The following is a 57,671-nucleotide window of genomic DNA, read 5'->3' on the forward strand; positions in this document are numbered from 1 at the left end:
CGGTCTGAAAATCACCCGTCACGCCCCTCTCCGCACCCACCCCCTCCACCGCCCCCTCCCGCAGCGCGTCCCTCTCGCCTTGGGCGGGTGAGGGGGTGGGGGGTGGTGGGGGTGGGTGGGTGGGTGCGGGTTGGGGGGTTTCTTGGGGTGGGGGGTCAGGTGTGGTTGGCGGAGCGGCGGGTGAGGAGGAAGCCGCCGATCAGGGCGATGGTGTAGAAGGCCAGGTCGAGGGGGCGGAGGTCGGTGCGCCAGGTGGTGAGGGTTTGGGGGAGGAGGGGGTGGGGGGTGGGGGTGGTGGCGTGGAGCAGGCGGAGGTGTTGGGTGAGTTGGCCGAGGAGGAGGGCGGTGGTGGCGAGGAGGGCGCCCAGGGGTGGGAGTAGCGGGTTCCGGCCGCCCAGGCGGCCGAGGGGGAGGGCGATCAGGCCGGCTTGGGCGATGGTGAGCCAGCCGAGGCTGTCGGCGGCGCGGAGGGGGGCGCAGCCGTAGGCGAGGCCGCTGAGGAGGGTGGCGAGCAGGGCGAGGGTGAGGGCCAGGGCGGTGCGGCGGCGGGGGGCCCGGTGGTGGGGGGTGGGGGTGTCGGTGTAGCCGGTGACCGGGACGCCGGGCATGCCGGGGGCGACGTAGCCCTCGGGGGTGTCCAGCACCGGGGCGACCGAGAAGTGCTGGGCGGTGCGCGGGCGTGGCGACGGGCCGTCAGCGCCCGGTGCGGGTGCGGTCATGGGCATCGAATCCCCCCGGAAGAACGATGAGCTGCCGTACCGTAGCAGCGGTTCGGGCAGATCTTGGCGAGTTTTCGATCACAGATCGGGCACAGAGCGTCGCACCCGTTCCGGTTCGTCCTGGCTCGGGACGGGGGGCGGGTGGTCGCCGCCCCTCCGGACAGGGGATGATGGAGGCTTGGGCGTTCGGGCCCGGGCCGGGCCGACGCGCCGTCACCACGACCGCCAGCAGCACATGGGGGAACGTTCCGAATGACCCAGGCGCAGGGTTCCACCGGCCGCCTCCTGGCCGGCCGCTACCGGCTGAACGGCGTGCTCGGACGCGGCGGCATGGGCACCGTCTGGCGCGCCGAGGACGAGATGCTGGGCCGGACCGTCGCGGTCAAGGAACTGCGGATGAACGCCAGCGTCGACGAGGAGGAGAAGCACCGGCTGATCGTCCGGACGCTGCGCGAGGCGAAGGCCACCGCGCGGATCCGGCACAACTCGGCGGTGACCGTCTTCGACGTGGTCGACGAGGACGACCGGCCGTGGATCGTGATGGAGCTGGTCGAGTCCCGCTCGCTGGCCGACGTGGTGCGGGAGGACGGGCCGCTGGCGCCCGCCCGGGCGGCGGAGATCGCGCTGGACGTGCTGGGCGTGCTGAGCGCGGCGCACGCGCTCGGGATCCTGCACCGGGACGTCAAGCCGTCCAACGTGCTGATCGGCGAGGACGGCCGGGTCGTGCTCACCGACTTCGGGATCGCCAGTGTCGAGGGCGACGCCTCGGTCACCTCCACCGGGATGCTGGTCGGCGCGCCCTCGTACATATCCCCGGAGCGGGCGCGCGGGCAGAAGCCCGGGCCGCCGGCCGACCTGTGGTCGCTGGGCGGCACGCTGTACGCGATGGTCGAGGGGCGGCCGCCGTACGACCGGGGTTCGGCGCTGGCCACCCTGACCGCGGTGATGACCGAGGAGCTGACCACGCCGGCGAACGCCGGGCCGCTGTTGCCGGTGATCGAGGGGCTGCTGGAGAAGGATCCGGCGAAGCGGCTGGACGCGGCGCAGACCCGCTCCATGCTCAAGCGCGTGGTGGCGGAGGCGACCGCGCGGGCGGAGTCGACCACCGAGCATGCGGTGCCGGTCGCGGGCGGGGAGAAGGCGAAGGCGGAGGAGACGGCGGTCGCGGCGGAGGAGGCTCCGGAGGAGACGCCGAAGCGGACTGTGGGCGGGTTGTTGGGGACGGTTCGGGTGGGGAGCCGGGCCAAGGCCGAGGAGCCTGTGGCGGAGCCGGCCGAGCCGGTGCCGGCGGCCGAGCCGATCCGGCCGGTGACCAGTGAGTGGACGATGGGGGCGACCCAGGCGGCCGGGGCCGATCCGCGCAAGGGGCGGCGGCGGTTGGCCATCGCGACCGTGGTGGTGGTGCTGCTGCTGATCGCCGGGATCGTCGCGGTGGTCCAGGCGGTCGGTGGCGGGGACACCGGGGCGAAGGGGGCGGGTACGACGCACAGTGCGGGCGCCACCTCGCCGGTCGCCACGACCGGGGAGGCCACGCCGAGCGCGGGGGCGACGGTGACGGCCAGTGAGCCGGCTCCGGGCGCCTCGACCGGCGAGGCGCCGTCCTCGGCGGCTGCGGTGCAGCCGTCGGCGTCGTCGGCGTCGTCCGCGCCGAGTGAGCCGGCGCCGACGCCGTCCGGTGGGGCGGTGCCGGCCGGGTTCCACGCGTACCAGGACCCGAGTGGCTTCTCGGTCGTGCTGCCGGACTGGCTGCAGCCGGCCGGGTCGGAGTCCAACCGGCGGATCTTCAAGAACTCCGCCGACGGCAGCCAGCTGCGGATCGAGTGGACCACCTCGCCCGGCGAGAGCGCCCTGGCCGACTGGCAGGAGTCCGAGCCGAATGTGCGGGGCCAGGTGACCAACTACCAGCGGCTGAACCTGGCGGCGATCACCTACCGACAGTGGAGCAACGCGGCGGACTGGGAGTGGACCAACGGCACGCCCAAGAGCCACTCGCTCAACCGCGGCTTCGTGACGGGCAGTCCGGCCAAGTACGGCTACTCGATCTACTGGATCGTCCCGGACGCGCAGTGGGCCGCGCAGGCCCCGGCCCGGGACGTCGTCTTCAATACTTTCCAGCCGGCGCCATAGGGCCCGTCAACGCCGACCCGCGGGCAGGAGTTCGAAGACGGGCCGGCGGCCTGGGCTCAGCCGAGCAGGCGCTGTTTGGCGCGGGTGAACTCCTCGTCGGTGAGTGCGCCGGAGGTCCGGAGGGCGGCCAGGCGTTCCAGTTGGCCTATGAGCTGCTCGCCGGTCGGGAGTTCGGGGGCGGGTGCCGTAGGTTGCGGGGAGGTGCGGGCGAGGCGGGCGGCCTCGCGGACCTGCTCGGCGAAGACCTCGGCCTTGGCCACGTCCTCGAAGCGGTGGGAGCCGGTCAGGGCGATGATGGTGAGCACCTCGCCGTTGAGCTTGGTGCGGGCGACGGTGGCGTCGGTGACGGCGGCGAGCGGAACCGGTACCGGAGGTTTCCCGTCCTTCAGGAAGAGCAGCCGGTGGGTGGTGAGGACCAGCACCCCCTTGCGGAAGTGGTCGGGATGGCGCCCGGCCGTGGACGCGACGGGCTTCTCGCCTCCGATGACGGACGCCTCGACGGTGCGGACGGCCTCGGCCCGGTTGGCTTGGTTGCTGTTGCCCGCCATCTTGAAGGCGGTGTCGATCAGATCGGTCCAGTCCATGGGGCCGAGCGTAAAGGAGCCGATCAGTAGGCTGCTCGGTGAGCGAGAGGAACTGGCATGCGAGGCGGCCCGGGCCAGTTGTTGGCGGGGCGGTACCGGCTGACGGACCGTCCCGAACTGCTGCGTGCCTCGGCGGTGGACGAGCGGACCGGTGAATCGGTCCTGCTGCGCGCCGTGGAGCTGCCCGCGTTGCTGACGGCAGGTCAGGATCCGGACGAGCCGAACCCCGGGCACGGGGACCGCCTGGTGCGGCGGGTGGCGGCGGTCGGCGCGGCCGCTCCGTCGTGGCACCCGCGGCTGCTGCGCGGGGTCGGTGCCTTCGTCGAGGGCGAGCTGCTGTGGACGGTCGAGGAGCGCCCGGCCGGCCGGACGCTGGCCGAACTGCTCACCGCCGGGCCGCTCCCGCCGTACCGGGCGGCCGAGTTGGCCGCCGACCTGGCCGGCGCGCTGCGGGCGCTGCACGAGGCCGGGCTCGCCCACGGCAATGTGACCGCCGATGCGGTGCTGGTCTGTGAGGACGGCGCGGCGATGCTCGGCGGCCTGCTGGACGGGGTGGCGCAGGAGGCGCTGGCCGAGGACCTTGGCGGGCCCGGCGGGCGCCGCCGCTACGAGGTCCGGGCCACCCTGGTCGGTCCGGTGGCCGAGCGCTGGCCGCTGGACGGCGGCCCGGCCGGGGACTGCTGGGCGCTCGGGGTGCTGCTGCAGCGGATGGTCACCGGGCGCTCGCCGTTCCCGGAGTTCGGGGTGCCCGAGCTGGTGACGGCCGTGCGGGACGGGCGGCGCGAACCCTCCGTGGTCTGCGGGCCGGTGGCGCCGACGGTCGAGCGGCTGGTGCAGCCCGACCCCACGCTGCGACCCACCGCCGGGGAGCTGCGGGAGGAGCTGGCGGTGCTGCTGGCGGGCGCGCCGGAGCCGGTCGACGGGGAACGGGTGGCCCGGGAGGTCGAGCTCAAGCCGGACGCGCCGCTGGTGCCGCTGCGGCGGCGGCGCGCCCGGCCGGGGGCGGCGGTGCCGGAGACCGGGACGGGCGGTGCGGGGAGCCCCCGGATACCCCCGGCGCTGCTGGGGCCGCTGCTGGTCGGGGGCGTGTTCCTGCTGCTGGTGCTGGGCGTGGTCGCCGTGGTCCTGTTCGCAGGCTGACGGCCCCGGTTCGCGACGGCCCGTCGGTCCGGCGGGTGGGCGAGATTACCGGGCTTGGCAGGGTGCGCCTAATGTGTCCGTGGGATTTGTTCGAACAGCGGTCCGCGGTGGTCGTTCGGCCGTCGTGGCGCGGGTGGAAGCGGAGAGGGGGAGCGGTCGCCGATGGGCGTGCAGGACCGGCCGGAAGCGGCCGAGACGGAGCGGTTGCTGGCCGGGCGGTACGAGCTCGGTGAGCGGCTCGGCCGGGGCGGGATGGGGACGGTCTGGCGGGCCTGGGACCGGATGCTGGACCGCGAGGTCGCGGTCAAGGAGCTGACCGTCAACCACCTTCCGGAGGAGGACCTGCAGATCCTGCACACCCGGATGAAGCGGGAGGCCAGCGCCGCCGCCCGGATCAAGCACCCCGGTGTGATCACCGTGCACGACGTGCTGGAGCAGGACGGCCGGCCGTGGATCGTGATGGAGCTGGTCGACGGCCGCTCGCTGGCCGACGTGATCAGCCAGGACGGCACCCTGCCGCCGCGGGCCGCCGCCGAGGTCGGCAGCCAGGTGCTCGCCGCGCTGCACCGCGGCCACCAGCTGGGCGTGCTGCACCGGGACGTCAAGCCGGCCAACGTGCTGCTGGAGCGCGGCACCGGGCGGGTCGTGCTGCTGGACTTCGGCATCGCCAAGTACGAGGGCTCGACCGAGCTGACCCGGCCCGGTGACCTGGTCGGTTCGCCGGACTACCTGGCGCCGGAGCGCGCCCAGGGCGAGCGCCCGGGGCCGGCCTCCGACCTGTGGGGCCTCGGGGCGACGCTGTACGCGGCGGTCGAGGGCCAGTCGCCGTTCCGCCGGGACTCGCCGATCACCACGCTGGCCGCGGTGGTCGACGAGCCGCTGCCGGAGTCGCGCCGGGCCGGGCCGCTCGGGCCGGTGCTGGCCGCGCTGATGGCCAAGGACCCGGCCGACCGGCCGAGCGCGGACGAGGCGGCCCGGATGCTGGCCGAGGTCCAGGCCGGGCACACCATGGGGCTCAAGACGGTCGGGTCGACGGTCGGCCCGGTGCGGACGCCCACCCAGTCGGTACCGGTGGTGGACCGCCGGGAGGGGCCGGACGGCACGGTGGCCTCGGCGCCGGAGGGCTCGGACGCCCCGGCCGCCTCGGAGGCGCCGACGGACCCGCGTCCGGCCGGGACCGTGGTGGCGCCCGCCGCACCGCCGGTCGGGCCGGAGGTCCCCGGGGGAGCGCACACCGCCGCTGGCGCGCCGGTCGCGCACCCCACCGCGCCCGTGCGCGGTCCGGCCAAGCGCCGCAAGCGGATGAAGCTGGCCGCCGTCGCGGTGGCGGTCGGCCTGCTGGCGGCCGCGGCGACCTTCCTCGCCACCCGGCACGTGGTCGACTCCTCGACCACCGACACCTCGACCAACCAGCCCGACACCGCCGAGCCCACCGATCCGGAGCCGACCGGCACCCCCACCCCGGGGGCGCCCCCGCCGGCCGGCTACCGCTGGGTCGACGACCAGGCCGGCTTCCGCTTCCCGCTGCCGACCGGAGGTCCGGCCTGGCAGCGCAGCCTCGGCGTGCCCGACAGCAACCAGATCTTCTACAGCCCGGACAACCGGGTGCACTACCTGCAGTTCGCGGTCACCGTCGGCCAGTCCGTCAAGCCGCTGGACCACATGCGGCAGATGGAGGGCAACGTCTCCAAGTCGCTCAAGGACTACAAGCAGCACCGGATGGTCGGCGCCGTGGTGAACGGCCACGAGGCGGCCACCTGGGAGTTCAGCTACGCGGCCAAGGAGGGCGGGCGCCGGCGGGCGATCGAGACCGAGTTCCTCGACGAGGACGGCACCGCCTACGCGATCTACACGTCCAGTCCGGACAAGGACGGTGAGTGGCAGCAGGCCGAGCAGCGCTTCACCACGGTGCTCAACCACTTCACGCCGACCCGCTGAGCCCGGGCGCGGTGGCGGACCGTACGGGCGGAGCGCCCCGCTTTCGCCCGACTGCGGCAGATTCTTGTTACCGACGGGTACCGCGCCGGGGTCCGAAGGCCTAGGCTGCGCCGTATGTCGGACCTCACAGCAGATGCAGTGGCCACCGAACACCCCGGCGCCGCCCCGGCGGACGGCAACCCGGCCGCCCCCGGCGGGGGTCGGACCGTCGCGACGGCCGTACCCCGGTCCCTGGTCGAGCGGCTGGCCGGCGGGGTCACCGCGACCGGCGAGCCCAACCTGGTGGAGACCGTCGCCCCGCTGACCGGTGAGCGGCTGGCCGGTCTGCCGCAGTCCACCCCGGCCGACGTCGAGGTCGCCTTCCAGCTGGCCCGCCGCGCCCAGGCGGCCTGGGCCGCGCAGCCGGTGCGCCGCCGGGCCGCCGTCCTGCTGCGCTTCCACGACCTGCTGCTCAAGCGGCAGGACGAGGCGCTGGACCTGGTCCAGGCGGAGACCGGCAAGGCCCGGCTGCACGCCTTCGAGGAGGTGCTGGCCGTCGCGATGGCCGCCCGGCACTACGGGCGCGCCGCGCAGGGCTACCTCAGGGACCGGCGCCGCGGCGGTGCGCTGCCGGTGCTCACCCACACCGTGGAGGCCCGCCGCCCCAAGGGCGTGATCGGCCACATCTCGCCGTGGAACTACCCGCTGGAGCTGTGCATCGGCGACCTGCTGCCCGCCTTCGTGGCCGGCAACGCGGTGGTCAACAAGCCCGACACCCAGACCGCGCTGACCGGCCTGTGGGCCCGCGAGCTGCTGATCGAGGCCGGGCTGCCGGCCGACCTGTGGCAGGTGGTGATCGGCGACGGCCCGGTGATCGGCCCCGCCGTGGTGGAGCACGCCGACTACGTCTCCTTCACCGGCTCCACCCGCACCGGCCGCGAGGTCGCCCAGCGCGCCGCCGCCCGACTGGTCGGCGCCTCGCTCGAACTCGGCGGCAAGAACGCCATGCTGGTGCTCTCCGACGCCGACCTGGAAGCGGCCGCCGCGGGCGCCGTCCGGGCCTGCTTCTCCTCGGCCGGGCAGCTGTGCATCTCGATCGAGCGACTGCTGGTGCACCGCTCGGTGGCCGACCGCTTCCTGGAGCTGTTCGTCGCCCGCACCAGGGCGCTGCGGCTGGGCGGCGGCCTGGCGTACGGCGCCGACATGGGCTCGCTGGTCTCCTCCCGGCAGCTGGACACCACCAACCGGCACGTGGACGAGGCGGTCAAGGCCGGCGCCGTGGTGCTCACCGGCGGACGGGCCCGGCCCGACCTCGGCCCGTACTTCTACGAGCCCACCGTCCTGGACGGGGTGACCCCGGAGATGGCGGTGTGCGGCGAGGAGACCTTCGGCCCGGTCGTCTCGGTCTACCGCTTCGACACCGAGGAGGAGGCGGTGGCCGCCGCCAACTCCACGCCGTACGGCCTGAACTCCAGCGTCTGGACCAGGGACCTGCGGCGCGGCCGGGCGGTCGCGGCCCGGCTGCGCACCGGGACGGTCAACGTCAACGAGGCCTACGCGGCCGCGTACGGCTCGGTCGCCGCGCCGATGGGCGGCATGGGCGACTCGGGGCTGGGCCGGCGGCACGGCGCGGACGGCATCCTGCGGTTCACCGAGGCGCAGACCATCTCGACCCAGCGGGTGATGCCGATCGCGCCCTCGTTCGGCCTGGACGACAAGCAGTTCGCCGCCGTGATGACCGGCGGGCTGCGGGTGCTCAAGGCGCTGCGGTTCAAGTAGCGGACGGCGTGCGCCCCCGGCCGGTCCGGCCCCCCTTTTTTCGACCCTGATTTTCCGACCCCGAGGAGCAGAGGCAGATGGTGGAGTCCGGCGGTGCGGCGGAGTTCGACTACGACGTGGTCGTGGTCGGTTCCGGCTTCGGCGGTTCGGTCGCGGCGCTGCGGCTGACCGAGAAGGGCTACCGGGTCGCCGTCCTGGAGGCCGGGCGGCGCTTCGAGCGGGACGAACTGCCCCGCAACTCCTGGGACCTGCCGAACTACCTGTGGGCGCCGCAGCTCGGGCTGTACGGCATCCAGCGGATCCACCTGCTGGCCAACGTGCTGATCCTGGCCGGCGCCGGGGTCGGCGGCGGTTCGCTGAACTACGCCAACACCCTGTACGTGCCGCCGAAGGCCTTCTTCGAGGACCGCCAGTGGCGCCACATCACCGACTGGCAGCAGGAGTTGGCGCCGTTCTACGACCAGGCGCAGCGGATGCTCGGGGTCCGGCTGAACCCGACCGTCACGCCGTCCGACGTCCACCTCAAGGCGGCGGCCGAGCAGATGGGGGTCGGGGACACCTTCCACATGGCGCCGGTCGGGGTCTTCTTCGGGGACGGCGAGGACGCCGGGGGCACCGCCAAGGGCGCGCCCGGCGAGGAGGTCGCCGACCCGTACTTCGGCGGCGCCGGCCCGGCCCGCAAGGCCTGTGTGGAGTGCGGCGAGTGCATGACCGGCTGCCGGCACGGCGCCAAGAACATGCTCACCGAGAACTACCTGTACCTGGCCGAGAAGGGCGGCGCGGAGATCCACCCGCTCACCACCGTCGCCCGGATCCGGGAGTCCGGGGGCGGCTTCGCGGTGGACGTGCGGCGCACCGACTCCCGGTCGAGGACCGACCGGGTCAAGGCGGGTGCGCGGACCATCACCGCCGCCAGGGTGGTGGTCGCGGCCGGCACCTACGGCACCCAGTCGCTGCTGCACCGGATGCGCGACGGCGGTCACCTGCCCCGGATCTCCGCCCGGCTCGGCGAGCTGACCCGCACCAACTCCGAGGCGCTGGTGGGCGCGCAGACCACCGACCGGCGCTACGGCGCCAAGGCGGACTTCACCAAGGGGGTGGCGATCACCTCCTCGATCCACCCGGACGCCAACACCCACATCGAGCCGGTCCGCTACGGCAAGGGCTCCAACGCGATGGGCGCGCTGTCGATCGCGCAGGTCAAGGGCGGTGGGAAGACCCCGCGCTGGCTGCGCTACCTGGGCAACTCGGTGGTGCACCCGGTGACCTTCGCCCGCTCGATGAACCAGCGCGGCTGGTCCGAGAAGACGATCATCGGCCTGGTGATGCAGTCGCTCGACAACTCGATCACCGTCTCGCTCAGGAAGGGCCCGCTCGGCAAGCCCCGGCTCACCTCCAGCCAGGGCCACGGCACCCCCAACCCGACCTGGATCCCGGCCGCCGAGAAGGGCGCCCAGGCGCTGGCCGACGAGATCAACGGCTTCGCGGGCAGCACCGTCGGCGAGATCTTCGACATCCCGATGACCGCCCACTTCCTCGGCGGCTGCCCGATCGGCGACGCCCCCGAGACCGGCGTGGTCGACCCGTACCACCGGCTGTACGGGCACCCGGGGATCAGCGTGGTGGACGGTTCGGCGGTCTCCGCCAACCTCGGCGTCAACCCCTCGCTCACCATCACCGCGCAGGCCGAGCGCGCGATGTCGATGTGGCCCAACAAGGGCGAGGCCGACCGGCGCCCGGAGCAGGGCGGGTCCTACCGCCGGGTCGAGCCGGTCGCGCCGGTGCGGCCGGCCGTGCCGGAGGGCGCGTTCGGCGCGCTGCGACTGCCGCTGCTGCCCGTCCCGGAGGTCCCGAAGAAGCAGGGCTGAACCCGGCCCGGCGGGCCAACCGACCTGCGCCGCTTTCCGGTTGACAGTCGTTCGGGTCCGGTGGGATAAACGGGCTCCCTGGGGGGACCAGGAACTCGTCGAGCGGGGGGACTGCGGCCATGGCCAACTGCGCATCGTGCGGCGCGACTCGGGTGGTGGGGGCGCCCGCCTGCGGCTCCTGCGGCCGGCCGTGGGCGCCACCGCCGCCGACCGCGCCGCCGGTGCCGCCGACCGCGCCGCCGGTGCCCCCGGCCGCACCGGCCCCGCCGCTGACCGCACCGCCCCCGCCGGTCGGCGGCCCGCCCGCGCTGGGCAGTTGGGGCGCCGGCCGGCCGTACCAGCCGTCCTCGCCCGCCCGGCGGCTGCTGGCCGGCCCGGACTGGCGCCCCGCCCTGCGGGCCGCCGTCGCCCCGACCGCGGTACTGCTGCTGGCCGCGCTGGTCGCGGCGATCCCGAGCGGCTACACCTACGACCGGACCTTCCCGACGCCCGACTTCGGCGACCGCTTCCTCGCCACCCTGGGGATGGCGCTGAACGCGCTCGGGGCGCCGTTCCGGCTCGGCCTGCGGAGCCCCGTCGGCCGGGGCCGCTCGGAGGGCCTGGACGTCACCTTCTGGGTGGTGCCGATGACCGTCACCGTCCTGTGGGGCCTGGCCCTCTGGTTCGGCCTGCGGGCCGGGCGGCACCGGCGCAAGGCCGACGGCACCCAGCTGACCCGCGGCCAGGCCGGCGGCGAGGCGCTGCGCACGGCGGTGGTGCTCGGCCTGGTGACCGTGGTGCTCGGCCTGGTCGCCGGCACCAGCTGGCAGCCCGCGACCGACGAACGGGACCCGGACTACTACGGCACCGCGCTGAGCCTGGGGAAGCCGTCGTACAGCGTCGACTCCGGCTGGCTCTGGGCGGTCGGCTGGACCGTCCTGCTCGGCGGGCTGCTGGCCTTCGCCGTGTACGGCACCGACGCGCTGCGCTGGGCCGCCTGGCGAAACCGCTCGGTGCGCGGCTGGGCGGTGGCGGCGCTGACGGCCGGCCAGGCGCTGGCGCTGACCCTGGGCCTGGCCTCGGTGACGGCCTTCGTGCTGGTCGCGGCCAACAGTGACAAGGGCTGGCAGACGGCGGTCTCGCTGGCCTTCCTGCCCAACCTCGGCCTGGTGCTGCTCGGCCTGGGCTCGGGCGCGACCCTCCGGGCGGGCACCAGCCTGGGCGGGGACGCCCCGGGCTGGAGCGATCCCGGCGGCCGCCGGATGGAGTTCTCCTTCTTCGACCTGCACGACCAGAGCGCCGACTGGCGCTGGGCCGGCCTGCTGGCGCTCGCCGGGGCGGTCCTGCTCGGCTGGACGGCCCACCGGCGGCGGCTGGACGCGGCCGACCGGGTCCGGCTGGCGGTCGTGTACGCCGTGCTGCTGACCGGGCTGACGGCGGCGTCCGGCGGGCTGACCAGCACGGCGATGTCCTTCCTGGCGCCGGACTCCAGCGACTGGGGCGGCTCGAACCGCTCGGTCACCACCCAGGACACCTCGGTGGGCCTGGTGTTCCTCGGGGTGCTGGTGGCCAGTGCGGTCTGGGCGGCGGTCGGTGCGCTGCTGGTGCCCGCGCTGCTGAGGGCGCTCGGCGGGGGCGACTCGGCGCTGTACGGTTCGGCGCCGTACGGATCGGCGGCGTACGGGTCGGCGGCGTACGGGCCGTCCGGGGCGGTGCCGCCGGAGGTGCCGGACCCGGCGGGGCCGGGGTACGGGGTGCCGGGTGCGCCTGGCCAGGCTGGCCCGCCGTACCGAGCGGTGCCCGCCCAGGTGCCGCCGCCCGGGCCGGTGGCGGACGCGTCGGTGGCGGACGGGCCGGTGGTGGCCGGGGTGAGCGAGGTGATCGGCTCGCACGAGGTGTCGCCCGCCCCGGCCCCCGCCGACGCACGGCCGGGCGAGGAGCCGGTGGACCCGACGGTCTGGCGCGACCACCCGTAGGGCCGGCGCGCCGCGGAGAAGTGCGGCGGAGAACTGCGGCGGAGAAGTGCGCCCTGGAAAGGGCAAAGGGCCCCGCGGGGGAACGGGGCCCTTTGTCGCTCAGCACGCGGCGTCAGGGCTGCGCCGGTGCTGGGGGTGACGGCGCCGGGGGAGGAGCGCCGTCGGGTCGGTCGGCTCGTGGTGCGCCCGTGCGGCGGTGGTCGGCGGGCAGGTCTGCGCCGGGCCCTCGCTCACGGAGCGTGAGGTGACGACCGCTGTCGTCGTTCTGGACGGCGACTGCGGAGGCAATGGTCCGGGACTCCACGGGAGGCCTGCCGGCCGCCGGGAGAACCGTTCACACCGAGCATCGTGGTGGACGGAGGGGCCGTTCTGCAACCGATTCGGCACAGTTCGGCACAGTTCATTTACCGGCGACACCGGGTCGAATGATCACGGTGAGTAGTGGTCTGGCGGGTTGCGGCGCACGGGGACGCGCGTAGCAGCGCGGGACGGCGGGGGTGGTGCGCCCGGGGCGTGCCCCGGATCGAAGGGCGGTGCGACGGCCGGTCCCGGGCGTCCCCGGGGAGCCGGCCGTCCCACCTGTCGGCCCAGTCGCGGCCGGGGTCGCTGTCCCCTGCTGGCCGGCCGCGGCACCCGCGCACGGTCCCACGGAGCCGCGCTCCCCGGCTGGCCGGGGCGGCGGCGCCACATGCGCCGGTGGACTGGGGTGAAGCTCCACGCGTGGTCCTGCACCCGCACGGCGGTGCCCCGGTAGGGGCGGTGGCGGCGCGTCTGGCGGACGCGGCGCAGTCGTGCGGTCGTCAGAAGCAACGAACCGCGGCCCCGCCCGGTCACGGTCCTTTGGACGTGCAGACGAGTGAAACCGGACAGCCCGGTAGAATCGGTGTCCAGACACCCCACACCCGTCCGCCGCCGCTGCCCTCCGTCGGGGAGGCGGCTGCGCGCGACACCTCGATACCGCTGCCGGAAGGCCGTCTGTGTCCTCTGCAATTCCCGTCCAGTCCGTGCCGGACAACGACACCGTCCTGGTGGTCGACTTCGGTGCCCAGTACGCCCAGCTCATCGCCCGTCGGGTGCGTGAGGCGCGGGTCTACAGCGAGATCGTGCCGAGCAGCATGCCGGTCGCCGAGATGCTCGCCAAGAACCCCAAGGCGATCATCCTCTCCGGCGGTCCGTCGTCGGTCTACGAAGAGGGCGCGCCGCAGCTCGACCGCGCGATCTTCGAGGCCGGTGTCCCGGTCTTCGGCATGTGCTACGGCTTCCAGCTGATGGCGAAGGTCCTGGGCGGCACCGTCGACAACAGCGGCGCCCGCGAGTACGGCCGCACCCCGCTGAAGGTCTCCCGTACCGGTTCCACCCTGTTCGAGGGCGTCCCGGCGGAGCACTCGGTGTGGATGTCGCACGGCGACGCCTGCTCCGCCGCCCCCGAGGGCTTCACCGTCACCGCGTCCACCGAGGTGGTCCCGGTCGCGGCCTTCGAGAACGACGAGGCCCGGCTGTACGGCGTCCAGTACCACCCCGAGGTGCTGCACTCCGACCACGGCCAGCAGATCCTGGAGCACTTCCTCTACCGCGGCGCCGGCATCGCCCCGACCTGGACCACCGGCAGCGTGGTCGAGGAGCAGATCGCCCTGATCCGCGAGCAGGTCGGCAACAAGCGCGCGATCTGCGGCCTGTCCGGCGGCGTGGACTCCGCGGTCGCCGCGGCCCTGGTCAACAAGGCCATCGGCGACCGGCTGACCTGCGTGTACGTCGACCACGGCCTGATGCGCAAGGGCGAGACCGAGCAGGTCGAGAAGGACTTCGTGGCCGCCACCGGCGTCCAGCTCAAGGTCGTCGACGCCTCCGAGCGCTTCCTGAACGCGCTCAAGGGGGTCACCGACCCCGAGGAGAAGCGCAAGATCATCGGCCGCGAGTTCATCCGGGTCTTCGAGCAGGCCCAGGCCGAGATCGTCGCCGAGGCCGGCGCGCACGGCGAGTCGGTCGACTTCCTGGTCCAGGGCACCCTGTACCCGGACGTGGTGGAGTCCGGCGGCGGCACCGGCACCGCCAACATCAAGTCCCACCACAACGTCGGCGGCCTGCCCGAGGACCTCCAGTTCCAGCTGGTCGAGCCGCTGCGCAAGCTGTTCAAGGACGAGGTCCGGATGGTCGGCCAGGAGCTGGGCCTGCCCGAGGAGATCGTCCAGCGCCAGCCGTTCCCGGGCCCCGGCCTGGGCATCCGGATCGTCGGCGAGGTCACCAAGGAGCGTCTGGACCTGCTCCGCGACGCCGACGCGATCGCCCGCGAGGAGCTGACCGCGGCCGGCCTGGACCGCGAGATCTGGCAGTGCCCGGTCGTGCTGCTCGCCGACGTGCGCAGCGTGGGCGTGCAGGGCGACGGCCGCACCTACGGCCACCCGATCGTGCTGCGTCCGGTCTCCTCCGAGGACGCCATGACCGCCGACTGGTCGCGCCTGCCGTACGACGTGCTGGCGAAGATCTCCACCCGGATCACCAACGAGGTCCGCGACGTCAACCGCGTCGTCGTTGACGTCACCAGCAAGCCGCCGGGCACCATCGAGTGGGAGTGAGCACTCCCCGCGAAGCCTGAACAGCCGCGCCGTCGTTCCCGTAGTGAAGGGGACGGCGGCGCGGCCGTGCGCGGCCCCGGCTCCGGTACGTCCCACCGAAAACGTGCAGGAGCGGGCAGAATGCGGACCGGACCTGTCAGAGTGTGGCAGGCCGCGAGGGAAGGTGTACGGGATGTCGGAGGTCAGCAACTCCGAGGCGATCGACGGCGGGGCGGCGGCCGGCCGGGCCGACCGGGCGGCCCAGCGCCGGGCGTTCGCGTCCAGGTACGCGCTGCTGCCGCTGCGGTTGTTCCTCGGCGTCACCTTCGTCTACGCCGCCCTGGACAAGCTCTCCGACGCGCACTTCCTGGCCGGCGGCGGGGACCCGGCCTCCTTCGTCTCGCAGACCCAGGCCGCCAAGGCGGGCGGCAGCCCGATCGGCTTCCTGCTCGGCCCCGCGCTGGACTCGCCCACGCTGGCGGCGCTGGCCGTCGCCTTCGGCGAACTGGCGGTCGGCCTCGGCACCCTGCTCGGCCTCTGGGGCCGGGTCGCGGCGCTCGGCGGCGCGCTGATCAACCTCAGCCTGTGGCTGACCGTCAGCTGGAACGTCTCGCCGTACTACCTCGGCAACGACCTCGGCTACCTGATGGCCTGGACCCCGCTGCTGCTGGCCGGCACGCCGTACCTGTCGGTGGACGGCTACCTGGCCCGTCGGGCCGGCCGGGACCGCGAGCGGGGGCTGACCGAGGAGCACGTCAAGCGCCGGGCGCTGGTGGACGGCGGCATCGCGGCGGTCGCGATCGGCGGCGCCGGGCTGCTGACCGGCTCGCTCACCCGCACCTTCGGCCGCAGCGGCAAGGCCGCGCCCAAGCAGTCCGCGGCCCCGGCCCCCGGCGGCACCGCGACGGCGCCGGCCGCGCCCGCCCCGACCGTGGCCGCGGCGAGCGTGCCGGTCGGCGGCTCGGCCCAGGTCAAGGACCCGGCCACCGGGGACGGCGTCTACATCGTGCAGCCCAAGGCCGGCCAGTACTGCGCCTTCTCGGCCGTCTGCACCCACTCCGGCTGCGCGGTGGACGCCCCGAAGAACGGCCAGCTGTACTGCCCCTGCCACGGCTCCCGCTTCGACGCCGCGACCGGCGCGGTGGTCAACGGCCCGGCGGTCAAGCCGCTGCCCCGCTACGCCGTCAGCAAGAACGGCGACAAGCTGGTCCTGGGCCCGCAGCAGGGCTGACCGTACGGTCTCTCATTCGTCCCGGTCCGGCCGGCTCCGCCGGGCCACCGCGGCGACCGCGCCGGCCAGGCCGCCGACGCCGAGCACGATGAAGGTGACCGGGACGACGACGCGTCCGTTCACCGACCGGTCGTTGAGCGCCGCCACCAGGTAGAGCACGGCGATCACGGTGAACAGGGCGCCCGCGATCAACGAGAACAGGTCGAGCCGGTGCTTCCTCACTGCTGGACCACCTTGATGTCGCCGATGCCGATGCCGAGTTGGAGATCGATGCTGCCCTTGGACGGGCGACCGTCCACCGGGCCGAGCTGGTAGACGTGCCGTCCGGTGCCGTCGTTGCGGTCGCCGGGGACGGTCACGTTGCCCAGGCCGACCCGGGCCACCAGGTCCACCGTGACGTCCGCCGGCACGGTGACCACCAGTTCGCCGGCCCCGAGGTCGACCTTGGTGGCGACGGTGGCGCCGGCCGGGTCCAGCCGGGAGAGGTCCAGCCGGGAGAGGTCCAGCCGGATGTTGCCGGCGCCGAGGTTGTAGCGGTCCTTGAGGTCCGCGGCCCTGGCGACCGTCCAGGTGCGGTCGCCGACGGCGTCCTGCACGGTGTGCGGCGAGTGGCCGGCGAAGGCCAGCGCCAGGGTGGTCAGCAGCCCCAGCACCGCGAGCTTGCGGGCCTTGCCGAACTTCGCGGCCAGCAGCAGGGTCAGACCGATCACCAGCAGCCCGGTGGCCAGCACCACGGTGCTCAGCTTGGTGACGTCGGTGTGGCCGACCGAGGCGGACCAGACCGCGGTGGCGGCGCCGATCGCCAGCAGGAAGCCGAAGAAGCCGAGCGGCGAACGCTCCTTGGGGTGCCGGACGACGGCCGGTTCGCGCTGCTCCGGGCGCTCCTTGCGCAGCGGGTCGCCCTCCGGGAGGTCGGCCCGCTGCCACCAGGCCGGGGCCGGGACGCCCGGCGGCGGCACCTTCGGGCCCGCACCGGGCGGCGGGGTGCCGCCCTGGTCGGTGGCGCCGTACGGGTTGCGCTCGGGGTGGCGGGGGTCCCACAGGTAGCCGCTCGGGCCGGGGGTGGGGGAGTCGGCGGGGACGGTCCCGGCGGCCCGCGCGGCGGCGTGCCGGGCCCGGGCCTCGTCCGACGGCCAGCCGTAACCGCCGTCGTCGGGGAAGTGGCGGTCGTACGGGCCGCCGCGACGGCGGCCGCGGCGCCGGAAGCCGCCGCGGCGGCGCTCCGGGTCGTAGCGCACCGCCAGGAAGACCAGCCCGCCGAGCAGCAGCAGCGGGAACAGCTGGTCGCCGTCGCCCATCGAGGAGAAGAACACCCCGGTGCCGATCACGGTCAGCAGGACCGCGCCGATCGACTGGCCGTCGACCCGGCCGGTCAGCACCCGCTGGAGCTCGGTGCGCCCGCCGTGGCCCTTGCCCTCGCCGGCCTCGGTCGGGACGATCAGCCAGGCCAGGCCGTACAGGAAGAGTCCGAGGCCGCCGGAGAGGCAGAGCACCACGATGACCACCCGGAACACCACCGGGTCGATGTCCAGGTGCCGCCCGAGGCCGCCGCAGACGCCGGCCACCACGCGGTGGTGCTCGGTCCTGGTGAGCGGCGGGCGCTCCGGTTCCGGCGGGGCGGTGGGCCCGGCCTCCTGGATGTGGTCCTCGGTCATGGGCACCATCCTTCCGGCAGCGGGTGGGCGGACCCAACCGGGTACGGCCCTGCCCGTACCCTGACTTGTCCCTGATAAGGCTGGGGGACACACCCTGATGCGCCCGGAGGCGCCCGCGTGGAACCATCGGTGACGTGGCAGCACCCGGTACCGATCCCCGCCCCCTCGCCTCCGACGCCGCGGCGTCGGCCGGCGCCGACCCGAACGCGCCCGCTGGCGGTCGGCCGCCCTACCGCCGGCTGTACCGCAGCCCGCAGGGGCGGATGCTGGGCGGCGTCGCGCACGGCCTGGCGGTGCACCTCGGGCTGCCGGTCCGCTGGGTCCGGCTGGCCTTCGTGCTGCTGTTCTTCGCGCAGGGGATCGGCGCGCTGCTGTACGCGGCGTTCTGGTTCGTGGTGCCGATCGGCATCGGCGAGCCCTCGCAGCGCGGCGGCACCCACTGGGTGAACGTCAACGGCGTCTACGTCCCGACCTCGCCCTGGCTGCGGCCGGGCACCCCGCTGACCAAGTCGGGCGGCGGCGGTTGGGTCGGCCGGCTGCGCGAACTGCTCCAGCACGCGCTCCAGGGCGAGCCGGTGGCCGGCACCGCCGTGGAGGGCGAGGGCGAGGGCGGGGCCGGCGCCCGGCCCGGTGGCCGGACCGGGCAGGGCGGCATCGGCCAGCTCGCCGCCCTGGTCATGGTCGTGATCGGCCTGATCGCGCTGCTGAACGTGCTCGGCTGGCAGACCGCCAAGCCGTACACCTGGCCGCTGCTGGCGATCGGCGTCGGCGTGGCGCTGGTCTGGCGGCAGGCCGACGACTCGCGCTGGCAGCGCTGGTTCGGCATCGAGGAGGGCGAGAAGCGCCGAAGCGCCTACACCCGGGTCGGTGCGGGCGTGCTGCTCGCGGTGGTCGGCACCATCGCGCTGCTCGCCATGCAGGGCAGCGGCTCCACCCTCGGCTCGGTGATCGAGGCCTCGCTCGCGGTGCTGGCCGGCGTGCTGGTGCTGCTCGGCCCGTACGGCCTGCGGCTGTGGCAGGACCTCGGCGCCGAGCGCACCGCCCGCATCCGGGCCCAGGAGCGCGCCGAGATCGCCGCGCACATCCACGACTCGGTGCTGCACACCCTCACCCTGATCCAGCGCCGGGCCGAGGACCCCAAGGAGGTGCTCCGGCTGGCCCGCTCCCAGGAGCGCGAGCTGCGGCTGTGGCTGTACCGCCCGGAGGCCGCCGCCGAGGCCGCGCCGGACACCATGGCGGAGTCCCTGCGCGCCGCCGTCGCCGAGGTCGAGGACCGGCACGGCGTCCCGGTCGAGCTGGTCATCGTCGGCGACTGCCCGATGGACGAGCGGATCGCGGCACAGATGCAGGCCGCGAGGGAGGCGACCGTCAACGCGGCCAAGTACGGTGGCGGGGGACCGGTCCAGGTCTACGCCGAGGTGGAGGGGAGGACGGTGTCGGTGTTCGTTCGCGACCACGGCCCCGGCTTCGACCCCGACACGGTGCCCGAGGACCGGATGGGCGTACGGGAGTCGATCATCGGCCGGATGAAGCGCAACGGCGGCACCGCGCGGGTGCGGCCGGCGGCGGGCGGCGGCACCGAGGTCGAGCTGGAGATGGAGAGAACGAATGACTGAGGCAGAGCCGGGGCGCACGGCCAGGGTCGTACTGGTGGACGACCACCGGATGTTCCGGACGGGGGTCAGGGCCGAGATCGGCCGCACCGACGTGACCGGGATCGACGTGGTGGGCGAGGCCGACGACGTGGACTCGGCGGTCCGGGTGGTCGCCGAGACCAGGCCGGACGTCGTACTGCTCGACGTCCACCTGCCCGGCGGCGGCGGCGTCGAGGTGCTGCGCCGCTCGGCCGGCGTGATGGGCGAGCAGGGGGGAGTGAAGTTCCTGGCGCTCTCCGTCTCGGACGCCGCCGAGGACGTCATCGGCGTGATCCGCGGCGGTGCCCGCGGCTACGTCACCAAGACCATCACCGGCACCGACCTGGTCGACGCGATCTTCCGGATCGCCGACGGCGACGCGGTCTTCTCGCCCCGGCTGGCCGGCTTCGTCCTGGACGCCTTCGCCGCCACCGACACCCCGCCGGTGGACGAGGACCTGGACCGGCTCACCCAGCGTGAGCGCGAGGTGCTGCGGCTGATCGCCCGCGGCTACGCCTACAAGGAGATCGCCAAGCAGCTCTTCATCTCGGTGAAGACCGTCGAGAGCCACGTCTCCGCCGTGCTGCGCAAGCTCCAGCTCAGCAACCGCCACGAGCTGACCCGCTGGGCCACCGCCCGCCGCCTGGTCTGAGCCCCGCGTCGTCGAGCCCGTCCGGCCGGATTCCCTCGGCCGGGCGGGCTTGTCGGTGGGTGGCCATAGACTCGGAGTGCCATGAGTAGCCTCTTTGACGACCTCCCGCTCCCCGGTTTCGAGGCACCCGCCGCCGGGTCGAAGCAGCCCGCCGTGCCCGTCGCCGCCGACGAGGAGCCCCCGCCGTACGAGGACCAAGTCCCGTACGACGCGTACGAGGAGGCGATCCCGGACGGGCTCTTCCACACCGACCACGCCGCCGAGGCCGAGCGGGACGCCTGGTACCGCAACGGCGCCGCGCGGACGGTGGTCGACCCGGCGCAGCTGCTGGAGGGGATGAACGACCCCCAGCGCGAGGCCGTGCTGCACGCCGGCTCGCCGCTGCTGATCGTGGCCGGCGCCGGCTCCGGCAAGACCCGGGTGCTGACCCACCGGATCGCCCACCTGCTGGGCGCCCGCGGGGTGCAGCCGGGCGAGATCCTGGCGATCACCTTCACCAACAAGGCCGCGGGTGAGATGCGCGAGCGCGTCGAGGCGCTGGTCGGCCCGCGCGCCCGGGCGATGTGGGTGTCCACCTTCCACAGCGCCTGCGTGCGGATCCTGCGCCGCGAGTCCAAGGTGCTGGGCTTCACCTCCAGCTTCTCGATCTACGACTCGGCCGACTCCCAGCGGCTGATGTCGCTGGTCTGCCGCGACCTCGACCTGGACCCGAAGCAGTTCCCGCCGAAGTCCTTCACGGCGAAGGTCAGCAACCTCAAGAACGAGCTGATCGACGAGGAGACCTTCGCCGACCAGGCCGCCAACCCGATGGAGAAGAAGCTCGCCGAGGCGTACGCGCTCTACCAGCGGCGGCTGCGCGAGGCCAACGCGCTCGACTTCGACGACATCATCATGACGACGGTGAACCTGCTGCAGGCCTTCCCGGACGTCGCCGAGCACTACCGCCGCCGGTTCCGGCACATCCTGGTCGACGAGTACCAGGACACCAACCACGCCCAGTACATGCTGGTCCGCGAGCTGAGCGGGGGCTCCGTCGCGGCCGCGCCCAAGCGCACCGTGGACGGCGAGTTCGTGAACCCGGCCGCCGCGCACCTCGCCGAGGTGCCGCCCGCCGAGCTGTGCGTGGTCGGTGACGCGGACCAGTCGATCTACGCCTTCCGCGGCGCGACCATCCGCAACATCCTCCAGTTCGAGGAGGACTACCCGAACGCGACCACGATCCTGCTGGAGCAGAACTACCGCTCCACCCAGACCATCCTGAGCGCCGCCAACGCCGTCATCGAGCGCAACGCCAACCGGCGCGAGAAGAAGCTCTGGACGGCCGGGGACCACGGCGAGAAGGTGGTCGGCTACGTCGCGGACGACGAGCACGGCGAGGCCCAGTTCATCGCCGACGAGATCGACCGGCTCACCGACAAGGGCGAGGCCAAGCCCGGCGACGTCGCGATCTTCTACCGCACCAACGCCCAGTCCCGGGTGTTCGAGGAGGTGTTCATCCGGGTCGGCCTGCCGTACAAGGTGGTCGGCGGGGTGCGCTTCTACGAGCGCAAGGAGGTCCGGGACGTCCTGGCCTACCTGCGGGTGCTCTCCAACCCGGAGGACACCGTGCCGCTGCGCCGGATCCTCAACGTGCCCAAGCGCGGCATCGGCGAGCGGGCCGAGGCGATGATCGACGCGCTGGCCGCCCGGGAGCGGATCTCCTTCGCCCAGGCGCTGGTGCGGGTCGACGAGGCGTACGGGATGGCCGCGCGCTCGGCCAACGCCGTCAAGAAGTTCAACGTCCTGATGGCCGGGCTGCGCCAGGTCGTCGAGTCGGGCGCGGGCCCGGCGGCGGTGCTGGAGGCCGTCCTGGAGGAGACCGGCTACCTGGCCGAGCTCCAGGCCTCCACCGACCCGCAGGACGAGACCCGGGTCGAGAACCTCCAGGAACTCGCGTCGGTGGCGCTGGAGTACGAGCAGGACCCGGGCGAGCGGCCGGACGCCGGGGAGGACGGCGCGCCGCCGGTCGGCTCGCTGGCCGACTTCCTGGAGCGGGTCGCGCTGGTGGCCGACTCCGATCAGCTCCCGGATGCGAAGCAGTACGGGACAGAAGAAGGAAGTCCGGACGACGACGAGGAGGGGCAGGGCGTCATCACGATGATGACCCTGCACACCGCCAAGGGCCTGGAGTTCCCGGTCGTCTTCCTGACCGGCATGGAGGACGGGATCTTCCCGCACATGCGGGCGCTCAACCAGGTCAAGGAGCTGGAGGAGGAGCGCCGGCTCGCGTACGTCGGCCTCACCCGGGCCCGCGAGCGGCTCTACCTGACCCGCTCTGTGCTGCGCAGCGCCTGGGGTCAGCCGGCCTACAACCCGGCCTCGCGGTTCCTGGAGGAGATCCCGGAGGCGCTGGTCGAGTGGAAGCGGACGGGGGCGGCCCAGGCGCCGGTCCAGCGCGGCTTCTCCTCGGGCTCGTCCTGGGGCAAGTCCTCGTCCGGGGGCGGGAGTTCGCGGTCCTCGTCGTCCGGTTCGGCCGCGCCGAAGGCGGGTTGGGGGCAGTCGGTGCGGCGCGGCGGCAAGGTCGTGGAGCGCGAGGTCGCCCCGCTCGCCGTCGGCGACCGGGTCAGCCACGACACCTTCGGGCTGGGCACCGTGGTGGGCGTGACGGGCGCCGGCGACAACGCGCAGGCCGAGGTGGACTTCGGCTCGGGCGGCCGCAAGCGGCTGGTGCTGCGCTACGCGCCGGTCGAGAAGCTGTAGGGCGTCCTCGGCGCGCCCGGCGTCCCGGGTTCGGCGTCTTTGGGCGGCCTGGGTGCGGCCTGGGCGCTACCTCGGGTCCAGGCCGTTCGAGAGGAACCAGGGCAGCGGGTCGATCGGCCCGCTGTCCTTCGGCCTGATCTCGAAGTGCAGGTGCGGCCCGGTGCTGTTGCCGCTGCTGCCGACGAAGGCGATCACGTCGCCCTGCTTCACCGGCCCCTTGCGGACCTTGTAGCTGCGCAGGTGGCAGTACCAGGCCTCGGTGCCGTCCGGCATCTTCAACATCGACATGTAGCCGTAGAACGGGTTCCACTGGGTCCGGACCGTCCCGTCGGTGACGGCGTACACCTCGGAGCCGCCGTCCACCGGGAAGTCGATGCCGGTGTGCCGCCTGGCCCAGTGCTCGCCGGAGGCGCCGAACAGCTCGCCCAGGCCGTGCCGGGCGACCGGCATGACCACCTTGGGCTTGACCGGTTCGGGGGTCGGCTGGGCGGTCGGGGTGGCGGTGGGCGTGCCGTCGCCGGGCTGGGCGCCGGTCAGCGGCTGGCGGGCGTCGCCGCGCGAGGTCTGGGTCTGGTCGGTGTGGACGAGCGCCTGCGGTGCGGCCTGCGGTGTGGCCGGGCCGGTGGTGGCGTCGGCCGCCGAGGCCTGTGCCGGCACCCGGTCGGCCCGCTCCTGGACCACCGCCGCGCCCGCCGCCCCGGCGACCCCGAGCGCGGCCACCGAGGGCACCGCGACCCGGAACAGCGCGGCCCGGGTGGCCGCCCTGGCGGCGCCGCGGCGCTGTACGCGGGACTGCTGGCGGGCGGCGAGGCGCAGCTCCGCACGGGTGGGGCGGGCGGCTGCTTCGGGAGCCATCGGGGGCTGCCTCCTCGGTGGGCCTCGGTCACGTCGTCGGGCGAGGTAAACAGGCGTGACTGTAGTCCCACGTCGACACCCCGGAAAAACCGCCGGTTGTCAAGGGGGCGCACGGGGGTCCGCGCGGTGTCCGGGGGGACCGCCGACGGGCGTACCCGCTGGTAGCAAGGCCCGGCGCTGTGACTTTGCCCTCCTCTTGGGAGGTGGCTCGGCCAAGCGGGGCGGGTGGCGCTAATCTCCCCTCAGGTTGGTTGGTTATCGAGCGTTAACCGCGTCAACCGCACCGAGGGCCCACGAAGCCCGGTCGGATGATGGACGACGAGGTCCAGGAGGCAGTGATGAGTGTGTCGGGGCCGATCCGTGTGGTGGTCGCCAAGCCGGGGCTCGACGGTCACGACCGTGGCGCCAAGGTCATCGCGCGCGCCCTGCGCGACGCCGGTATGGAGGTCATCTACACCGGGCTGCACCAGACCCCCGAGCAGGTGGTCGACACCGCGATCCAGGAGGACGCGGACGGCATCGGGCTGTCGATCCTCTCCGGCGCCCACATGACCCTGTGCGCCAAGGTGCTGCAGCTGTTGAAGGAGCGCGACGCCGAGGACATCAAGGTCTTCTGCGGCGGGATCATCCCGGACGAGGACATCGCCGAGCTCAAGGCGATGGGCGTCGCCGACATCTTCACCCCGGGTACGCCCACCCGGGACGTGGTCGCCTGGGTCGAGGCCAACCTGCGGACCGCCGGCTGAGCTTCGCCGGTTGGGCCTTGTTGGCTGGGCTCCGGTGTGCGCCGAGCGGGCCGGTCCGTCCTGGACCGGCCCGCTCGGGCGTTCCCGGGGCGTGCTCCGGTACGGCCGCGCTGCCCGCCCGGCCGTACCCGCCCACCCGCCGTACCGGCCGCCCGGCCCGACGGTGCGTCAACCGGCGTGGACCGTCAGCTCGTCGAGCATCGCCGCCCGGAAGCGCAGGGTCCCGGCCAGCCGGGCGAAGGTCTCCGACCAGGCGGAGTCGGGCGAGGCTCCGGCGGCCAGCTCCTCCACCGCGGCGGCCGTCCCGGGGGCGAGCGCGCGCTCCGTCATCCCGAGCACCCCGCTGTGGCTCCACGGGTACGCGCCGGAGGCGGCGGCCCGGGCCAGCGCCGTCACCACGGCGGTGGACAGCGGCGGCGTCCACGGGGTGGCGCAGGCCCCGAGCAGCTGGAAGGCCTCGGCAAGGCCGTGCACCTCGATGAAGGCGGCCGTCCAGGCGGCCCGTTCCTCGGGCGGGAGCACGGCCAGCAGCTTCGCCGGGGCGCCGGTGACCCGCGCGCCCCGGGCCCGCCCGGCGCCCCGGGTCGGCGGGGCGGGGGCCGGGCCGAGCAGGGCCCGGGCCCAGTCGGCGTCGTGCTGGCGCACGGCGGCGCGCGCCCAGGCCTCCCGCAGGTCGTCGGCCCAGCTGCTGCTGGTCTCGTCCACGCTGTCGCCGACCCGCAGTGCGAGCAGCTGCTCGGGCGTCAGACCGGTGTCGGCCGACCAGACCGACAGCGGCGCGGCGGCCACCACCTCGCCGAACCACCAGGCCCGTTCGCCGCGCCCGGTGGGCGACTTGGGGGCGATGCCGTCGCGCTGCATCCGCTCGTCGCACTCGGCGGGCGGGGTGACCAGCAGGTGGGTGCCGCTGTCGGCGAGCCGGACGGCGGCCCGGGCCCGCTCGGCCATCCGCCGGGCGAGCGCCGAGTCGGGCAGGGTGGAGAGCAGTTCGGCGGCGGTGGCGCGGACGTTCTTGCTGCGGTCGCCCAGGGCGGCCTCCAGGAAGGGCTCGTCGGCGGGGGAGAGGCCGTCCTGGAGGGCGTCCAGGAAGAGCAGCCGGTCCTCGGCGCGCTCGGTGGGCCAGGTGCTGCGCAGCAGCTCCAGTCCGGCGGCCGGGTCGCGGCGGCGCAGCATGGTCAGATGGGTGACCCGCTCGGCGAACAGGCCCTCGTGCCACAGCCGGTGGTCGTCCGGGCCGGCCGGGTTGTCCGGCTCGGCCGGGTCGTTCGGCCCCCGGGTCGGGCCGGCGGTGGTGCGCAGCACGAACCGCCAGTCCGGGTTCTGCGCGGCGAGCCAGCGGCCCAGCGGGCCGGCCAGCGCCACGGCGTCGGAGCGCAGTTCGCTGCGCGCCCGGGCGGCGTCGAGCAGCCCGGGTATCAGCGCGGCGGGCGGCCGCAGGCCCTCGGCCCGGGCGGTGGCGAGCCACTGCGGCAGCAGCTCGGCGAGGTTGGCCAGGGTGCCGCCGCCGGTGCCGCCGCCAGTGCCGCCGGTGCGCCCGCCGAGCAGGACGGCCAGCCGGCGGGCGGCGGCCTCGGGCAGTTCGGGTCGGGGGTCCTCGGGGGCGGGCGGCCCGGGCGGCTCGGTGGCCGGTACCGGCAGGGCGCCGGCCCGGCGGCGGACGGTGGCCAGCGCGGCCAGCTCCAGCAGGGCGGTCGCCGGGTCGGACGGGTCCACGGCGTCGGCGAGCGGCAGGGCGGTGGGCGGGAGCGGGCGCCGGTCGGTGCCGAGCAGGGCGCTGGTCCGCAGCGGCTCCCACGGGTCCTGGTTGAGGGTCATCGTCGGTTCTCCTGAGACGTCGGGTTCTCCTAAGCGGAGGTGAGGCCGACCGGGCGGTGCTCGGCGCTCCAGGCGGTGACCGGCGCGAAACCCTGGTGGCCGTACTCGCCGAACACCGTCAGCGGGCGGCCGGTGGAGACCGCGGCCAGCCGCCACAGCGCGGCCTCGGGGACGGCCGAGGGGCGGACCGGGACGGTGTGGTGGCCGTCCGTCAGGTGCCAGCCGTCCGGGGCGCGGACCGGGACGACCCCGGCGAGCACGGTCGGCCAGCTGTCCAGCCACGGGTCGTCGGCCACCGCCGTGCCGTACCCGGCGACCGCCTCGGCGACGGTGAGCCCGGCGGGCGCCTCGGCCGGGCCGGGCCCGGGGGCGCCGTAGCGGGTGCCGAGCACGGCGCGCAGCGGGCGGGCGCCGGGGTGGTAGGCGAGTTCGGCCTCCAGCAGGTGGCCGGTGGGCAGGGCGAGGTCGGGGGCCTGGCCGGGGCGGCCGAAGGCGAGCAGCAGGGCGGGGCGGCCGGTCTTGGCGCCGCGCAGCCAGACCCGGCGGGTGGTGAGCCGCTCGTCGGTCCCCCCTTCCATCGGCGCGGTGCGGCTGCCGAGCACCAGCCAGCGGTCCCGTACGGTCGGGCCGGCCAGCACCTCGGCGGCGTCCAGGGTGTAGCCGACCCGGGCGCGGACGGTGGCGGCCAGGTCGGCCGGCAGTTCGTCGAGCCGGGTGGCGGCGGTGGCCAGCAGGTGCAGCATCGCGTACTCCTCCAGTAGCCGGTCCTCCGGCAGGGTGTCCAACTCCCGTACCCGGGTGGCGAGTCCGGAGGCCTGGGCATCGACCATCCGGGCCGCGACCTCCTCCCAGGGGCCGGCCGTGGAGTGGTCGGCCAGGCCGTGCCGGATTCGGTCGGCCAGCCGCAGCCGCAGTTCGGCCGCGCCGGCCGCGACCCGGGCTCCGCGCCGCTCGGCCCGGCGGCGGGCGGCCTCCTGGTCGGCCGGGGCGCTCGCGCGCTTCTCGGCCCGTGCCTGCCGCGCCCCGAGCCATTCGGCGGCCCAGTCGGCGGCCTCGCCGACCGGGACGGCCTCGGGGGTGCCGCTCCACAACAGGAGGAGTCCGAGCGCGTGCTTGCACGGGAACTTCCGGCTGGGGCAGCTGCACCGGTAGGCGGGCGCGGCGAGTTCGATCACGGTGCGGTACGGCGTACGGCCGCTGCCCCGGCACTCGCCCCAGAGGACGGCGCCGTCGGTGCCCGTGCCGGACCAGGGCGTGGGCGCGGACAGCCGGCCCGCCGCCTTCCGCGACGCGGCGTCAGGGGCCAGCGACAGGACGTGTTCGGTGCTCCAGCGTTCCTCCATGCGACCGACGGTAGGCGGGGGCACTGACAGCGGCTGACTGTCCGTCCGGTCCCCGTCCGGCGGTTGTCCGGCGCCCGTCCGGCGGTTGTCAGTGCCGCGTTGCAAGGTGGTTCCCACAGGCCGGGACGCCGACCTGGCTCCCCCCGTTCACCCCACCACCGGGGCACCCGCGTACCCGGCGGCCGACCTCAAGGAGCCCCCATGACCGACGTTCTGCGGCAGCACGCCGAGGACGCGTTCGCCGGTGAACTGGCCGCGCTGGCCGCGCAGGACGACCGTCCGCGCCCCGAGCGCTGGAAGCTCTCGCCGTGGGCCGTGGCGACGTACCTGCTCGGCGGCGAGCTGCCGGACGGCACCCGGATCACCCCCAAGTACATCGGCCCGCGCCGGATCGTCGAGGTCGCCGTCACCACCCTGGCGACGGACCGCGCGCTGCTGCTGCTCGGCGTGCCCGGCACCGCGAAGACCTGGGTGTCCGAGCACCTGGCCGCCGCGATCAGCGGCGACTCCACGCTGCTGGTGCAGGGCACCGCGGGCACCCCCGAGGAGGCCGTCCGGTACGGCTGGAACTACGCCCGGCTGCTCGCCCACGGCCCCAGCCGGGACGCCCTGGTGCCCTCGCCGCTGATGCGGGCGATGGCGGACGGCAAGCTCGCCCGGATCGAGGAGCTCACCCGCATCCCGGCCGACGTGCAGGACAGCCTGATCACCGTCCTGTCCGAGAAGACCCTGCCGGTACCGGAGTTGGGCGGCGAGACGCAGGCCGTGCGCGGCTTCAACGTGATCGCCACCGCCAACGACCGGGACCGCGGCGTCAACGAGCTGTCCAGCGCGCTGCGCCGCCGCTTCAACACCGTGGTGCTGCCCCTGCCCGGCTCGCTGGACGAGGAGGTCGACATCGTCACCCGCCGGGTCAACCAGCTCGGCCGCTCCCTCGACCTGCCCGAACTGCCCGGCGGCGCCGAGGAGATCAGGCGCGTGGTGACGGTCTTCCGGGAGCTGCGGGCCGGGCTCACCGTGGACGGCCGGACGAAGGTCAAGAGCCCGAGCGGCACCCTCTCCACCGCCGAGGCGATCTCGGTGCTGACCAACGGCCTCGCTCTGGCCACCCACTTCGGCGACGGCGTGCTGCGTGCCGGGGACGTGACGGCCGGCATCCTCGGCGCGGTCGTCCGCGACCCGGTGGCGGACCGGGCGGTGTGGCGCGAGTACGTCGAAGGGGTGGTGCGCGAGCGCGACGGCTGGAAGGACTTCTACCGTGCGGCCCGCGAGGTGACGGCGTGACGCCGGAGGTCGCCCTGCTGGGCGTCCGGCACCACGGCCCCGGCTCGGCCCGGGCGGTGGCGGCCGCGCTGGCGCAGTGGCGGCCGGACGCGGTGCTGGTCGAGGGCCCGGCGGAGGCCGACGCCGTCGTCCACCTGGCGGCCGGGAAGGACCTGGTGCCGCCGGTGGCCCTGCTCGCCCACGCGGTGGACGACCCGTCCCGGGCCGCGTTCTGGCCGTACGCCGAGTTCTCCCCGGAGTGGGTGGCGGTCCGGCACGCGGTGGACCACGACCTGCCGGTCCACTTCATCGACCTGCCCGCCGGGTACGCCTTCGCGCCGGCCGCGGGGGAGCGGGCCTGGGACCGGGCCGACGACCAAGCCGGGGAGGCCGGCGAGGAGCGGCCCGCGGACCCGCTGGCGCTGCTCGCCGAGGCCGCCGGCCACGACGACCCGGAGCGCTGGTGGGAGGACGTGGTCGAGCACCGCGCCCCCGGCACGGACGCGCTGGCACCGTTCGCCGCCGTCGCCGAGGCGATGGCCGCGCTGCGCGCCGAGGGGCTCGGCGAGTCCCGCCGGGACGAGCTGCGCGAGGCCCACATGCGCCAGCGGATCCGGGCCGCCCGGCGGGCCGGGCACCGCCGGATCGCCGTGGTCTGCGGCGCCTTCCACGTGCCCGCGCTGGCGGCCATGCCCACCGTGGCGCACGACCGGGCGCTGCTCGCCGGGCTGCCGAAGAAGGTGCGGGCCGACATCACCTGGATCCCGTGGACGCACCGCAGGCTCTCCCAGGCCGCCGGGTACGGCGCGGGCGTCCAGTCGCCCGGCTGGTACCACCACCTGTTCAGCACCGCGGGGGACCCGGTGCCGCGCTGGCTCACCCGGGCCGCCGAGCTGCTGCGCGCCGAGGACCACCCGGTCTCCTCCGCCCACGTGATCGAGGCGGTCCGGCTCGCCGAGACCCTCGCGGTGCTGCGCGGCCGCCCGCTCGCCGGGCTGACCGAGACCCTGGACGCCGTCCGCGCGGTGCTCTGCGAGGGTTCGGACGTCGCCCTGGAACTCGTCCGGGACCGCCTGGTGGTCGGTGACGCGCTCGGCGAGGTGCCGGACGGCGCGCCGGCGGTGCCGCTGCAGCGCGACCTGGCCCGGCTGCAGCGCTCGCTGCGGCTCAAGCCGGAGGCCGCGCCCCGGGACCTCGACCTGGACCTGCGCAAGGACACCGACGCGGCCCGCTCCCGGCTGCTGCACCGGCTGCGGCTGCTGGGCGTCGAGTGGGGCGTGCCGGCCCGGTCCTCGGTCAACTCCACCGGCACCTTCCGGGAGAGCTGGCGGCTGTGCTGGCAGCCGGAGTTCGCGGTCCGGATCGCCGAGGCCGCCCAGTGGGGCACCACGGTGGAGGAGGCCGCCGTCGGCAAGGCGGTCGGCACCGCCCGGGCCGCCGTCGAACTCGCCGAGCTGACCGGCCTGGTGGAGACCTGCCTGCTGGCCGGGCTGTCCGGTGCGCTGCCCGCGGTGATGCGGGAGCTGGCGGACTGCGCGGCCCTGGACACCGACGTCGCGCACCTGGCGGGCGCGCTGCCCGCGCTGGTCCGGGCACTGCGCTACGGCGACGTGCGCGGCACCGACCACGGTGCGCTGGCCGGGGCCGCGGCCGGGCTGGCCGAGCGGGTCTGCGTCGGGCTGCCACCCGCCTGTGTCGGTCTGGACGCGGACGGCGCGGCGGCGATGCGGGCCCGGATCGACGAGGTGCACGGCGCAATCACCCTGCTCGGCCCGGACGCGGCCGCGCAGCAGGCCGGTGACGCCGATGACGCCCGTGAAGCCGGGGGCACCGAGGGCCTGCCCGACCGCTGGGCCGCCGCCCTGCGCTCGCTGGCCCGCCGCGAGCCCGCCGGCTCCCCGGCCACCGGCGTCCCCGGCCTGCTGCGCGGCCGCGCCGTCCGGCTGCTGCTGGACGACGGCCGGCTGGACTCCGAGGAGGCCGGCCGACGGCTCCGGCTGGTGCTGTCGACGGCCAACGCCCCGGCCGACGCGGCCGGTTGGGTCGAGGGCTTCCTCACCGGCGGCGGCGCCCTGCTGCTGCACGACCCCCGGCTGCTCGCCCTGCTGGACGAGTGGCTCGGCGGGGTCGGCGCCGAGGTGTTCACCGATGTCCTGCCACTGCTGCGGCGCACCTTCGCCGGGCTGGAGGCGGGCGTGCGCACCACCATCGGCGGCCGGGTCGCGGCCGGTCCGCTGGACGCCGCCCCGGCGGCGCCCGAGTCGGCCCGGGCGCTCGACCCGGACCGCGCCGATGCGGCCCTCCCGGTGCTGGCCGTACTGCTCGGCGTCCACCCGCGGATCCCCCGCCAGCCCACCGGCCGCAACACCTGACCGCGGCCGCCACCCCCGACCCGCCCGCCGTACCGAGGAGGACCCGATGGCAGCGACCCCGACCGACGAACGGCTGCGCCGCTGGCGCCTGGTGCTCGGCGGCGAGGCCGACGGCACCGGCTGCACCCTGCGCGGCCGGGACGCCGCGATGGACGGCGCCCTCGCCGCGCTCTACCGGGGCGCGCCGCAGGAGGGCGGCAGGGCGCCCCGGGGCGGCCGCCGCAGCGCCGGGCTGGGCGGTTCGGCCCCGCAGGTGGCCCGCTGGCTGGGCGACATCCGGGAGTACTTCCCGTCCACCGTCGTCCAGCTGATGCAGCAGGACGCGATCACCCGGCTCGGCCTGGACCGGCTGCTGCTGGAGCCGGAGATGCTGGCGGCCGTCGAGCCGGACGTGCACCTGGTCGGCACCCTGCTGTCGCTCAAGCACGCGCTGCCCGAGACCACCCGGGAGTCGGCCCGGGCCGTGGTCGGCAAGGTGGTCGCCGAGCTGGAGCGCCGACTGGCCGACCGGACCAGGGCCACCGTGGGCGGCGCCCTGGACCGCAGCGCCCGGGTGAACCGGCCGCGCCACCGGGACATCGACTGGGACCGGACGATCCGGGCCAACCTCGGGAACTACCTGCCCGAGTACGGCACCGTGGTGCCCGAGCGGCTGGTCGGGTACGCCCGTGCCCGGCGGGCGGTGCGGAAGGACGTCATCCTCTGCGTCGACCAGTCCGGCTCGATGGCGTCGTCCGTCGTCCACGCCGCGGTCTTCGGCGCGGTGCTCGCCTCGATGCGCAGCCTGGAGACCCGGCTGGTCGTCTTCGACACCTCGGTGGTCGACCTCACCGAGCAGCTGACCGACCCGGTGGACGTCCTGTTCGCCACCCGGCTCGGCGGCGGCACCGACATCAACCGGGCGCTCGCCTACTGCCAGTCGAGGATCACCCGGCCGTCGGAGACCGTCGTGGTGCTGGTCAGCGACCTGTACGAGGGCGGCATCCGGGACGGCATGCTGCGGCGGGTCGCCGCGATGAAGGCGGCGGGCGTCCAGTTCGTCGCGCTGCTCGCGCTCTCCGACGAGGGCGCCCCCGCGTACGACCACGCCCACGCCGCCGCCCTGGCCGCGCTCGGCGCCCCGGCCTTCGCCTGCACCCCGGACGCCTTCCCCGAGATCATGGCGGCGGCGATCGAGAAGCGTCCGATCGTGAGCCCCGGCCGGGAGCCCTGACCGGGAGCCGACACCGGGAGCCTGGACCGGGAGCCAGGACCGGGGCCGCGACGACTTCACTCGAACGTGTGAATCGCTCGATCGGCGGACCGCAGGTGCCGCCGACGGCCGTGGGCCGATCTGTGACGGTTCTCACCCATGACGGACAGGCCCCGGGCGGAACAGTCCCGTCCCACGGGGATAACCTGCCAGACGGACGTGACGCGCGTGTTGATTGACGTGTGCGCCCGTGGCTGTGTGGGCCGCAAGGCCGTACCTCTGCGTACCCGCACCGCTTCGACGACCCGCAGCGAAGATCCTGCCGTGGCACGCTCGTAGAGACACAATCCGCGACCACGAACAAGGACAAACACGTGGACCTGTTCGAGTACCAGGCGAGGGACCTCTTCGCCAAGCACGGTGTGCCCGTGCTTGACGGCGATGTCATCGAGACCGCCGCAGACGCTGCCGCCATCGCGGAGCGCTTCGGCGGCCGCGCCGTCGTCAAGGCTCAGGTGAAGGTGGGTGGCCGAGGCAAGGCCGGTGGCGTGAAGCTCGCCGCCGACCCGGCGGACGCCGTCGCCAAGGCCGAGCAGATCCTCGGCATGGACATCAAGGGCCACACCGTTCACAAGGTGATGCTGGCCCAGACCGCGGACATCAAGGACGAGTACTACGTCTCGTTCCTGCTGGACCGCACCAACCGCACCTTCCTGGCCATGGCCAGCGTCGAGGGCGGCGTGGAGATCGAGGTCGTCGCCGAGCAGAACCCCGACGCGCTCGCCAAGATCCCGGTCGACGCCAACGAGGGCTGCACCCCGGAGAAGGCCGCCGAGATCGTCGCCGCGGCGAAGTTCCCGGCCGAGGTCGCCGACCAGGTCGCCGAGGTCCTGCAGAAGCTGTGGACCGTCTTCATCAAGGAGGACGCCCTCCTCGTCGAGGTCAACCCGCTGATCAAGTCCGGTGAGGGCAAGATCATCGCGCTCGACGGCAAGGTCTCCCTGGACGAGAACGCCGAGTTCCGCCAGCCCGAGCACGAGGCGCTCGAGGACAAGGCCGCGGCCAACCCGCTCGAGGCGGCCGCCAAGGCCAAGGGCCTGAACTACGTCAAGCTCGACGGCCAGGTCGGCATCATCGGCAACGGCGCGGGCCTCGTCATGAGCACCCTCGACGTGGTCGCCTACGCCGGTGAGAAGCACGGCGGCGTCAAGCCCGCCAACTTCCTGGACATCGGTGGCGGCGCCTCCGCCGAGGTCATGGCGAACGGCCTGGAGATCATCCTGGGCGACCCCGACGTCAAGTCGGTCTTCGTCAACGTCTTCGGCGGCATCACCGCCTGTGACGCGGTCGCCAACGGCATCGTGCAGGCCCTCGCGCTCCTGGAGAGCAAGGGCGAGAACGTCACCAAGCCGCTGGTCGTCCGCCTGGACGGCAACAACGCGGAGCTGGGTCGCAAGATCCTCGACGACGCCAACCACCCGCTGGTCCAGCGCGTGGACACCATGGACGGCGCCGCTGACCGCGCCGCCGAGCTGGCCAACAAGTAAGGAAGGGACTCAACACCATGGCTATCTTCCTTACCAAGGACAGCAAGGTCATCGTCCAGGGCATGACCGGCGCCGAGGGCATGAAGCACACCCGCCGCATGCTCGCCTCCGGCACCCAGATCGTCGGCGGTGTCAACCCGCGCAAGGCCGGCACCACGGTCGACGTCGACGGCACCGAGATCCCGGTCTTCGGCTCCGTCGCCGAGGCCATGAAGGAGACCGGCGCCGACGTCTCCGTGCTCTTCGTGCCGCCGGCCTTCACCAAGGCCGCCGTCATCGAGGCCATCGACGCCGAGATCGGCCTGGCCGTCGTCATCACCGAGGGCGTTCCGGTGCACGACACCGCCGCCTTCTGGGCGTACGCCGGCTCGAAGGGCAACAAGACCCGGATCATCGGCCCGAACTGCCCCGGCCTGATCAGCCCCGGACAGTCGAACGCCGGCATCATCCCGGCCGACATCACCACCTCCGGCAAGATCGGCCTGGTCTCGAAGTCGGGCACCCTGACCTACCAGCTCATGTACGAGCTGCGCGACATCGGCTTCTCCTCGGCCGTGGGCATCGGCGGTGACCCGGTCATCGGGACCACCCACATCGACGCCCTCAAGGCCTTCCAGGAGGACCCGGAGACCGAGATCATCGTCATGATCGGTGAGATCGGTGGCGACGCCGAGGAGCGTGCCGCGGCCTACATCGCCGAGCACGTCACCAAGCCGGTCGTCGGCTACGTCGCGGGCTTCACCGCCCCCGAGGGCAAGACCATGGGCCACGCCGGCGCCATCGTCTCGGGCTCCTCGGGCACCGCCCAGGCGAAGAAGGAGGCCCTCGAGGCCGCCGGTGTCAAGGTCGGCAAGACGCCGTCCGAGACCGCCCGCCTGGCCCGCGAGATCATCGCCGCCAAGGGCTGACCCCGGTCACCCGTGCGTTGAGCGCCCCCGCCCTCTCGTAGGGCGGGGGCGCTCGCCGTTCCGGGGCCGGCGCGCAGGCTCGCCCGCGCGCCGGAGCCTCAGTGCGCCGGGGTGCCGGCGCGTCAGTGCGCCGGGCCGGTGGCGCAGGGCAGCGGCGACCAGCTCGGGCAGACCGCCGGGTCCTGCTGCGGCGGCGGGGCCACGCCGTGGGCCGCGGCCGGCAGCTCCCAGCGCGCGACCGCCTGGGCCTGCGGCTCCGCCACCACCGCCGCCAGCCCCGGCGTCGGACTGCACCACAGGCTGGTGATGCCGTTCGGTGCCCCGCCCGGCAGCAGCGGCACGCCCGGCGCCTCCACCTCCGCGGTCGGGGCCGGCACGCAGAGCGTGGGGACCGGCTGCTCCGGCCGGTGGAACAGCGCCGCCGGACGCAGCCCGGAGAGCGTCGCCACCGTCGCCCCGCCCACGGCGACCGTCAGCAGCACCGCCGCGCCCGTCCGGGCGGCCGTGCTCAGCCGGTGCTGGGCCCGGAGCACCGGTACCGGCGCCCGGTGCGGCTCCGGGCAGCCCCGCACCGCCGCCCGGTGCAGCAGCCTGCTCAGCCCGTCCGCGAACCCCGGTGCCGCCGGGTCCGTCCCCACCAGCTCCGGCACCCACTGCGTCAGCGCCGCCCGCGCCGCCCACACCCGCCCCTCGGCGGCCGCCTGGGTCGACTCCACCTCCACCGCGACCGCCGCCGCCGGCAGCCCCAGCCCGTCGTGCAGCACCAGGGCCCGCCGCTGCGGCCGGGACAGCCGCCGCAGGGCCTTCAACAGCGCCTTGTCCCGGTCGGTCAGCCGGTCGTGGTCCGGCAGCACCGACTGGGCCTCGTCGGCCGGGCGGACCCTGATCCGCCGGTGCGGCAGCGTCCACGCGTGCACCCGCCGGGGGCCGCCGCGCCGCCACGGCGACAGCGCCAGCTCGCAGGCCCGCACCCGCACCCAGCCCTCCGGATCGCCCGATCCGACCACCCCGCCCCAGTCCTGCCGGGCCTCCCCGAACGCCCGCCGCACGCAGTGCACCGCGCGGTGGCGGCAGGCGGTCAGCAGGAACACCTGCTGCACCAACCGGGTGTGCGCGGCCTCGTACAGCTCCTCGAAGCTCTCCGTCAGGTCCCGTCCGTGGCCCGCCTCGGTGAGCGCCGCGCTGATCCGTTCACGGGAGTCGGCGGCGTCGCGCCCGCCGGGGGCGGGGGCGGGAGCGGGCCGAGCGGCCGCGGGCGCCGGTGGGGCGGCCGGTTCGGGGGCACCGGCCGGGGCGGCGGCCGCGGCGGTGGTGCCCGGCTTCCGTCCGGCTCCCTGCGGGCCGCGCGTGCCGTCCGCGGGACGACGGCGCCGGGCCTCGGGCTTGCCCGGGGCGGGGCCGGACCGGGCGGACGGGCCCTGGTGCCGGCCCTGCTGCTGGGGCTGCTGCTGGCCGGTCTGCTGGCCGGGGCCGGAGGCCGCCGGGGTGCCGGGCTCGCCGTGCGCCGTCGACCGGCCGGGGCCGGGGCCGGAGCCGGTGCCGGGGCCGGTGGAGCGGTGGTGGCGGTCGCTGTCGGTGCCGGGCTTCCCGCCGGTCGGGGTGGTCTTGGTCATGCCGCTGCGTTCTCCCGGGGCAGTGGGGGCCACTCGCGTGCGGTCGGTGCCGGTGCGGTCGGTGCCGGTGGGGGCGGCCGGGGGGCGCCGACCCGGGCCGGTCGGAGGTGCGGTCCTGAGCAGGGCGATCGCGGCGGCTTCGGTGGGACAGCCGAGCTTGCGCATGGCCCGGTGCAGATAACTACGGGCGGTCGCGGTGGTGACGCCGAGTGCGGCGGCGGTGTGATCGAGACCGTGTCCGGCGGCCAGGTGGGTGAGGGCCTGGACCTCACGGGGGGTCAGCTTCCGCAGTGGATCGGTGGCGCGGGTGGGTGGCGTGGTCATCAGACGCTCCGGGCCGGGGCGACGGCGGCTTGGGGGCAGGGTCTGAAAAGGCGCATAAGACAATAATCTGGGACACGGCGGCGGTTTGCCGGTTCACGGAGCATGGCGAGTCGCCTTGGCACCATGAGGCGCATGACGCAGCTGATGGGCCGTCCGCTCCTGGAAGTGCCCGGCGAATTGGGCGGACGCCCGGCGCTGGCCGACCTGTTGGCGGGGGTGCGGACGGCGCTGGTCGGTCTCGCGGTGGTCGGGGTGCCGGTCCTCGGGCTCTGGGTGGCGACGCCGTACGCGGACTCCGACGCGGCCGGTGCCACCCGGTTGGCGGGTGCGCTCTGGCTGCTCGGGCACGGCGCGCCGGTCCTGCGCGGCGGCGCGGACGCCCCGCTGACGGTCACTCCGCTGCTGCTCGGGGCCCTGGCCGTGGTGCGGCTGTACCGGGCGGGGGCCGGGGTGGCGGCGCGGCGGGGGCTGCGCTCGCGCTGGGGCGGCCCGCTGGCGCTCTGGGCGGGGTACTGCGCGGTGGCGGTCGTGGTGGCGCTGCACAGCGCGGGCGCCGGACTGTTCCGCAGCCGGGTGCTGCCGGACCTCCTGGTGGTGGGCCTGGTGGCCGGACTGGCGACGGCGGCGGGCGTACGGTCCGGCGGGGCAGCCGGGACGCCGGGGGCCGGCGGCGCGGGGCGGATCGACGCCGAGGCGCTGTTCGACCGGCTCCCGCCGGGCTGGCGGCCGACCGGGGGCATGCCCGTGGTGTGCCAGGCGGCGGGTGCGGCCGCGGCGGGGCTGCTCGCGGCGGGCGGGCTGCTGGTGGCGGTGGCGGCGGTGCTGGACGCGGTGGCCGGGGGCGGGCGCGGGATGGCGCTGCTCGGCGGCGGGCCCGCCGCGCTGGTCGGGCTGGTGCTGGTCACCGTGGTGCTGCTGCCGAACGCCGTGCTGTGGGGCGCCGCGTACGCGCTGGGCCCGGGCTTCGAGGTCGGCGCCGGGTCGCTGGTGTCGCCGGGCGGGACGGAACTCGGCCCGGTGCCGGAGTTCCCGCTGTTCGCCCTGCTGCCCCAGGAGGGCCCGGGCGGCTGGCGGTTGGCCGCGCTGCTGCTCCCGCTGCTGGCGGGGCTGGTGCCGGCGCTCCTGCTGGGCCGGGCGGCGGCGGGCCGCCGCTCCCCGTCGGGCGGGGACCTGCCCTGGCCGCCCGCGGCGACGGCGACGGCGGCCCTGGCGGCCGCGCTGCTGCTCGGCGCCGGGGCGACGCTGCTGGGCTGGCTGTCCGGCGGGGCGCTGGCGGCCGAGCGGATGGCCCGGCTGGGACCGGTGCCGTGGTGGACGGGCCTGGCGGCGGCGGGCTGGCTCGCCCTGGTGGCGGTGCCGGGCGCCCTGCTGGTGCGGTACCGGTTGCTCGGCCCCGCGCCGGTCGAGGACCCGGCCGAGGACCCGGCCGAGGAGCTGGACGACGACCCGGCCGAGGATCCGGCTGGGGACCGGATCTGGGACCGGGTCCGGGAGTGGGCCTGGACCCCGGCGTCCATCGCGGGCGCCTACGCCCGGCTCGCGACCCGGACGCGCCGGAGCGCGCTGCGGCTGCGCGCCGGTACCCACGCCCTCGTGCGGCGGCTGTCCGCCCGGCGCCCCGCCGACTGACCCCGGTCGGGCGGGCCGCTGGGCGTTCCCGTTACCGGGCGTTCCCGCTACTCGGCGTTCCCGCTGAAGTCCACGTACCACTGCGGTGCGTACCGGTCGCAGTTCTCGGCGCCGACGTTGGTGAGGGAGTCCCGCACGCAGGTCACGTAGTCCCGGTAGTGGATGCTGAGCCCGATGACCGAGGTGGCGACCACGACGGTCATCGCGCCGGTGAGGATCCCGGCGAGCGCGGCCGGGGTGAGCGGGTTCGGCGCCGGGGCACCGACGGGGCCGGTCTGGCCGTACGGGCCGCCCTGGCCGTACGCCCCGCCCTGGCCGTACGCCCCGGCCGGTGCCGCCGCGGGAGCCGGGGTGGACCCGGCCCGCCCGGCCCGGAGCGCGCCGATGCCCCAGACGATCCCGAGCACGCCGACCAGCAGGGCGATCCAGTGGAAGCCGGTGAACAGGCAGACCAGGGCGAACGGTCCGGCCAGCGCGGCGTTGCGCGCCTTGCGGTGGGCCGGGTTCGTCAGGTCGAGCCGGGGCGGCTGCGGACCCTGGGGGCGACGGCCGGGCCCGCCCTCGCCGGGGCCCGGCCCCCACTGCTGCGGGTGCGGCGGGCGGTCGCCGCCGGGACCTCCGCCGGGGCCTCCGCCGGGCTGGCCGCCGGGCCGGCCGCCGTCGCCTTCCGGCCCCTGGCCGGGCCAGGGGCTGCGCGGCCGCCACGGCTGGTCCGGGGCGTCCGCGGGCGGCGGCGCGAAGGGGTTGCGCTCGTCGGTGTCGTCGCCGCTGCTCATGGGTTCAGCCGTTCCTTCTCGGTCGGGGCTCGTGCGGAGGGTCGCGCGCGGGGGCGGTCTCCTCCGCCCCAATGATCCCGCAAGCGTTCGAGGGCCCGTCGGGGGCCTGCCCGTAGCGGGGCCGGTCGCCCGCAACTCCGGTGCGGAGGGCCCGAGGAGATCCCCGTCTCAACTACGCGCGTAGCGCCGGAGGGAGGGTGCAGGGGCCCTCCGACCAGCCGTTATCGTGGTGACGGTCAGCAGCTCCCACGGGTTCCCCGGGTCCCGCGTCGCGGCGGGTTCTCCTGGTGTCCCCCCTCGCTCGACCTGCCGTTCGTAGTGGCCCCACCGCCGGTGGACGTACCAGCGGGCGGCGCCCGACCTACGGAGAATCGCGCAGTGGCCGCCGCCCCCGCCCAGCTCTTCCCGCCCCGTACGCCCGGACCGGCCCGCCTGGTGGTGCTGGTCTCCGGCTCCGGCACCAACCTCCAGGCCCTGATCGACGCCGCCGCCGACCCGGCGTACGGCGCCGTGATCGTGGCCGTGGGCGCGGACCGGGACGGGATCGCGGGCCTGGAGCGCGCCGAGCGGGCGGGGCTGCCGACCTTCGTCCACCGGGTGAAGGACTTCGCGGACCGGGCCGACTGGGACCGCGCGCTGACCGCCTCCGTCGCCGCCCACCAGCCCGACCTGGTGGTCACGGCCGGCTTCATGAAGATCCTCGGCCCCGAGTTCATCGCGGCCTTCGCGGGACGGATCGTCAACACCCACCCCGCACTGCTGCCGTCCTTCCCCGGTGCCCACGGCGTCACCGACGCGCTCGCGTACGGGGTGAGGGTCACCGGCTGCACCGTCCACCTGGTCGACGCCGGAGTGGACACCGGGCCGATCATCGCGCAGGGCGTCGTCGAGGTGCTCGACGCCGACCACGCCGATGGCGGCGACGCGCTGCACGAGCGCATCAAGACTGTCGAGCGCAAGCTGCTCGTCGACGTCGTGGGCCGGCTGGCCCGCGAAGGTCACCGCATCGAGGACCGAAAGGTATGGATTCCGGCACATGAGTGAGCGCAGCGAACGAGTCATCGAGGAAGGTGCCTGGCGCGCAGCGCCCGCCGAGCGCAGCGAGGTGGGAGCATGAGCGCCAGCTCCACCACGCCCCCCGTTTCGGAGAACATCCGTCCGATCCGTCGTGCGCTGATCAGCGTGTACGACAAGACCGGTCTGGAGGAGCTGGCCCAGGGCCTGCACGCCGCCGGGGTCGCCATCGTCTCCACCGGCTCCACCGCCGGCCGGATCGCCGCCGCCGGCGTCCCGGTGACCGAGGTCTCCGAGCTGACCGGCTTCCCGGAGTGCCTGGACGGGCGCGTGAAGACGCTGCACCCCCGCGTGCACGCCGGCGTGCTCGCCGACCTGCGCCTGGAGTCGCACCGCGCGCAGCTGGCCGAGCTCGGTGTCGAGCCCTTCGACCTGGTCGTGGTGAACCTCTACCCGTTCAAGGCCACCGTCGCCTCGGGCGCCACCCCGGACGAGTGCGTCGAGCAGATCGACATCGGCGGCCCGAGCATGGTGCGCGCCGCCGCCAAGAACCACCCGTCGGTGGCCGTCGTGGTCGACCCGGCCCGCTACGCCGACGTGCTGACCGCCGTCCGCGAGGGCGGCTTCGACCTGGCCACCCGCAAGCGCCTGGCCGGTGCCGCGTTCGCCCACACCGCCGCCTACGACGTGGCCGTCGCCTCCTGGTTCGAGGCCGGCTACGCCCCCAGCGACGCGCGGTTCCCCGAGTTCCTGGGCGCCACCTGGGAGCGGCAGAACGTGCTGCGCTACGGCGAGAACCCGCACCAGGGCGCCGCGCTGTACAGCGACGGCACTGGCGGCCTGGCCGGCGCCCAGCAGCTGCACGGCAAGGAGATGTCGTACAACAACTACGTCGACACCGACGCCGCCCGCCGCGCCGCGTACGACCACGCCGAGCCGGCCGTCGCGATCATCAAGCACGCCAACCCGTGCGGCATCGCGACCGGCGCCGACGTCGTCGAGGCGCACCGCAAGGCGCACGAGTGCGACCCGGTCTCCGCGTACGGCGGCGTGATCGCGGTCAACCGACCGGTCACCGTCGAGCTGGCCGAGCAGATCGCCCCGATCTTCACCGAGGTCGTGGTGGCCCCCGGCTACGAGGACGGCGCGGTCGAGGTGCTGGCCCGGAAGAAGAACCTGCGGGTGCTGGTCGCCCCCGAGGCCCCGGCCAACCGCCAGGAGGTCCGCCCGATCTCCGGCGGCGTGCTGCTCCAGGACGCCGACCGGGTGCAGGCCGAGGGCGACGACCCGGCGAACTGGACGCTGGCCACCGGCGAGGCGCTGTCCGCGGCCGAGCTGGCCGAGCTGGCCTTCGCCTGGCGGGCCTGCCGAGCCGTCAAGTCCAACGCGATCCTGCTGGCCAAGGACGGCGCCTCGGTCGGCGTCGGCATGGGCCAGGTCAACCGGGTCGACTCCTGCAAGCTCGCGGTCGAGCGGGCCGGCGAGCGGGCCAAGGGCTCGTACGCCGCCTCGGACGCCTTCTTCCCGTTCCCGGACGGCCCGGAGATCCTGATCGCCGCCGGCGTGAAGGCGATCGTCCAGCCGGGCGGTTCGATCCGTGACGAGCAGGTCATCGAGGCGGCCGAGAAGGCCGGCGTGACGATGTACTTCACCGGCGCCCGCCACTTCTTCCACTGAGTGGCACGAAGCGGCCCGGCCCCCTCGCAGGAGGGGGCCGGGCCGCTTCGTCGTGGTCCTGCCGGGTGCTCAGTAGCGCGGCCGGTTGAACCAGCCGGAGCCCTCCTGGGTGCACATGGCGGTGATCCAGATGATGCTGATGGCCAGCCACAGACCGGCGAACACATAGCCGATGGCGGTGCCGGCGGTGACGGCGCCCGCCAGGATCAGCAGGCCCATCAGGCTGCCGAGCGAGCCGTACACGATGGTGGTGATCCGGACGTTGTTGCCGCCCTTGCCGAACTTGGCGCCCAGCGTGATCGAGAGCGCGGCGAACAGCGCGAACACGACCGCGACGACGATCAGGATGCCGGCGGCGGCGTCGCCCATCGCGGTGAACGGGTTGTCGCTGGTGGTCGCCTTGGCCGTGTTGGTGACGTCCTTGGCGGCGGCGCCGATGAGCAGGTAGACCAGCGCGAGGATCGCCTGCACACCGCCCACGATGAACAGCAGCACCCGGGCGGTCGTCACCAGGCCCGGCATGGACTGCGGCACGGCCGGCGCGTAGCCGTAGCCGGGGGCGGCCGGCGGCGGGTAGCCGTAGCCCGGCGCGGGCTGCGGCGGGGCCTGCTGCGGGTAGCCGTAGCCCGGCGCGGGCGGCTGCTGGCCGTACGGGTTGTTCGGGTCGGGCGGGTAACTCATGGATGCCTCCGGGCAGTTGCTGGAACGCGGGGACGGGACGGCGGAGGACCCGGTTGCGGCCGGCGAGTCGGGTCGCCGACGGAACGGGACGGTATCGGAGCGCGGTGACAGCCCGGCGGCGGTGACGGGCGCGGCCGGCTCAGTGCTGTGACGGGCGAGTGATCGAACGCGGGGACGGGCACGGTGCGGTGAGGGCGCCGTGGCGGTCGGGCTGCGCGGTGTGCTGTGGTCGGATCACTGGCTCTTTCCCCCGGGTACGCCCTGCTGCGGGACCGGTCGGCCCGTCACCGGGCCGGGTCGCGGCAGGGGATGCCCGCATATCGTCAACCGGACGGCAGCGCGCTGTCCAGCCGGTTGTGGGCGTGGTGCGGAGACTGTGGCGCAACCGCAACGTGGTGCGGACCATCCGTGCCCGTCCGGTCGCCGGGGCGGCCGCGGTACGGGCGGCGGCCGCGATCCGGGAGAATGGGGTCATGACTGCCCAGATTCTCGATGGCAAGGCCACCGCCGCCGCGATCAAGTCCGAACTCGCCGCCCGCGTGGCGGCCCTCAAGGCGAAGGGCGTCACGCCCGGCCTCGGCACCGTCCTGGTCGGCGACGACCCGGGCAGCCGCTGGTACGTCAACGGCAAGCACAAGGACTGCGCCGAGGTCGGCATCGCCTCGATCCAGCGCGAGCTGCCCGCCACCGCCACCCAGCAGGACGTCGAGGACGTCGTCCGCGAGCTCAACGCCGACCCGACCTGCACCGGCTACATCGTCCAGCTGCCGCTGCCCAAGGGCCTGGACCAGAACCCGGTCCTGGAGCTGATGGACCCGGACAAGGACGCCGACGGCCTGCACCCGACCTCGCTCGGCCGGCTGGCCCTGGGCATCGAGGGCCCGCTGCCGTGCACCCCGCTGGGCATCGTCGAGCTGCTGCGCCGGCACCAGGTCGAGATCGACGGCGCCGAGGTGGTCGTGGTCGGTCGCGGCATCACCGTCGGCCGCTCGATCGGCCTGCTGCTGACCCGCCGCAGCGAGAACGCCACCGTGACCCTGTGCCACACCGGCACCCGGGACCTCGGCGCGCACCTGCGCAAGGCCGACATCATCGTGGCCGCCGCGGGCGTGCCGCACCTGGTCAAGCCGGAGGACGTCAAGGCGGGCGCCGCGGTGCTGGACGTCGGCGTCAGCCGCAGCGAGGGCAAGATCGTCGGCGACGTGCACCCGGGGGTGGCCGAGGTGGCCGGCTGGATCTCCCCGAACCCCGGCGGCGTGGGCCCGATGACCCGCGCGATGCTGCTCAACAACATCGTCGAGGCGGCCGAGCGCCGCGCCGGCGTCTGACCCCCGAGGGACGGCGAGCATGACTGAACCGCGTCCGGCGCGGTCCCGGCAACGGCCGGTCAAGACCACCGGCACCCTGCCGCCCGAGGGGGCGGCCCCGGCCCTCGGGCGCGACCACGCCCTGCCGGTCCGGCAGTGGCCGATAACGCTGGTCCTGTCGGTGGTCGGCGCCGGCCTCGCGGTCACCTGGTTCGCCGACTTCAAGGACGGCTTCAAGTACGGGCTGCTGATCCTCGGCACCGGCGTGCTGCTCGGCGCGGTGCTGCGGCTGGTGCTGCCCGAGGTCGGGATGCTGGCGGTGCGCAGCCGCTTCACCGATGTCATCGTGCTGGCCTTCCTGGGCGCCTCGATCGTGCTGCTGACCCTGGTCGCGCAGCCGAACCCGTGGCTGGAAATCCCGCTGCTGGACAACATCGGGCAGCTGATCGGCCGGCCCAAGCACTGAGCCCGCCTCCCGCCGCCTCCTGCCGCCGCCCCGTCCGGATTCCCGGGCGGGGCCGCGGCGCGTTCCGGGCCCGCCGGGCGCGGTGCGTCCCGGGCCCGCCGGGCGGCGTCCGCTGTGACGCATCAGCCACGCCCGCACACGCGGCGTACGCTTCCCTTTGCGATAACCTGACGCCGGTCTCTCGATGTCGAGAGACCATCCTCGGCTCCAGTGCGCCGGTGTGCCTGGGGCACCTGGCGATTTGCTGGAGAAGGTAGAAATGACCCGCACCCCCGTCAACGTCACCATCACCGGAGCAGCCGGCCAGATCGGCTACGCGCTGCTCTTCCGCATCGCCTCGGGCCACCTGCTCGGTGCCGACGTGCCGGTGAACCTGCGCCTCCTGGAGATCCCGCAGGGCCTCAAGGCCGCCGAGGGCACCGCCATGGAGCTCGTCGACTGCGCCTTCCCGCTGCTGCGCGACATCACCATCACCGACCAGCCGAACGAGGCCTTCGACGGCGCCAACGTCGCGCTGCTGGTCGGCGCCCGTCCGCGCACCGCCGGCATGGAGCGCGGCGACCTGCTGCAGGCCAACGGCGGCATCTTCGGCCCGCAGGGCAAGGCCATCAACGCCCACGCCGCGGACGACATCAAGGTCCTGGTCGTCGGCAACCCGGCCAACACCAACGCCCTGATCGCCCAGCGCAACGCCCCGGACGTCCCGGCCGAGCGCTTCACCGCGATGACCCGCCTGGACCACAACCGCGCGGTCGGCCAGCTGTCCGCCAAGACCGGCGCCCTGGTCTCCGACATCAAGCGCGTCACCATCTGGGGCAACCACTCCGCGACCCAGTACCCGGACATCTTCCAGGCCGAGGTCGCCGGCAAGCCGGCCTTCGAGGCCGTCGGCAGCGACCAGGCCTGGCTGGAGAACGACTTCATCCCGACCGTCGCCAAGCGCGGCGCGGCCATCATCGACGCCCGCGGCGCCTCCTCGGCCGCCTCGGCCGCCAACGCCGCCATCGACCACGTGTACACCTGGGTCAACGGCACCGCCGAGGGCGACTGGACCTCCATGGGCGTCGTCTCCGACGGCTCCTACGGCGTCCCGGCCGGCCTGATCTCCTCCTTCCCGGTCACCACCAAGGACGGCAAGTTCGAGATCGTCCAGGGCCTGGAGATCTCCGACTTCTCCCGCGCCCGCATCGACGCCTCGGTCAAGGAGCTGACCGAGGAGCGCGACGCGGTCCAGGAGCTGGGCCTCATCTGAGCCCCGCCGCACGGCCCTTCCGACGGCCCGCCGCCCCACCCGGGGCGGCGGGCCGCCGCCGTGTCCGGCCACAGGGGCCCGCCGCCGGGCACCGGCCGCCCTACACTGGCCCGCTGTGAACGAAACCCTCGGGGACGCCGCGCTCGTCCTCGTCTTCATCCTGCTGGGCGGCCTGTTCAACGTCGCGGAGATCTCGCTGATCTCGCTGCGCGAGGGCCAGATCCGGACGCTGGAGGCGCACGGCACCCGGCGCTCGGCCCGGGCCGCGCACCTGGCCGCCGACCCCAACCGCTTCCTGGCGGCCGTCCAGGTCGGCGTGACCTGCATGGGCTTCCTGTCCGCCGCGTTCGGCGCCGACACCCTGGCCGGCAAGGTCGCCCCGCTCTTCGTCCGGGCCGGGCTGTCCCAGGGGGTGGCGGACGCCCTCGCCCTGGTCGGCCTGACCCTGCTGATCAGCTACGTCTCGCTGGTGCTCGGTGAGCTCACCCCCAAGCGGATCGGCCTACAGCGCGCCGAGTCCATCGCGGTGATCGCCGCCCCCGTGGTGGACGTGATGTCGGTGGCGCTGCGCCCGGTGATCTGGCTGCTCGGCCACTCCACCAACCTGATGGTCCGGCTGTTCGGCGGTGATCCGGCGGCCGGGCGCGGCTCGATGAGCTCCGAGGAGCTGCGCGGCCTGGTCGCCTCCAACACCGAACTGGGCAGCGACGAAAGGGCGTTGATCGCGGACGTGTTCGCCGCGGGGGAGCGCCAGCTGCGCGAGGTGATGGTCCCGCGCACCGAGGTGACCTTCCTGGACGCGGAGCGCCCGCTGGCCGCCGTACGGCACCAGGCCGAGACCTCGCCGCACTCGCGCTACCCGGTGGTCGAGGGCAGCGCCGACGCGGTGGTCGGCTTCGTGCACGTCCGGGACCTCTACGGCGCCCGCGGCGAGCAGGCCGTCAAGGTCCGCGACCTGGCCCGCCCGGTCAAGCTGCTGCCCGGCACCAAGCGGGTGCTGGAGGCGATGGGCGAGATGCGCCGGGAGGGCCACCACCTGGCGATCGTGGTGGACGAGTACGGCGGCACCGCCGGCATCGTCACCCTGGAGGACCTGGTCGAGGAGGTGATCGGCGAGATCCGGGACGAGTACGACCGGCCGGAGTCCGCGCCCACCCGCCGGCTGGCCGGCGGCGGCACGGAGCTGGACGGGCTGCTCAACCTCGGCGACTTCACCGAGGAGACCGGCGTCACCCTGCCCGAGGGCCCGTACGAGACGGTGGCCGGCTGCCTGGTGGCCTCGCTCGGCCGACTGCCCCGGGACGGCGACCAGGCCCGGATCCCGGTCGAGGGCGGCGGCGCGGTGCTGCTGACGGTGGCCAAGGTGGAGGGCCGGCGGATCGCCCGGGTGAGGGTGAGTGCGGTCACACCGGAGGAGCCCGCGGGGCCGGAGGTTTCCTGAGCGACCGGGAGAACTGGAAGAATGGCCCGCATGGTCAACGCAGCGGTCACCGGTCCGGTCAAGGATCGCCCCCGGGTGCTCTCCGGGATCCAGCCCACCTCCGGCTCGTTCCACCTCGGCAACTACCTGGGCGCCGTGCGCCAGTGGGTCGACCTGCAGAAGGAGAACGACGCCTTCTACATGGTCGTCGACCTGCACGCGATCACCGTGCCGCAGGACCCGGTGACCTTGCGCCAGAACACCCGGGTGTCCGCCGCCCAGCTGCTCGGTGCGGGCCTGGACCCGGAGCACTGCACCCTCTTCGTCCAGTCGCACGTGCCCGAGCACGCGCAGCTCGGCTGGGTGATGAACTGCCTCACCGGCTTCGGCGAGGCCTCCCGGATGACCCAGTTCAAGGACAAGTCCTCCCGGTACGGCGCCGACAGCACCACCGTCGGCCTGTTCACCTACCCGATCCTGCAGATCGCGGACATCCTGCTCTACCAGGCGGACGCCGTCCCGGTCGGCGAGGACCAGCGCCAGCACGTGGAGATCACCCGCGACATCGCGGAGCGGTTCAACTCGCGCTACGCCCCCACGTTCACGATCCCGAAGCCGTACATCCTCAAGGAGACGGCGAAGATCATGGACCTCCAGGACCCGGGCATCAAGATGAGCAAGTCGGCCTCCTCGGCCAAGGGCCTGGTCAGCCTGCTGGACGAGGCGAAGGTCAGCGCCAAGAAGTTCAAGAGCGCCGTCACCGACACCGGCACCGTGGTCTCCTACGACGAGGAGCAGAAGCCGGGCGTCTCCAACCTGCTGCGGATCCACTCCGCGCTCAGCGGCCAGTCGGTCGAGCAGCTGGTCGCGCACTTCGAGGGCAAGATGTACGGCGCCCTCAAGACCGAGCTGGCCGAGCTGTTCACCGAGTGGGTCACCCCCTTCCAGGAGCGCACCGCCACCTTCCTGGACGACCCGGCCGAGCTGGACCGGGTGCTGGCGATCGGCGCCGAGAAGGCCCGCGCGGTGGCCTCCGAGACGCTGGCGACCGTGTACGACCGGATCGGCTTCCTCCCGGCCGCCAAGCGGTGACTCCGCTCTCGCGCATGCCCGATGGTGGCGACCTCCCGGAGGTCGTCACCATCGGCGTGTCCGTGAGCGTGCCGGACCCGCACGGCGCGCGGATCCAGGACGCCAGGGCCGGGCTCGGCGACCCGCAGGCCCGCTCGATACCGACCCACGTCACCCTGCTGCCGCCCACCGAGGTGCCGGCCGAGCTGCTGCCGAAGATCGAGGAGCACCTGTCGGCGGTGGCCGCGGCGCACCGGCCGTTCCGGATGCTGCTGGGCGGCGCGGGTACCTTCCGGCCGGTCTCCCCGGTGGTGTTCGTCCGGGTCGAGGAGGGCGCGCACGAGTGCCGGCTGCTGGAGGCGGACGTCCGGTCCGGCCCGCTGGCCCGCGAACTGGCCTTCCCGTACCACCCGCACGTGACGGTGGCCCACGGCCTGCCGGAGGACGCGCTGGACCGGGCGTACGAGCAGGCGCGCGGGTTCCGGGCGTCCTTCCCGGTGCCGGGCTTCTCGCTCTCCCGGTTCGACGCGGACGAGGTCTGGCGGCCCTGGCGGGACTACCACTTCCTGTAGATCGGCACAGCTCCTGAACCATCGCTGAACCACCGCTGAACTACCGCTGAACTACCGCGCCGCTCGGCCGAGTTCGAGCATCCGGTCGACCACCCGGCGGGCAGCGCCGCCGTCGTCCAGGGCGCAGTGCGTGGCCCGGAAGCGCCGGTAGCGCTCCGCGTAGCCGGGCGCCGACCGCTCGCCGCTGTCGGCGAGTTCGCGCAGCGCGCCGAGCAGTTCGGCGGAGTCCGGCACCAGCGGGCCGGGCGCGTCCGCCTCGAAGTCGAAGTAGAAGCCGCGCAGGGTGTCGCGGTAGTGCTCCAGGTCGTAGGTGAAGAAGTAGACCGGGCGGCCGGTGATCGCGAAGTCGAACATGATCGACGAGTAGTCGGTGACCAGCACGTCCGCGATCAGCAGCAGTTCCTGCGGGTCGGGGAAGTCCCCGCAGTCGAACAGGAAGCCGTCCCCGGCGCCGGGCAGCGGGTCACGCACGTGCGCGTGCGGGCGGACCAGCAGCACGTGGTCCTCGCCGAGCAGCCGGCGGGCGTGGTCGAGGTCGAGCCGCAGGTCGAGCCGGAAGCCATCGCCGTCGCCGCGCTGCTGGTCCTCGCGCCAGGTCGGCGCGTACAGCACGACCCGCTTGCCCTCGGGGATGCCGAGCCGGCGGCGGACGGCCGCGGCGACCCTCGGGTCGGGCCGGGCCAGCACGTCGCCGCGCGGGTAGCCGGACTCCAGCATCTCGCCGTCGTACTGGAAGGCGCGCCGCAGGATCGGGGTGGCGAAGGGGCTGGGGGAGAGCAGCAGGCTCCACTGCGGGGTCTCCCGGTCGAGCGCCTCCAGGTAGCCGTGGTCGGCGAGCCAGGGGTTGTCGACGTCGTGGGCGATCCGCTTGAGCAGCGAGCCGTGCCAGGTCTGCACCACGACCTGGCCCTCGCGGCGCTCCAGGAAGTCCGGGAAGTGGGTGTTGCCGACCAGGTACCGGCAGGTGGCCAGCGCCCGGTACCACTGGGGGCTCCAGATGCGGATCGGGACGACCCCGGGCGGCAGTTCGGCCTGGCCGTCGTCGACCACCCACAGGTGCTCCAACGGCTCACCGCGGCGGGCGAGTTCGGCGTGCACCGCGCGCGGGGAGTCGGCGTAGCCGCGGCCGCCGAACACGTCGTACAGCACCGCCTCGCGCAGCGGTTCGCGGCGGGCCGCGGGGTAGTGCTCGGTGCGCAGCCGGGCCTGGGTCCAGGCGCTGCGCTCGGTGGCGTCGAGCACCGGGGTGGAGTCCACCAGCAGGGTGTCGTGCCAGCGGCGCTGGAGCAGGACGTCCTTGCCGCCGGTGGTCGCGGTGGCGGGCAGGGCGGGCAGCACGGTGGGGGCGGCGAGCAGCGGCCGGGCCGGGCCGGAGCGGTCGGCCGGCTCCAGGACGGCCTCCCAGATGCCCTTGCGCAGCGGCAGCACGGCGCCGTCGGAGCCGGTGCGGGTGGCGGGCACCCGGACCCGGAAGCGGCCGTCCGGCTCGGGCTCGACGGGGGTGCGGACCTCGCCCGCGGTCCCGCCGTGCCGCAGGACCAGCTCCAGCCGGCCGGCGGCCGGGTCCGGGCAGTGGCCGGACAGTTCGAAGCCGCCGAAGTGGACCGCGATCCGGTCGACCATCCCGGCGGCGGGCTGGACGCAGACCTGGAGCCGGCCGTCGGCGAGGTGCTTGAGGTAGAGCACCCGGTCCGGGGCGTCCGGCAGCGGGTACTGGCCGGCCACCGGGCCGCCGCGTTCGTCCAGGCAGAGCTGTTCGGTGCCGCCGTCGGGGTGCAGCAGCTCGGCGTCCCAGTGCTCCAGGTCCTCGCGGCCGCGTCCGTCGGCGGTGAGCGGCCGGTACGGCAGTTCGACGGCGAAGGTGTTGCCGGTGCGGGTGAGCGGCCGCTCGATCACCGCGTCGCTCTGCCGGTGCCGCAGCCGCAGCACGGTGCCGGCCGGGCAGTGGTCGGCGACGCCGCCCAGCCGGATGCCGTCGGCGGCGGGTTCGGCGCGGTCGAGCCGGACGCCGGGGCGTTCCAGCCGCAGCCGCAGCCGGTCGTCCTCGAAGTACGGCTGGAGGCGTACGTCGCGGTCCACCCAGCGGGCCGGCGGGTACTCGCCGGAGCCGCACCAGTGGGGGGCGAGGGCGCCGTACTGGCGGCGCAGCCGGGTGGGGCGGGGGCGGGTGAAGAGGGTGGTCTCGATCTGCCAGTCGCCGAGCAGCCAGCGGTCGTCCCGGCGCAGTCGGGAGGGTTCCAGCAGGACGGTGAAGCCGGACCAGTCGTGGTTGTGCTCCGGCTGGGCGCTGTCGTCGGTGACCTCGGGCAGCCTTCGGGGTCTGGAGCGCAGGTGGAGTGGTGGTTCGGCCGGGTCCTCGTGGCGCAGGGTCAGCCAGGTCCAGGCGGAGCCGGGGCGGCCGGTGTCCAGGTCCAGCGGGCGGGCGAAGCCGGTGAGCTCCAGTCCGCGGCCGTGCCAGCGGGCGCGCAGCAGCCCGAACGCCACGTCCTCGTCGACGGCGGGCCGGCCGTCGGCCACCCGGGGGGCGGCGTGCGGAAGTACGAACCGGGCGAGCGAAGACATGGTGCGGGGGGCCCTTCGGAACGGGATCCCGGACATGGCGGTGGCCGGGAGGGCCGCCGTGCCGGTGTCGGCCGGACCGGGGCCGATTTGATATCCCACCCCGGGAAGGCACCTCGGGTCAACTGTACGTTTCGTAGAATTTCCTTTGAAATTCGTCGACTAAACGTCAGTTCGAGTGCAAATTGGGCGTAAAGGACAGGTAGTTCTCAGGGAATTCCCAGATAGTGCCGGGGCGCCCGGCGTGGATCACGCCGGGCGCCCCGATGCCGTCCTTGGCGGCTACTCCTTGCGGAGCATCGCGTCGACCACCCGGCCGGAGGCCTTGCCGTCGTCCAGGTCGCAGTACGCCTCGCGGAACGCGGCCGCCTTGTCCGCGTACTCGGCCGCCACCGCGTCCACCCGGCCGAGCGCGTCGACCAGCGCCTCGGAGGTGGCCAGCAGCGGGCCCGGGGCCTCGGCCTCGAAGTTCAGGCTGAAACCGCGCAGGTTGTCGCGGTAGTGCTCCAGGTCGTGGGTGAAGAACAGCATCGGCTTCCCGGTGGTGGCGAAGTCGAAGATGCTCGACGAGTAGTCGGTGACCAGGACGTCGGCGATCAGTAGCAGCTCCGCCATGTCGGGGTAGCTGCCGACGTCCCAGATGTAGCCGTTGCCGGCGCCCGGGATCTGGCCGCACATCATGTTGTGCCGGCGCACCAGCAGCACCTGGTCGTCGCCCAGCGCGGCCTTGGCCGCCTCCAGGTCGATCCGCAGGTCGATCTGGTAGCCGCCGTTCGGCCGGCGCCGGTCCTCGCGCCAGGTCGGCGCGTACAGCACGACCTTCTTGCCCTCGGGCAGGCCGAGCCGCTCGCGGACCTGCTCGGCGGTCTTCTCCCGGTCGGCCGCGAACAGCAGGTCGTTCCGGGGCGCCCCGCTCTCCAGGATCTCGCCCTGGTAGTCGAAGGCGCGCCGCAGCACCGGGGCGGACCAGCTGTTGCCGGCCACCAGCAGGCTCCAGTTCGGCACCTCGCGGCTCAGGCCCTTGAGGTAGTTCGAGTCGGTGAACCAGACCTTCTCGAAGTCGAAGCCGACCTGCTTGAGCGGGCTGCCCATCCGGGTCTGCACGACCACCTGGCCGGGGCGGCGGACGAAGAAGTCGGGCAGGTGGGTGCTGGTGACGATGTACTTGGCGGTCGCCAGCGCCTCGAACCACTCCGGGCTCCACAGCCGGATCGCCTGCGCGGTGCGCGGCAGCTCGGTCTGCATGTCGTCGCTGCCCCAGAGGTGCTCCAGCGGCAGGCCGCGGCGGACCAGCTCCTCGTGGATCGCCCGCGGGGAGTCGGCGTAGGCGCTGCCGTGCCCGGCGTTGTAGAGCACGGTGTCGCGCACCGGCAGGCGGCGGGCGGCCGGGTAGTCGGTGGTGCGCAGCCGGCGCTGGCGGAAGCCGGAGCGCTCCTCGGGCAGCAGCGCCGAGTACGACTCCAGCGACAGGCCGTCGTGGTAGCGGCGCTCCAGCGCGATCCGCTTGCCGCGGGACTCCACCTCCACCGGCAGGGTGCCGAAGCAGTCCGGGGAGATCTGCGCGTGGCTGTCCGGCAGGGCCGAGGCCGGCACGCCGACCGGACGGAAGAAGACGTTCCAGGTGCCCTGGGCGAGCGGCACCCGGCCGGCGAAGGTGGCGGTCGGCACGGCGGGCAGCGCGGTGCGGAACCGGCCGTCCGAGATCTCCACCGGGTAGACGTGCTCCTCCTCGCGCCAGTGGTGGCGGACCACCAGCTCCCAGCGGTGCGTGCCGGGCTGCGGGAACGAGCCGCTCAGCAGGAAGCCGTCGGCGCCGCGCGCCGACACCTCGTCCACGATCGGCTGGAGCAGCTGGTCGGAGAGCTGGAAGTGGCCGCTCGGGGAGGGCTTGGTGTAGATCGCCCGGCGCAGCTCGACCGGCGCCTGCGGGTCCAGCGGGACGTGCAGCTGCTCGGGGGCGTTGCGGTCGTCCCAGACCAGCGGCAGCACGCTGCCGTCGGCCAGCAGCAGCGCGCTGTTCCAGCGGTCGCGGACGCGCTCGTCGGCCACCGGGTCCAGCTCGGCCCAGGCCTCGCGGACGGCGGTCAGCTCGGCCACCTCGACCGAGGAGGTGAACGGCTGCAGGGTGCCGACCGGGGTGCCCAGCTCGACCGGGAAGGTCAGCTCGCGGTCCGACTCGAGGTGGGTGAGCCGCAGCCGGGCACCGGCGAAGCTCGCCCCGGAGCGGGCCGCACCGGAGACCTCGATCCGGCCGTCGTGCGCGGCCAGGCCGGTCACCCGGGCCTTGACGGTCTCCACCTGGAGGTAGACGAAGCCGTCCCGGATCCACGGCACGATCCGCACGTCCGGCTCGACCCAGTGCTGCGGGATCGACGCGGCGCTGTCGCTCCAGCCGGCCGAGATCCGGCCCTTGTAGACCCCGCCCTTGCCCGCGCCGGCCACCAGGACGCGCCAGTGGCCGTCCTTCCACTGGCCGCGGTGCTTGAGCTTCTTCGGGTCGAGGGCGACGGTGAAGCCGGACCAGTCGCAGTTGTACAGGTCGTGGTTGCAGCTCGCGGTGGCCTCGGGGCTGTACTGGGTCTTCATCGGCACCGCGATCGCCCGGCGGCCCTTGGCCTCGCGCAGCACCAGGGTGCGCACCATGTCGTGCTTGTTCGCCGCGCCCAGCTGCTCCGGGTAGGCGTGCCCGGTCAGCTCCAGCTTCCCGCCCACCCAGGCGGTGCTGTACAGCCGGCTGCGCATGACCAGCGAGTTGTCCAGCTTGAGCACGCCGGCCGGGACGCTCTTGCGCCCGCCGCGCAGGAACGGGTAGTCCGCGTACGGCCGCAGCAGGCCGCGGGCCTGCACGCCGCCGCCGCTCTCGCCCTCGTACTTGATCTGCTCGACCAGCTCGTCGACCCGGTTCTGCAGGGTCAGGTGGTACTTGAGCCGCAGCGGCGCGCGCAGCTTGCGGACCTGCTCCTGGCCGATCGAGCGGAGCAGCCGGCTGACGTTCTGGACGTAGGCGTCCCGGTACTCCTTGTCGCCGTCCACGACGGACCAGAAGAACATCGGGATCTCCTCGACGAGGGTGTTCTCGTCGTAGGAGCGCAGGTACTCGGCGAAGCGCGGCTCGGTCTGCTTCTTCAACCAGGCGCGGACCAGCTCGACCGAGGCGACCCGGTCGATCAGGCCCTTCGGGTTGGTGCGCATCTGGGTGATCGACATCTCGCCGACCTCGCGCTCGCGCCAGTGGTAGATCGGCTCGGAGAGCACGTCCACGCTCTTGGCGAGGTAGTGGTGCGGCACGCTGACCGGCGCGTCCTCGTACAGGATGCCCTCGGGGTAGAGCAGGCCGGCGGCGTCGAAGAAGGAGCGGCGGTACACCTTGTTCCACGCGGTGCGGTCGGTGACCAGCGCCGGGAGCTCGGTGATGTGGGTCTTGAGCCGGGTGTCCTTGAACGGCTTGGCGTGCCCGCCGGACTGGTAGTAGCCCACCGCGCGGAACCGCAGCACGTTGCCGGTGCAGAAGTCCGAGCCGGTCTCGTCCAGCGTGTTGATCATCAACTCGTACGCGCTCGGCGGCATCGAGTCGTCGCTGTCCACGAAGCACAGGAACTCGGAGTCCGGGTCGATGTGCCGGATGCCGGTGTTACGGGCCGCGCCGAGGCCCTTGTTGACCTGCCGGACCAGCCGGAACCGCGAGTCCTTCGCCGCGTAGGCCTCGGCGAGCGCCGCACTGCCGTCCTTCGAACCGTCGTCGACCATGACGCACTCGAAGTCCGTGAAGGTCTGGGCGGCGATCGAGTCGAGGCATTCGACGAGATAACGCTCGACGTTGTAGATCGGAACGACGATGGAGAGGCGGGGAGCCATCGGCTACGCAGGCCTTTCTCGGGAGGAGCGTGGCAGCCCGCTGGGGGTCTGGCCGCACTTGGATCGGTGCGTACGTGCCCACTGATCCTACCTCCGGGGCCCGGACCCCCTCCGGCCCACTACGCTGGCCCCCGTGCCCCGCTTCAGCGTCATCGTCCCCGTGTACCAGGTCCAGGACTACCTCGCCGAGTGCCTCGAATCGGTCCTCGGCCAGAGCGGACCGGACTTCGAACTGATCGCGGTGGACGACCGCTCGCCGGACGGCTGCGGCGCGATGCTGGACGAGGCCGCCGCCGCCGACCCCCGGGTCCGGGTGCTGCACCTGCCGGAGAACGTCGGCCTCGGCCGGGCCCGCAACGCCGGCCTGGAGGTCGCCACCGGCGACTACGTGCTCTTCCTCGACAGCGACGACACCCTCACCCCCGGCCTGCTGGCCGCCGTCGAGGAGCGCCTCGCCGCCACCGGCGACCCGGACGTCCTGGTCTACGACTACGCCCGCACCTACGCCGACGGCCGGATCACCCGCGCCGCCGCCGGCCACGTCTTCGGCGCCGAATCGCCGGACGTCTTCGACCTCGCCGCCCGCCCCGACCTGCTCGACCTGCTCCAGGTCGTCTGGAACAAGGCCTACCGCCGCGGGTTCATCACCGAGCAGCGGCTGGAGTTCCCGGCCGGCTACTACGAGGACACCCCCTGGACGTACCCGGCGCTGCTCGCCGCCGACGGCATCACCCTGCTCGACCGGGTCGGCGTGCACTACCGCCAGCGCCAGGAGGGCGGCAACATCCTGGCCACCGCCAGCCGCAAGCACTTCGACGTCTTCGCCCAGTACGACCTGGTCTTCGCCTTCCTGGACCGCCGCCCCGACCTGGACCGGTGGCGCCCGGTGGTCTTCGGCAAGATGCTCAACCACCTCAACACCGTGGTCGCCAAGCCCGGCCGGATCCCGCCCGGCGACCGCCGCGAGTACTTCCGCCGCGCCGCCGCGCACTGCGCCCGGCTGCGCCCGGCCGGCTACCGCCCGCCGCCCGGCGTGGACGGCGTGCGCACCGAACTGCTCGGCCACGGGCGGTACGCCGCCTACCAGGCCGTCCGCGCCCTGGCGAAGGCCCGCCGGCTCGTCAACAGCTGATCGGCACCGGCCCGGGGTCCGCGGCACCGGCCCGGATCCGCTGCACCGTCCTGGCCGGATCCGTTGCACCGGCCTGGCCGGATCCGCTGCACCGGCCCGCGCCTGACGGCCGTTCGGGGGACGGGCCGGTATAACCGGTCGGGTGGACTTCCTGACCCGCCTTCCGGTCCTGGGCCCGCTCGTGGCCCGGGTGCTGCGCAGCCGCCCCTACCGGGTGTACGAGTACTTCTCCGCCGCCCGTGGCAACCGGCTGGCCGGAGCCGTCACCTTCTTCGGCTTCCTCGCCCTGTTCCCCCTGCTCACGGTCGGCCTGGCGATCGCCGTCGCCACCCTGAACGGCAGTCAGGTGGACGACCTCCAGCACCGCATCTCCGACCAGCTGCCGGGCCTGTCGGACTCGCTCGACCTGCCGTCCCTGGTGGCGAACGCGGGCACCCTCGGACTGGTCAGCGGCGCTCTGCTGCTGGTCTCCGGCCTCGGCTGGGTGGACACCATGCGCACCTCGATCAGAGATCTCTGGCAGCTGCCCGAGGAGGACGGCAACCCGGTGCTGCGCAAGGCCTGGGACGTCCTGGTGCTGGCCGGCCTCGGCCTGGTGTCGCTGTTCTCGCTGGGGGCCTCCGCCGCCGGCACCACGCTCGCCGGCCGGATCGCCGACGCGATCGGCCTGGGCAGCGGCTACCTGCTGACCGGCGTCGGCATCCTGATCGCCATAGCGTGCGACATGCTGCTCTTCGCCTACCTGCTGGCGCCCTTCCCCGGGATCACCGACCAGCGCCGCCGCGACCTGCTGACCGGCGCCCTGATCGGCGCGGTCGGCTTCGAACTGCTGAAACTGCTGCTCTCCTCCTACCTCGGCTCGGTCGCCGGGCGGAGCCTGTACGGGGCCTTCGCCACCCCGGTGGCGCTGCTGCTGTGGATCAACTTCGTCAGCCGGCTGCTGATGTACTGCGTGGCCTGGACGGCCACCGCCGACCCGGTGGCGGCCCGGGAGCGGACCAGGGAGCACGGCCGGGCGCTGCTGGCCGCGGCCGACGAGGCCGAGGCGGAAGGCACCACGCCCACGGCGACGCCCCGGCCCCGCAGCTGAGGCCGGGGCCGGGGCGTCGGACCACGGCTCAGTCCCCGGTGCGGCCCGCCGCCCGGCGCCGGACGGCCAGCACGGCGCCCGCTGCCGCCACGGCCCCGACCAGCACGGCCGCCCAGCCGCCCGCGCCGAGCCCGCCGTCCCCGGCCGCCCCGGCGGCGGGGCGGTCCCCGGCGGGGGAGGGGTGCGGCGGCGGGGCGGGGGCACCGGCGGCGCCGCCCGCCTGACCGGTCGGCTCCTCGCCGCCGGCCTGCTGCTCGTCGACCAGCCGGCCGACCGGCCGCACCTTGCCCGCCGCGGCGAAGCCCCAGTCCAGCAGCTCGGCCGTCTCGTCGTACACCTTCTGGTAGCTGGCCGGGTGCATCACCGTCACCAGCAGCGTCCGCCCGTTGCGCTCGGCCGCGCCGACGAAGGTCGAACCGGCGTTGGTGGTGGTGCCGTTCTTCACCCCGATCAGCCCGGGGTACTTGCCCAGCAGCCGGTCGGTGTTGGCGATCCCGAAGCTGCCGCGCTGGCCGGTGTTCCGGTCGACGGCGCCGGGGAACATCGCGTCCCGGGTCGCGCAGTACCCGCGGAAGTCCGGGTTGCGCAGGCCGGACCGGGCGAACAGCGACAGGTCGTAGGCCGAGGACAGCTGGCCGTC

The 57,671-nt window shown here is 74.3% G+C and carries 41 protein-coding genes and 1 pseudogene (1 of these 42 running past the window's edge); 29 read left to right on the top strand and 13 right to left on the bottom strand.

Annotated features, from left to right (window positions below; translation table 11 throughout):
* Window positions 1-155: 155 nt before the first annotated feature.
* Window positions 156-719, bottom strand: a complete 564-nt coding sequence (locus tag ACIQWA_RS34070) for a hypothetical protein (protein ID WP_402489246.1) — start codon at window positions 717-719, stop codon at window positions 156-158.
* A gap of 252 nt (window positions 720-971) precedes the next feature.
* Here ACIQWA_RS34070 and ACIQWA_RS34075 point away from each other — a divergent pair, with 252 nt between their 5' ends.
* The gene (locus tag ACIQWA_RS34075) at window positions 972-2,846 is read left to right on the top strand and encodes a serine/threonine-protein kinase (protein ID WP_402489248.1); all 1,875 of its coding nucleotides are present in this window, start codon (window positions 972-974) and stop codon (window positions 2,844-2,846) included.
* Between the two features lie 56 nt (window positions 2,847-2,902).
* Here ACIQWA_RS34075 and ACIQWA_RS34080 read toward each other — a convergent pair whose 3' ends face one another.
* Window positions 2,903-3,430: an SHOCT domain-containing protein gene (locus tag ACIQWA_RS34080; RefSeq protein ID WP_360238161.1), complete on the bottom strand. Its 528-nt coding sequence runs from the start codon at window positions 3,428-3,430 to the stop codon at window positions 2,903-2,905.
* A 57-nt stretch (window positions 3,431-3,487) separates the two neighbouring features.
* Between ACIQWA_RS34080 and ACIQWA_RS34085 the strand changes: the two genes are divergently transcribed.
* The 8 genes and pseudogenes from ACIQWA_RS34085 (at window position 3,488) to ACIQWA_RS34120 (ending at window position 15,872) form a co-directional block, all read left to right on the top strand.
* The gene (locus tag ACIQWA_RS34085) at window positions 3,488-4,570 is read left to right on the top strand and encodes a protein kinase (RefSeq protein WP_402489251.1); all 1,083 of its coding nucleotides are present in this window, start codon (window positions 3,488-3,490) and stop codon (window positions 4,568-4,570) included.
* Between the two features lie 162 nt (window positions 4,571-4,732).
* A complete protein-coding gene (locus ACIQWA_RS34090; RefSeq protein ID WP_402489253.1) occupies window positions 4,733-6,508 on the top strand; it encodes a protein kinase in 1,776 nt (591 codons plus the stop codon).
* 114 nt (window positions 6,509-6,622) lie between these two features.
* Window positions 6,623-8,266: a succinic semialdehyde dehydrogenase gene (locus ACIQWA_RS34095; protein WP_402489255.1), complete on the top strand. Its 1,644-nt coding sequence runs from the start codon at window positions 6,623-6,625 to the stop codon at window positions 8,264-8,266.
* 77 nt (window positions 8,267-8,343) lie between these two features.
* Window positions 8,344-10,134 (top strand): GMC oxidoreductase, encoded by a 1,791-nt coding sequence (locus ACIQWA_RS34100; RefSeq protein ID WP_402489258.1) that lies wholly within the window; start codon window positions 8,344-8,346, stop codon window positions 10,132-10,134.
* 119 nt (window positions 10,135-10,253) lie between these two features.
* The gene (locus ACIQWA_RS34105) at window positions 10,254-12,089 is read left to right on the top strand and encodes a hypothetical protein (protein ID WP_402489261.1); all 1,836 of its coding nucleotides are present in this window, start codon (window positions 10,254-10,256) and stop codon (window positions 12,087-12,089) included.
* A 1,004-nt stretch (window positions 12,090-13,093) separates the two neighbouring features.
* Window positions 13,094-14,662, top strand: coding sequence for a glutamine-hydrolyzing GMP synthase (gene guaA, locus ACIQWA_RS34110; RefSeq protein ID WP_402489262.1), 1,569 nt, complete (start codon window positions 13,094-13,096; stop codon window positions 14,660-14,662).
* A 172-nt stretch (window positions 14,663-14,834) separates the two neighbouring features.
* A pseudogene (locus tag ACIQWA_RS34115) lies at window positions 14,835-15,365 on the top strand (DoxX family membrane protein); the annotation flags it as partial.
* A 222-nt stretch (window positions 15,366-15,587) separates the two neighbouring features.
* On the top strand, window positions 15,588-15,872 hold the full coding sequence (locus tag ACIQWA_RS34120; protein ID WP_402489386.1) for a ubiquinol-cytochrome c reductase iron-sulfur subunit: 285 nt from the start codon (window positions 15,588-15,590) through the stop codon (window positions 15,870-15,872).
* Between the two features lie 12 nt (window positions 15,873-15,884).
* On the opposite strand, the gene ACIQWA_RS34125 is transcribed toward ACIQWA_RS34120, so the two are convergent.
* Both ACIQWA_RS34125 and ACIQWA_RS34130 read right to left on the bottom strand, forming a co-directional pair.
* Window positions 15,885-16,094, bottom strand: a complete 210-nt coding sequence (locus tag ACIQWA_RS34125; protein ID WP_402489265.1) for a hypothetical protein — start codon at window positions 16,092-16,094, stop codon at window positions 15,885-15,887.
* Window positions 16,091-17,527 carry a PspC domain-containing protein gene (locus tag ACIQWA_RS34130; RefSeq protein ID WP_402489267.1) on the bottom strand — a complete coding sequence of 479 codons (1,437 nt, stop codon included), beginning with the start codon at window positions 17,525-17,527 and terminating at the stop codon, window positions 16,091-16,093. Before ACIQWA_RS34130 ends, ACIQWA_RS34125 begins: the two co-directional genes overlap by 4 nt.
* Window positions 17,528-17,790: 263 nt before the next feature.
* Between ACIQWA_RS34130 and ACIQWA_RS34135 the strand changes: the two genes are divergently transcribed.
* The 3 genes from ACIQWA_RS34135 (at window position 17,791) to pcrA (ending at window position 22,552) form a co-directional block, all read left to right on the top strand.
* Window positions 17,791-19,143 carry a PspC domain-containing protein gene (locus tag ACIQWA_RS34135; RefSeq protein WP_402489388.1) on the top strand — a complete coding sequence of 451 codons (1,353 nt, stop codon included), beginning with the start codon at window positions 17,791-17,793 and terminating at the stop codon, window positions 19,141-19,143.
* Window positions 19,136-19,813, top strand: a complete 678-nt coding sequence (locus ACIQWA_RS34140; protein ID WP_360238143.1) for a response regulator transcription factor — start codon at window positions 19,136-19,138, stop codon at window positions 19,811-19,813. The genes ACIQWA_RS34135 and ACIQWA_RS34140 overlap by 8 nt, the downstream gene beginning before the upstream one ends.
* Before the next feature lie 81 nt (window positions 19,814-19,894).
* Window positions 19,895-22,552, top strand: coding sequence for a DNA helicase PcrA (gene pcrA / locus ACIQWA_RS34145; protein ID WP_402489269.1), 2,658 nt, complete (start codon window positions 19,895-19,897; stop codon window positions 22,550-22,552).
* A gap of 66 nt (window positions 22,553-22,618) precedes the next feature.
* On the opposite strand, the gene ACIQWA_RS34150 is transcribed toward pcrA, so the two are convergent.
* The gene (locus tag ACIQWA_RS34150) at window positions 22,619-23,407 is read right to left on the bottom strand and encodes a M23 family metallopeptidase (protein ID WP_402489272.1); all 789 of its coding nucleotides are present in this window, start codon (window positions 23,405-23,407) and stop codon (window positions 22,619-22,621) included.
* Between the two features lie 338 nt (window positions 23,408-23,745).
* Between ACIQWA_RS34150 and ACIQWA_RS34155 the strand changes: the two genes are divergently transcribed.
* Complete coding sequence (locus tag ACIQWA_RS34155) at window positions 23,746-24,153, top strand: cobalamin B12-binding domain-containing protein (RefSeq protein WP_360238137.1); 408 nt, start codon at window positions 23,746-23,748, stop codon at window positions 24,151-24,153.
* A gap of 168 nt (window positions 24,154-24,321) precedes the next feature.
* Here the strand turns inward: ACIQWA_RS34155 and ACIQWA_RS34160 are convergent, their stop codons facing one another.
* On the bottom strand, window positions 24,322-25,968 hold the full coding sequence (locus ACIQWA_RS34160) for a DUF5691 domain-containing protein (RefSeq protein WP_402489275.1): 1,647 nt from the start codon (window positions 25,966-25,968) through the stop codon (window positions 24,322-24,324).
* Between the two features lie 29 nt (window positions 25,969-25,997).
* A complete protein-coding gene (locus ACIQWA_RS34165) occupies window positions 25,998-27,311 on the bottom strand; it encodes an SWIM zinc finger family protein (protein ID WP_402489276.1) in 1,314 nt (437 codons plus the stop codon).
* 201 nt (window positions 27,312-27,512) lie between these two features.
* On the opposite strand from ACIQWA_RS34165, the gene ACIQWA_RS34170 reads away from it, so the two are divergent.
* From ACIQWA_RS34170 to sucD, 5 genes are all read left to right on the top strand, one after another.
* Entirely contained in the window at window positions 27,513-28,595 is a 1,083-nt protein-coding gene (locus ACIQWA_RS34170; protein ID WP_402489278.1) for an AAA family ATPase, read from the top strand.
* Entirely contained in the window at window positions 28,592-30,946 is a 2,355-nt protein-coding gene (locus tag ACIQWA_RS34175) for a DUF5682 family protein (protein WP_402489281.1), read from the top strand. Before ACIQWA_RS34170 ends, ACIQWA_RS34175 begins: the two co-directional genes overlap by 4 nt.
* Before the next feature lie 46 nt (window positions 30,947-30,992).
* A complete protein-coding gene (locus ACIQWA_RS34180) occupies window positions 30,993-32,159 on the top strand; it encodes a VWA domain-containing protein (RefSeq protein ID WP_402489283.1) in 1,167 nt (388 codons plus the stop codon).
* 353 nt (window positions 32,160-32,512) lie between these two features.
* Window positions 32,513-33,685 (top strand): ADP-forming succinate--CoA ligase subunit beta, encoded by a 1,173-nt coding sequence (gene sucC, locus ACIQWA_RS34185; protein WP_360238125.1) that lies wholly within the window; start codon window positions 32,513-32,515, stop codon window positions 33,683-33,685.
* A 17-nt stretch (window positions 33,686-33,702) separates the two neighbouring features.
* A complete protein-coding gene (gene sucD, locus ACIQWA_RS34190) occupies window positions 33,703-34,593 on the top strand; it encodes a succinate--CoA ligase subunit alpha (RefSeq protein ID WP_360238123.1) in 891 nt (296 codons plus the stop codon).
* Between the two features lie 122 nt (window positions 34,594-34,715).
* Here sucD and ACIQWA_RS34195 read toward each other — a convergent pair whose 3' ends face one another.
* Window positions 34,716-36,530, bottom strand: a complete 1,815-nt coding sequence (locus ACIQWA_RS34195) for a LuxR C-terminal-related transcriptional regulator (protein ID WP_402489286.1) — start codon at window positions 36,528-36,530, stop codon at window positions 34,716-34,718.
* Between the two features lie 132 nt (window positions 36,531-36,662).
* On the opposite strand from ACIQWA_RS34195, the gene ACIQWA_RS34200 reads away from it, so the two are divergent.
* Window positions 36,663-38,159 (top strand): DUF6350 family protein, encoded by a 1,497-nt coding sequence (locus tag ACIQWA_RS34200; RefSeq protein ID WP_402489288.1) that lies wholly within the window; start codon window positions 36,663-36,665, stop codon window positions 38,157-38,159.
* A gap of 47 nt (window positions 38,160-38,206) precedes the next feature.
* On the opposite strand, the gene ACIQWA_RS34205 is transcribed toward ACIQWA_RS34200, so the two are convergent.
* Window positions 38,207-38,935, bottom strand: coding sequence for a hypothetical protein (locus ACIQWA_RS34205; protein ID WP_402489291.1), 729 nt, complete (start codon window positions 38,933-38,935; stop codon window positions 38,207-38,209).
* A gap of 378 nt (window positions 38,936-39,313) precedes the next feature.
* Between ACIQWA_RS34205 and purN the strand changes: the two genes are divergently transcribed.
* The gene (gene purN / locus ACIQWA_RS34210) at window positions 39,314-39,979 is read left to right on the top strand and encodes a phosphoribosylglycinamide formyltransferase (protein ID WP_402489294.1); all 666 of its coding nucleotides are present in this window, start codon (window positions 39,314-39,316) and stop codon (window positions 39,977-39,979) included.
* A gap of 69 nt (window positions 39,980-40,048) precedes the next feature.
* The gene (gene purH, locus ACIQWA_RS34215; RefSeq protein WP_360238113.1) at window positions 40,049-41,626 is read left to right on the top strand and encodes a bifunctional phosphoribosylaminoimidazolecarboxamide formyltransferase/IMP cyclohydrolase; all 1,578 of its coding nucleotides are present in this window, start codon (window positions 40,049-40,051) and stop codon (window positions 41,624-41,626) included.
* Between the two features lie 69 nt (window positions 41,627-41,695).
* Here purH and ACIQWA_RS34220 read toward each other — a convergent pair whose 3' ends face one another.
* A complete protein-coding gene (locus ACIQWA_RS34220; protein WP_360238111.1) occupies window positions 41,696-42,307 on the bottom strand; it encodes a hypothetical protein in 612 nt (203 codons plus the stop codon).
* Between the two features lie 473 nt (window positions 42,308-42,780).
* Here ACIQWA_RS34220 and ACIQWA_RS34225 point away from each other — a divergent pair, with 473 nt between their 5' ends.
* From ACIQWA_RS34225 to ACIQWA_RS34250, 6 genes are all read left to right on the top strand, one after another.
* On the top strand, window positions 42,781-43,635 hold the full coding sequence (locus ACIQWA_RS34225; protein ID WP_360238109.1) for a bifunctional methylenetetrahydrofolate dehydrogenase/methenyltetrahydrofolate cyclohydrolase: 855 nt from the start codon (window positions 42,781-42,783) through the stop codon (window positions 43,633-43,635).
* Window positions 43,636-43,654: 19 nt separating this feature from the next.
* Entirely contained in the window at window positions 43,655-44,080 is a 426-nt protein-coding gene (locus ACIQWA_RS34230; protein WP_350503505.1) for a DUF3017 domain-containing protein, read from the top strand.
* 259 nt (window positions 44,081-44,339) lie between these two features.
* Window positions 44,340-45,332: a malate dehydrogenase gene (locus tag ACIQWA_RS34235; RefSeq protein WP_360238107.1), complete on the top strand. Its 993-nt coding sequence runs from the start codon at window positions 44,340-44,342 to the stop codon at window positions 45,330-45,332.
* 115 nt (window positions 45,333-45,447) lie between these two features.
* On the top strand, window positions 45,448-46,773 hold the full coding sequence (locus ACIQWA_RS34240) for a hemolysin family protein (protein WP_360238105.1): 1,326 nt from the start codon (window positions 45,448-45,450) through the stop codon (window positions 46,771-46,773).
* 30 nt (window positions 46,774-46,803) lie between these two features.
* The gene (gene trpS, locus ACIQWA_RS34245) at window positions 46,804-47,844 is read left to right on the top strand and encodes a tryptophan--tRNA ligase (protein WP_360238103.1); all 1,041 of its coding nucleotides are present in this window, start codon (window positions 46,804-46,806) and stop codon (window positions 47,842-47,844) included.
* Between the two features lie 14 nt (window positions 47,845-47,858).
* A complete protein-coding gene (locus ACIQWA_RS34250; protein WP_402489300.1) occupies window positions 47,859-48,395 on the top strand; it encodes a 2'-5' RNA ligase family protein in 537 nt (178 codons plus the stop codon).
* Window positions 48,396-48,446: 51 nt separating this feature from the next.
* On the opposite strand, the gene ACIQWA_RS34255 is transcribed toward ACIQWA_RS34250, so the two are convergent.
* Window positions 48,447-50,957 (bottom strand): CDP-glycerol glycerophosphotransferase family protein, encoded by a 2,511-nt coding sequence (locus tag ACIQWA_RS34255; RefSeq protein ID WP_402489302.1) that lies wholly within the window; start codon window positions 50,955-50,957, stop codon window positions 48,447-48,449.
* A 279-nt stretch (window positions 50,958-51,236) separates the two neighbouring features.
* Window positions 51,237-54,809, bottom strand: coding sequence for a CDP-glycerol glycerophosphotransferase family protein (locus ACIQWA_RS34260; RefSeq protein WP_360238097.1), 3,573 nt, complete (start codon window positions 54,807-54,809; stop codon window positions 51,237-51,239).
* A 133-nt stretch (window positions 54,810-54,942) separates the two neighbouring features.
* Between ACIQWA_RS34260 and ACIQWA_RS34265 the strand changes: the two genes are divergently transcribed.
* Window positions 54,943-55,941 carry a glycosyltransferase family 2 protein gene (locus ACIQWA_RS34265; protein WP_402489305.1) on the top strand — a complete coding sequence of 333 codons (999 nt, stop codon included), beginning with the start codon at window positions 54,943-54,945 and terminating at the stop codon, window positions 55,939-55,941.
* A 142-nt stretch (window positions 55,942-56,083) separates the two neighbouring features.
* Complete coding sequence (locus tag ACIQWA_RS34270) at window positions 56,084-57,031, top strand: YihY/virulence factor BrkB family protein (protein ID WP_402489307.1); 948 nt, start codon at window positions 56,084-56,086, stop codon at window positions 57,029-57,031.
* A 28-nt stretch (window positions 57,032-57,059) separates the two neighbouring features.
* On the opposite strand, the gene ACIQWA_RS34275 is transcribed toward ACIQWA_RS34270, so the two are convergent.
* Window positions 57,060-57,671 carry the 3' portion of a D-alanyl-D-alanine carboxypeptidase family protein gene (locus ACIQWA_RS34275; protein ID WP_402489310.1) on the bottom strand. The gene runs 591 nt beyond the window's last position, so 612 of the gene's 1,203 nt are visible here — the last part of the coding sequence; the start codon falls outside the window, past its right edge; it ends in the stop codon at window positions 57,060-57,062.

The organism is Kitasatospora sp. NPDC098652 (assembly GCF_044760155.1).
Lineage (GTDB): Bacteria > Actinomycetota > Actinomycetes > Streptomycetales > Streptomycetaceae > Kitasatospora.

Excerpts from the sequence above, each read along its gene's own strand:
- ACIQWA_RS34235 (WP_360238107.1), top strand. The coding sequence starts at position 44,340 with ATGACCCGCACCCCCGTCAACGTCACCATCACCGGAGCAGCCGGCCAG.
- ACIQWA_RS34180 (WP_402489283.1), top strand. The coding sequence starts at position 30,993 with ATGGCAGCGACCCCGACCGACGAACGGCTGCGCCGCTGGCGCCTGGTG.
- ACIQWA_RS34170 (WP_402489278.1), top strand. The coding sequence starts at position 27,513 with ATGACCGACGTTCTGCGGCAGCACGCCGAGGACGCGTTCGCCGGTGAA.
- ACIQWA_RS34225 (WP_360238109.1), top strand. The coding sequence starts at position 42,781 with ATGACTGCCCAGATTCTCGATGGCAAGGCCACCGCCGCCGCGATCAAG.
- ACIQWA_RS34220 (WP_360238111.1), bottom strand. The coding sequence starts at position 42,307 with ATGAGTTACCCGCCCGACCCGAACAACCCGTACGGCCAGCAGCCGCCC.
- ACIQWA_RS34155 (WP_360238137.1), top strand. The coding sequence starts at position 23,746 with ATGAGTGTGTCGGGGCCGATCCGTGTGGTGGTCGCCAAGCCGGGGCTC.
- ACIQWA_RS34200 (WP_402489288.1), top strand. The coding sequence starts at position 36,663 with ATGACGCAGCTGATGGGCCGTCCGCTCCTGGAAGTGCCCGGCGAATTG.
- ACIQWA_RS34230 (WP_350503505.1), top strand. The coding sequence starts at position 43,655 with ATGACTGAACCGCGTCCGGCGCGGTCCCGGCAACGGCCGGTCAAGACC.
- ACIQWA_RS34255 (WP_402489302.1), bottom strand. The coding sequence starts at position 50,957 with ATGTCTTCGCTCGCCCGGTTCGTACTTCCGCACGCCGCCCCCCGGGTG.
- ACIQWA_RS34105 (WP_402489261.1), top strand. The coding sequence starts at position 10,254 with ATGGCCAACTGCGCATCGTGCGGCGCGACTCGGGTGGTGGGGGCGCCC.
- ACIQWA_RS34100 (WP_402489258.1), top strand. The coding sequence starts at position 8,344 with ATGGTGGAGTCCGGCGGTGCGGCGGAGTTCGACTACGACGTGGTCGTG.
- ACIQWA_RS34080 (WP_360238161.1), bottom strand. The coding sequence starts at position 3,430 with ATGGACTGGACCGATCTGATCGACACCGCCTTCAAGATGGCGGGCAAC.
- purH (WP_360238113.1), top strand. The coding sequence starts at position 40,049 with ATGAGCGCCAGCTCCACCACGCCCCCCGTTTCGGAGAACATCCGTCCG.
- ACIQWA_RS34160 (WP_402489275.1), bottom strand. The coding sequence starts at position 25,968 with ATGACCCTCAACCAGGACCCGTGGGAGCCGCTGCGGACCAGCGCCCTG.
- ACIQWA_RS34095 (WP_402489255.1), top strand. The coding sequence starts at position 6,623 with ATGTCGGACCTCACAGCAGATGCAGTGGCCACCGAACACCCCGGCGCC.
- ACIQWA_RS34250 (WP_402489300.1), top strand. The coding sequence starts at position 47,859 with ATGCCCGATGGTGGCGACCTCCCGGAGGTCGTCACCATCGGCGTGTCC.
- ACIQWA_RS34195 (WP_402489286.1), bottom strand. The coding sequence starts at position 36,530 with ATGACCACGCCACCCACCCGCGCCACCGATCCACTGCGGAAGCTGACC.
- ACIQWA_RS34260 (WP_360238097.1), bottom strand. The coding sequence starts at position 54,809 with ATGGCTCCCCGCCTCTCCATCGTCGTTCCGATCTACAACGTCGAGCGT.
- sucD (WP_360238123.1), top strand. The coding sequence starts at position 33,703 with ATGGCTATCTTCCTTACCAAGGACAGCAAGGTCATCGTCCAGGGCATG.
- pcrA (WP_402489269.1), top strand. The coding sequence starts at position 19,895 with ATGAGTAGCCTCTTTGACGACCTCCCGCTCCCCGGTTTCGAGGCACCC.
- ACIQWA_RS34085 (WP_402489251.1), top strand. The coding sequence starts at position 3,488 with ATGCGAGGCGGCCCGGGCCAGTTGTTGGCGGGGCGGTACCGGCTGACG.
- ACIQWA_RS34205 (WP_402489291.1), bottom strand. The coding sequence starts at position 38,935 with ATGAGCAGCGGCGACGACACCGACGAGCGCAACCCCTTCGCGCCGCCG.
- ACIQWA_RS34130 (WP_402489267.1), bottom strand. The coding sequence starts at position 17,527 with ATGACCGAGGACCACATCCAGGAGGCCGGGCCCACCGCCCCGCCGGAA.
- ACIQWA_RS34070 (WP_402489246.1), bottom strand. The coding sequence starts at position 719 with ATGACCGCACCCGCACCGGGCGCTGACGGCCCGTCGCCACGCCCGCGC.
- ACIQWA_RS34140 (WP_360238143.1), top strand. The coding sequence starts at position 19,136 with ATGACTGAGGCAGAGCCGGGGCGCACGGCCAGGGTCGTACTGGTGGAC.
- ACIQWA_RS34075 (WP_402489248.1), top strand. The coding sequence starts at position 972 with ATGACCCAGGCGCAGGGTTCCACCGGCCGCCTCCTGGCCGGCCGCTAC.
- ACIQWA_RS34135 (WP_402489388.1), top strand. The coding sequence starts at position 17,791 with ATGCTGGGCGGCGTCGCGCACGGCCTGGCGGTGCACCTCGGGCTGCCG.
- trpS (WP_360238103.1), top strand. The coding sequence starts at position 46,804 with ATGGTCAACGCAGCGGTCACCGGTCCGGTCAAGGATCGCCCCCGGGTG.
- ACIQWA_RS34090 (WP_402489253.1), top strand. The coding sequence starts at position 4,733 with ATGGGCGTGCAGGACCGGCCGGAAGCGGCCGAGACGGAGCGGTTGCTG.
- ACIQWA_RS34165 (WP_402489276.1), bottom strand. The coding sequence starts at position 27,311 with ATGGAGGAACGCTGGAGCACCGAACACGTCCTGTCGCTGGCCCCTGAC.
- ACIQWA_RS34150 (WP_402489272.1), bottom strand. The coding sequence starts at position 23,407 with ATGGCTCCCGAAGCAGCCGCCCGCCCCACCCGTGCGGAGCTGCGCCTC.